Annotated in this window: 51 protein-coding genes (2 of these 51 only partly in view); 21 read left to right on the top strand and 30 right to left on the bottom strand. The window is 71.9% G+C overall.

The annotated features are described in order from the left end of the window. On the top strand, window positions 1-372 hold the 3' portion of the coding sequence (locus tag CLT71_RS29900) for a TIGR03086 family metal-binding protein (RefSeq protein ID WP_101370031.1). It extends 210 nt beyond the left edge of the window; only the last 372 of its 582 coding nucleotides appear in the window; the start codon falls outside the window, past its left edge; it ends in the stop codon at window positions 370-372. A 58-nt stretch (window positions 373-430) separates the two neighbouring features. On the opposite strand, the gene rdgB is transcribed toward CLT71_RS29900, so the two are convergent. The 7 genes from rdgB to CLT71_RS29865 all read right to left on the bottom strand — a co-directional run bounded on the left by rdgB (window position 431) and on the right by CLT71_RS29865 (window position 5730). Continuing rightward, window positions 431-1057, bottom strand: a complete 627-nt coding sequence (gene rdgB, locus CLT71_RS29895) for an RdgB/HAM1 family non-canonical purine NTP pyrophosphatase (RefSeq protein WP_101370030.1) — start codon at window positions 1055-1057, stop codon at window positions 431-433. Continuing rightward, a complete protein-coding gene (rph, locus tag CLT71_RS29890) occupies window positions 1054-1782 on the bottom strand; it encodes a ribonuclease PH (RefSeq protein ID WP_101370029.1) in 729 nt (242 codons plus the stop codon). The genes rdgB and rph overlap by 4 nt, the downstream gene beginning before the upstream one ends. Before the next feature lie 91 nt (window positions 1783-1873). Further along, window positions 1874-2395 carry a hypothetical protein gene (locus CLT71_RS29885; protein ID WP_143743668.1) on the bottom strand — a complete coding sequence of 174 codons (522 nt, stop codon included), beginning with the start codon at window positions 2393-2395 and terminating at the stop codon, window positions 1874-1876. A 238-nt stretch (window positions 2396-2633) separates the two neighbouring features. Beyond that, window positions 2634-3380 carry an MBL fold metallo-hydrolase gene (locus CLT71_RS29880; protein ID WP_101370027.1) on the bottom strand — a complete coding sequence of 249 codons (747 nt, stop codon included), beginning with the start codon at window positions 3378-3380 and terminating at the stop codon, window positions 2634-2636. Between the two features lie 439 nt (window positions 3381-3819). Further along, a complete protein-coding gene (locus CLT71_RS29875) occupies window positions 3820-4785 on the bottom strand; it encodes a cysteine synthase (protein WP_101370026.1) in 966 nt (321 codons plus the stop codon). A gap of 10 nt (window positions 4786-4795) precedes the next feature. Next, window positions 4796-5173: a MoaD/ThiS family protein gene (locus CLT71_RS29870; RefSeq protein WP_101370025.1), complete on the bottom strand. Its 378-nt coding sequence runs from the start codon at window positions 5171-5173 to the stop codon at window positions 4796-4798. 68 nt (window positions 5174-5241) lie between these two features. Continuing rightward, on the bottom strand, window positions 5242-5730 hold the full coding sequence (locus CLT71_RS29865) for a Mov34/MPN/PAD-1 family protein (RefSeq protein ID WP_101370024.1): 489 nt from the start codon (window positions 5728-5730) through the stop codon (window positions 5242-5244). A 211-nt stretch (window positions 5731-5941) separates the two neighbouring features. Between CLT71_RS29865 and CLT71_RS29860 the strand changes: the two genes are divergently transcribed. Continuing rightward, window positions 5942-6802: an aldo/keto reductase gene (locus CLT71_RS29860; protein WP_101370023.1), complete on the top strand. Its 861-nt coding sequence runs from the start codon at window positions 5942-5944 to the stop codon at window positions 6800-6802. A gap of 122 nt (window positions 6803-6924) precedes the next feature. Here the strand turns inward: CLT71_RS29860 and CLT71_RS29855 are convergent, their stop codons facing one another. From CLT71_RS29855 to CLT71_RS29845, 3 genes are all read right to left on the bottom strand, one after another. Next, a complete protein-coding gene (locus tag CLT71_RS29855) occupies window positions 6925-7461 on the bottom strand; it encodes a DUF2017 domain-containing protein (RefSeq protein WP_199187769.1) in 537 nt (178 codons plus the stop codon). Further along, window positions 7437-7727 carry an ATP-dependent Clp protease adapter ClpS gene (gene clpS / locus CLT71_RS29850; RefSeq protein ID WP_101371918.1) on the bottom strand — a complete coding sequence of 97 codons (291 nt, stop codon included), beginning with the start codon at window positions 7725-7727 and terminating at the stop codon, window positions 7437-7439. Before clpS ends, CLT71_RS29855 begins: the two co-directional genes overlap by 25 nt. A 71-nt stretch (window positions 7728-7798) precedes the next feature. Beyond that, on the bottom strand, window positions 7799-9343 hold the full coding sequence (locus CLT71_RS29845; protein ID WP_143743667.1) for a hypothetical protein: 1545 nt from the start codon (window positions 9341-9343) through the stop codon (window positions 7799-7801). 222 nt (window positions 9344-9565) lie between these two features. Here CLT71_RS29845 and CLT71_RS29840 point away from each other — a divergent pair, with 222 nt between their 5' ends. From CLT71_RS29840 to CLT71_RS29825, 4 genes are all read left to right on the top strand, one after another. After that, on the top strand, window positions 9566-12244 hold the full coding sequence (locus CLT71_RS29840; RefSeq protein ID WP_101370021.1) for a LuxR family transcriptional regulator: 2679 nt from the start codon (window positions 9566-9568) through the stop codon (window positions 12242-12244). A gap of 93 nt (window positions 12245-12337) precedes the next feature. Then, on the top strand, window positions 12338-13636 hold the full coding sequence (locus CLT71_RS29835; protein ID WP_101371917.1) for a nicotinate phosphoribosyltransferase: 1299 nt from the start codon (window positions 12338-12340) through the stop codon (window positions 13634-13636). A 2-nt stretch (window positions 13637-13638) separates the two neighbouring features. Continuing rightward, on the top strand, window positions 13639-14214 hold the full coding sequence (locus CLT71_RS29830; protein WP_101370020.1) for a nicotinamidase: 576 nt from the start codon (window positions 13639-13641) through the stop codon (window positions 14212-14214). A 39-nt stretch (window positions 14215-14253) separates the two neighbouring features. After that, window positions 14254-15525: an MFS transporter gene (locus tag CLT71_RS29825; protein ID WP_101371916.1), complete on the top strand. Its 1272-nt coding sequence runs from the start codon at window positions 14254-14256 to the stop codon at window positions 15523-15525. Between the two features lie 125 nt (window positions 15526-15650). Here CLT71_RS29825 and ctaD read toward each other — a convergent pair whose 3' ends face one another. The 4 genes from ctaD to eda all read right to left on the bottom strand — a co-directional run bounded on the left by ctaD (window position 15651) and on the right by eda (window position 20789). Then, entirely contained in the window at window positions 15651-17411 is a 1761-nt protein-coding gene (gene ctaD, locus CLT71_RS29820; RefSeq protein WP_101370019.1) for an aa3-type cytochrome oxidase subunit I, read from the bottom strand. Between the two features lie 237 nt (window positions 17412-17648). Next, a complete protein-coding gene (locus CLT71_RS29815; RefSeq protein WP_101370018.1) occupies window positions 17649-18758 on the bottom strand; it encodes an FAD-dependent oxidoreductase in 1110 nt (369 codons plus the stop codon). A 132-nt stretch (window positions 18759-18890) separates the two neighbouring features. Next, complete coding sequence (locus CLT71_RS29810) at window positions 18891-19988, bottom strand: sugar kinase (RefSeq protein ID WP_101370017.1); 1098 nt, start codon at window positions 19986-19988, stop codon at window positions 18891-18893. Window positions 19989-20129: 141 nt separating this feature from the next. Continuing rightward, window positions 20130-20789 (bottom strand): bifunctional 4-hydroxy-2-oxoglutarate aldolase/2-dehydro-3-deoxy-phosphogluconate aldolase, encoded by a 660-nt coding sequence (gene eda, locus CLT71_RS29805; RefSeq protein WP_101370016.1) that lies wholly within the window; start codon window positions 20787-20789, stop codon window positions 20130-20132. Window positions 20790-20843: 54 nt separating this feature from the next. Here eda and CLT71_RS29800 point away from each other — a divergent pair, with 54 nt between their 5' ends. Next, window positions 20844-21650, top strand: coding sequence for an IclR family transcriptional regulator (locus tag CLT71_RS29800; RefSeq protein ID WP_101371915.1), 807 nt, complete (start codon window positions 20844-20846; stop codon window positions 21648-21650). A 294-nt stretch (window positions 21651-21944) separates the two neighbouring features. Next, a complete protein-coding gene (locus tag CLT71_RS29795; RefSeq protein WP_101370015.1) occupies window positions 21945-23093 on the top strand; it encodes a glycoside hydrolase family 12 protein in 1149 nt (382 codons plus the stop codon). 112 nt (window positions 23094-23205) lie between these two features. Here the strand turns inward: CLT71_RS29795 and CLT71_RS29790 are convergent, their stop codons facing one another. Together CLT71_RS29790 and CLT71_RS29785 are read right to left on the bottom strand one after the other, a co-directional pair. Further along, window positions 23206-24207, bottom strand: coding sequence for a type VI immunity family protein (locus CLT71_RS29790; RefSeq protein WP_101370014.1), 1002 nt, complete (start codon window positions 24205-24207; stop codon window positions 23206-23208). 229 nt (window positions 24208-24436) lie between these two features. Beyond that, window positions 24437-25225, bottom strand: a complete 789-nt coding sequence (locus CLT71_RS29785; RefSeq protein WP_101370013.1) for an aldo/keto reductase family protein — start codon at window positions 25223-25225, stop codon at window positions 24437-24439. Window positions 25226-25298: 73 nt separating this feature from the next. On the opposite strand from CLT71_RS29785, the gene CLT71_RS29780 reads away from it, so the two are divergent. The 3 genes from CLT71_RS29780 to CLT71_RS38305 all read left to right on the top strand — a co-directional run bounded on the left by CLT71_RS29780 (window position 25299) and on the right by CLT71_RS38305 (window position 29312). Next, window positions 25299-26372 (top strand): DNA polymerase ligase N-terminal domain-containing protein, encoded by a 1074-nt coding sequence (locus tag CLT71_RS29780; protein WP_101370012.1) that lies wholly within the window; start codon window positions 25299-25301, stop codon window positions 26370-26372. A gap of 72 nt (window positions 26373-26444) precedes the next feature. Continuing rightward, on the top strand, window positions 26445-27647 hold the full coding sequence (locus CLT71_RS29775) for a threonine synthase (protein WP_101370011.1): 1203 nt from the start codon (window positions 26445-26447) through the stop codon (window positions 27645-27647). Window positions 27648-27755: 108 nt separating this feature from the next. Further along, entirely contained in the window at window positions 27756-29312 is a 1557-nt protein-coding gene (locus CLT71_RS38305) for a trehalase domain-containing protein (protein WP_486483532.1), read from the top strand. A 13-nt stretch (window positions 29313-29325) separates the two neighbouring features. Here the strand turns inward: CLT71_RS38305 and CLT71_RS29765 are convergent, their stop codons facing one another. Both CLT71_RS29765 and CLT71_RS29760 read right to left on the bottom strand, forming a co-directional pair. Continuing rightward, window positions 29326-29718 (bottom strand): cupin domain-containing protein, encoded by a 393-nt coding sequence (locus tag CLT71_RS29765; protein ID WP_101370010.1) that lies wholly within the window; start codon window positions 29716-29718, stop codon window positions 29326-29328. Between the two features lie 549 nt (window positions 29719-30267). Beyond that, window positions 30268-30705, bottom strand: coding sequence for a hypothetical protein (locus CLT71_RS29760; RefSeq protein WP_101370009.1), 438 nt, complete (start codon window positions 30703-30705; stop codon window positions 30268-30270). A gap of 263 nt (window positions 30706-30968) precedes the next feature. On the opposite strand from CLT71_RS29760, the gene CLT71_RS29755 reads away from it, so the two are divergent. Continuing rightward, window positions 30969-31349, top strand: a complete 381-nt coding sequence (locus CLT71_RS29755) for a fibronectin type III domain-containing protein (RefSeq protein WP_101370008.1) — start codon at window positions 30969-30971, stop codon at window positions 31347-31349. Between the two features lie 107 nt (window positions 31350-31456). Further along, complete coding sequence (locus CLT71_RS29750; protein ID WP_486483531.1) at window positions 31457-32482, top strand: NAD-dependent protein deacetylase; 1026 nt, start codon at window positions 31457-31459, stop codon at window positions 32480-32482. On the opposite strand, the gene CLT71_RS29745 is transcribed toward CLT71_RS29750, so the two are convergent. From CLT71_RS29745 to CLT71_RS29730, 4 genes are all read right to left on the bottom strand, one after another. After that, window positions 32395-32994 carry a GNAT family N-acetyltransferase gene (locus CLT71_RS29745; RefSeq protein WP_101370007.1) on the bottom strand — a complete coding sequence of 200 codons (600 nt, stop codon included), beginning with the start codon at window positions 32992-32994 and terminating at the stop codon, window positions 32395-32397. The genes CLT71_RS29750 and CLT71_RS29745 overlap by 88 nt on opposite strands. A gap of 76 nt (window positions 32995-33070) precedes the next feature. Next, window positions 33071-34018, bottom strand: a complete 948-nt coding sequence (locus CLT71_RS29740) for a DMT family transporter (RefSeq protein WP_101370006.1) — start codon at window positions 34016-34018, stop codon at window positions 33071-33073. Window positions 34019-34267: 249 nt separating this feature from the next. Next, a complete protein-coding gene (locus CLT71_RS29735) occupies window positions 34268-34558 on the bottom strand; it encodes a HesB/IscA family protein (protein ID WP_101370005.1) in 291 nt (96 codons plus the stop codon). Between the two features lie 336 nt (window positions 34559-34894). After that, the gene (locus tag CLT71_RS29730) at window positions 34895-35968 is read right to left on the bottom strand and encodes a flavin-containing monooxygenase (protein WP_101371913.1); all 1074 of its coding nucleotides are present in this window, start codon (window positions 35966-35968) and stop codon (window positions 34895-34897) included. Between the two features lie 82 nt (window positions 35969-36050). On the opposite strand from CLT71_RS29730, the gene CLT71_RS29725 reads away from it, so the two are divergent. The 5 genes from CLT71_RS29725 (at window position 36051) to CLT71_RS29705 (ending at window position 43439) form a co-directional block, all read left to right on the top strand. Then, entirely contained in the window at window positions 36051-37355 is a 1305-nt protein-coding gene (locus CLT71_RS29725) for a phospholipase D-like domain-containing protein (RefSeq protein ID WP_486483530.1), read from the top strand. Window positions 37356-37500: 145 nt separating this feature from the next. Next, the gene (aceB, locus tag CLT71_RS29720; RefSeq protein ID WP_101370003.1) at window positions 37501-39081 is read left to right on the top strand and encodes a malate synthase A; all 1581 of its coding nucleotides are present in this window, start codon (window positions 37501-37503) and stop codon (window positions 39079-39081) included. A gap of 48 nt (window positions 39082-39129) precedes the next feature. Beyond that, entirely contained in the window at window positions 39130-40596 is a 1467-nt protein-coding gene (locus CLT71_RS29715) for an FAD-linked oxidase C-terminal domain-containing protein (protein WP_101370002.1), read from the top strand. A gap of 3 nt (window positions 40597-40599) precedes the next feature. Continuing rightward, window positions 40600-41961 (top strand): FAD-binding oxidoreductase, encoded by a 1362-nt coding sequence (locus CLT71_RS29710; RefSeq protein ID WP_486483529.1) that lies wholly within the window; start codon window positions 40600-40602, stop codon window positions 41959-41961. After that, window positions 41961-43439, top strand: a complete 1479-nt coding sequence (locus CLT71_RS29705; RefSeq protein ID WP_101370000.1) for a heterodisulfide reductase-related iron-sulfur binding cluster — start codon at window positions 41961-41963, stop codon at window positions 43437-43439. Before CLT71_RS29710 ends, CLT71_RS29705 begins: the two co-directional genes overlap by 1 nt. Before the next feature lie 136 nt (window positions 43440-43575). Here the strand turns inward: CLT71_RS29705 and CLT71_RS29700 are convergent, their stop codons facing one another. From CLT71_RS29700 to CLT71_RS29685, 4 genes are all read right to left on the bottom strand, one after another. Continuing rightward, complete coding sequence (locus tag CLT71_RS29700) at window positions 43576-45504, bottom strand: hypothetical protein (RefSeq protein ID WP_101369999.1); 1929 nt, start codon at window positions 45502-45504, stop codon at window positions 43576-43578. Between the two features lie 209 nt (window positions 45505-45713). Beyond that, window positions 45714-46349 carry a pyridoxamine 5'-phosphate oxidase family protein gene (locus tag CLT71_RS29695; protein WP_101369998.1) on the bottom strand — a complete coding sequence of 212 codons (636 nt, stop codon included), beginning with the start codon at window positions 46347-46349 and terminating at the stop codon, window positions 45714-45716. Window positions 46350-46435: 86 nt separating this feature from the next. Then, on the bottom strand, window positions 46436-47944 hold the full coding sequence (locus tag CLT71_RS29690) for an Nramp family divalent metal transporter (protein WP_101369997.1): 1509 nt from the start codon (window positions 47942-47944) through the stop codon (window positions 46436-46438). A gap of 155 nt (window positions 47945-48099) precedes the next feature. Beyond that, complete coding sequence (locus CLT71_RS29685) at window positions 48100-48858, bottom strand: hypothetical protein (RefSeq protein WP_143743666.1); 759 nt, start codon at window positions 48856-48858, stop codon at window positions 48100-48102. A gap of 257 nt (window positions 48859-49115) precedes the next feature. Between CLT71_RS29685 and CLT71_RS29675 the strand changes: the two genes are divergently transcribed. Continuing rightward, window positions 49116-51578 (top strand): hypothetical protein, encoded by a 2463-nt coding sequence (locus CLT71_RS29675; RefSeq protein WP_101369994.1) that lies wholly within the window; start codon window positions 49116-49118, stop codon window positions 51576-51578. 225 nt (window positions 51579-51803) lie between these two features. Next, window positions 51804-52463: a hypothetical protein gene (locus tag CLT71_RS29670; protein ID WP_199187768.1), complete on the top strand. Its 660-nt coding sequence runs from the start codon at window positions 51804-51806 to the stop codon at window positions 52461-52463. Between the two features lie 255 nt (window positions 52464-52718). Here the strand turns inward: CLT71_RS29670 and CLT71_RS29665 are convergent, their stop codons facing one another. Together CLT71_RS29665 and CLT71_RS37605 are read right to left on the bottom strand one after the other, a co-directional pair. Continuing rightward, window positions 52719-54866 carry a hypothetical protein gene (locus CLT71_RS29665; RefSeq protein WP_158242335.1) on the bottom strand — a complete coding sequence of 716 codons (2148 nt, stop codon included), beginning with the start codon at window positions 54864-54866 and terminating at the stop codon, window positions 52719-52721. A gap of 100 nt (window positions 54867-54966) precedes the next feature. Beyond that, window positions 54967-55284, bottom strand: coding sequence for a DivIVA domain-containing protein (locus tag CLT71_RS37605; RefSeq protein WP_199187767.1), 318 nt, complete (start codon window positions 55282-55284; stop codon window positions 54967-54969). Window positions 55285-55649: 365 nt separating this feature from the next. Between CLT71_RS37605 and CLT71_RS29655 the strand changes: the two genes are divergently transcribed. After that, on the top strand, window positions 55650-55871 hold the full coding sequence (locus tag CLT71_RS29655; protein ID WP_101369991.1) for a winged helix-turn-helix domain-containing protein: 222 nt from the start codon (window positions 55650-55652) through the stop codon (window positions 55869-55871). Window positions 55872-56089: 218 nt separating this feature from the next. Here the strand turns inward: CLT71_RS29655 and CLT71_RS29650 are convergent, their stop codons facing one another. Together CLT71_RS29650 and CLT71_RS29645 are read right to left on the bottom strand one after the other, a co-directional pair. Next, window positions 56090-56740 (bottom strand): hypothetical protein, encoded by a 651-nt coding sequence (locus tag CLT71_RS29650; RefSeq protein ID WP_101369990.1) that lies wholly within the window; start codon window positions 56738-56740, stop codon window positions 56090-56092. Continuing rightward, window positions 56737-57203 carry the end of a hypothetical protein gene (locus tag CLT71_RS29645; RefSeq protein WP_143743665.1) on the bottom strand. Its footprint extends 1027 nt past the window's final position, so only the last 467 of its 1494 coding nucleotides appear in the window; its start codon lies off the right edge, out of view — the gene reads right to left on this strand; it ends in the stop codon at window positions 56737-56739. Before CLT71_RS29645 ends, CLT71_RS29650 begins: the two co-directional genes overlap by 4 nt.

Raw genomic sequence — 57203 nt, 5'->3', positions numbered from 1 at the left:
GACGTGACCGCGGATGACTGGGCGGCCGAGCTGACGGCACGGTTGGCGGGGATCGCGGCGAGCTGGGCCGAACCGGCCGCCTGGCACGGCACCACCCAGATGGGCGGCCCGACCGAGCTGCCGGCGGCACTGGTCGGCGGGATGATCGCGAGCGAGCTGGTGGTGCACGCCTGGGACCTGGCCAGGGCGACCGGGCAGCACCCCAGCTGGGACGACGACCTGCTCGAGTACGTGCACGGCGAGGTGGTGAAGACCGCCGAGCAGGGCCGGCAGCTGGGCGTCTACGGTCCCGAGGTGGCGGTGCCGGACAACGCGCCGACCCTGGACCGGATCCTCGGCACGGTCGGCCGGGATCCCGGCTGGGGTCGCTGACCGGCCGGGCCCCGGGCCACTCGCCGGCTCCCGACCGGTCGGGAGCCGGGACGCTCCGCTACGGGCGGTTCGGTTCCGCCGGCAGCACCTTGGCGATCACCTTCGCCAACGCCCGCAACGCCTTGCCCCGATGGCTGATCGCGTCCTTCTCCGCCGGGGAGAGTTCCGCGTTGGTCCGGTCCTGCCCGTCGGCGAGGAAGATCGGGTCGTAGCCGAATCCACCATCGCCCCGTGGCGCCCGCAGCAGCCGCCCGGTCTGCCTGCCGTCGACCAGGTGCTCCTTGCCACCCGGCAGCACCAGGGCCGCCGCGCAGACGAAGGCGGCACCCCGGTGCTCGTCGGGTACGTCCGAGACCTGCGCGAGTACCAGATCCAGGTTGGCCCGGTCGTCGCCGTGCCGGCCGGACCACCGGGCACTGAACACTCCCGGCATGCCGTTCAGGGCGTCCACCGCCAGCCCCGAGTCGTCGGCGATCGTCGGCAGGTTGGTCCACTTGACGCCTTCGCGCGCCTTGAGCAGCGCGTTCTCCCCGAACGTCAACCCGGTCTCCGGAACCTCCTGGTACTGCGCGACGTCGGCCAGCCCGACGAGCTGGATCCGCTGCGGGCCGAGGGCGTGGTCGAGGATCCGCTGGAGTTCGGTCAGCTTCTTGCCGTTGCGGGTCGCCAGCAGCACCTGGGTCATTCGGCCAGCGCCTTCCGCTGGGCGTCGGTCAACTCGGCACAGCCGAGCACCCCGAGGTCGAGCAGCGCGTCGAGCTGCTCGCGGGCGAAGACGCCGGCCTCGCCGGTCCCCTGCACCTCGACGAAGTCCCCGGTGCCGGTGCATACCACGTTCATGTCCACCTCGGCCGCCACGTCCTCCAGGTAGTTCAGGTCGAGCCTCGGCTCGCCCTCCACCACACCGACGCTGATCGCCGCCACCGACCGGTGCATCACCTTCTCCGGCTTGCCGGCCAACGCCTTCCGCTCGGCCAGCCAGTTCACCGCGTCGTGCAGCGCGACGTAGGCGCCGGTGATCGCGGCGGTGCGGGTACCGCCGTCGGCCTGCAACACGTCGCAGTCCAGCACGATGGAGTTCTCGCCGAGCGCCTTCAGGTCGATGCAGGCCCGCAGGCTCCGGCCGATCAGCCGGGAGATCTCGTGGGTACGCCCGCCGATCTTGCCTCGGACGCTCTCCCGGTCCGAGCGGGTGGTGGTGGATCGGGGCAGCATCGAGTATTCCGCCGTGACCCAGCCAAGGCCGGAGCCCTTGCGCCAGCGCGGCACCCCCTCGGTGACACTCGCCGTGCAGAGCACCCGGGTGTCGCCGAACTCGACGAGGACGGATCCCTCCGGATGGACGCTCCAGCGTCGGGTCAGGGTCACCGGTCGGAGTTGGTCGGGCTGCCGCCCGTCAGGTCGCGCCATCCCCGCAGCCTATGTGCTCGCCCGATCGCCCCGCCCGAGGGTGCCCCGGCGCCCACGTTCCGGGCCGTCGCCGGGACAGGGGCGGCGGAGGTCAGTTCGCGGGCTTGTAGATCTCGGTGTTCAGGATCCAGCGCCGGTCCTCGGCCTCGCCCTCGCTCGTCGTCCACAGCGCCTGCGCCGAGACCACCTTGCCGTCCACCTTCCACTCGAGGATGCACATCTCGCGATCGCGGTCGTCGAAGGCGTCGGCCAGGCACTTCTGGACGTCCTGGAGGGTCATGTCGGTCATCTTGTTGTCGGTGACCCATTTGTGGATCTTCTCGGCCGGGTTGACCGGGCAGATCCGCTTCTCGCAGAGCAGATAGTAGGTGACGTGCAGCGTCTCGTCGGTGAACCGGGGCTCGGTCACGGTGAACCCCTCCGGCACGCCGAGACTCTCGAAGATCCGCGTGTGGTGATCCCGCTCCTGCTTCGGTTGGAGCCAGCCGAAATAGCCGAAGCAGCCGCCACAGGCCAGCACGGACCCCAGGGCGAGGACGGCCATCAGGGTGAAGAACCAGACGCCCTTCCTCGACTTCTTCGGGGCGACCGGATAGGGGTTGCCGGGTGGCATCGGCGGATGCGACGGGCCGGGCGGGCCGTAACCGCCGCCGGGACCGGCCGACGGGTAGGGCGGCCCGGGTGGCATCTGACGGGGGCCGGGTGCATACGGGTACGGGCCGGGTGCCGGGTACTGCCCCGGACCGTCCGGCGGACGGGGTGTTCCGTGGGAGGGGTGGCTCACCAGCCGAATCGTAGGCGCCGGCCACGGCTCCGGTCGCCAGAGCCCCGTGATCTTGATGTTCCGAGCGCTACAACTCGTACCGGGCGCCGGGCCGGACCACCTCGACCGGGCCGGCGAAGGCGGCCAGCGCCGCCTCGTGGGTCACCGCCTCACTGCCCCAGGCGGCGACCAGATGGGTCAGCAGCAGCTTGCCCACCTCCGCCTTGGCGGCGATCTCGCCCGCCTCCCGCCCGGTCAGGTGCAGGTCCGGTGGGTTCTCCACCCCGTCCAGGTAGCTCGCCTCACAGAGGAACAGGTCGGCGCGGTGCGCCAGCCGGAGCAGCGACTCGCAGGGCGCGGTGTCCGAGGAGTAGCAGAGGGACCTGCCACCGTGCTCCAGCCGCACCCCGTAGGTCTCCACCGGATGGTTGACCCGGTCGACGGTCACCGCGAACGGACCGATCGGAAACGTACCGGGCTGCAGGCCGTAGAAGGTGTAGACGTCGTCGAGCAGCCCCTCGTCCAGGCTGTACGCGCTGGCGAGCCGGTCCGGCGCGCCGCTCGGGGCGTAGACCGGCAGCGCCGGATAGGGGCCGTCCGGTGCGTACCGCCGCACCACGATGTACGGGACCGCGTCGAGGATGTGGTCCCCGTGCAGATGGGTCAGCAGGATCGCGTCGACAGCCTTCAGTCCCGCATATCGTTGCAGCGCCGAGAGCGAGCCCGAGCCGAAGTCGAGCAGCAACCTGAATCCGTCGGCCTCGACCAGATAGGCCGAACAGGCCGCTTCGGGGCCCGGGAAACTCCCCGCGCAGCCGAGAATGGTCAATCGCATCAGGTCGCCCCGCCATTACTGATGGTCACGGACAGCCCGCCGACCAACGCGTGAACGATCAATGCCGGAAGGTCTGTCACGGTGCGCAGCCTACGCCGCGACACCTGGGCGCAAGAAAGATCTGGGGGTAGTTGTCGCCAACGTGACAACCGGTCTGGCCGACCCGGCCCGGTAAGGGTTAGACGCCACAAACGGCCCGACCGTTACGTTCCGTCACCTTAGGCGGGCATGTCGGTATCCCGCTCGGCAAGCGCCGGAACCACTGTCGGTGACCGCCGAGTTGCTGGCACCGCTGCGCGACGGCAAGGCCGGCGGGACGTCGGGTGGTGGAACCCGGCCGCCGGCCGGAACCTCCGCTGCATCCCGAGCGCCGCACACCGGACGACCCCCGCCGGCCGGGTCGGGCCGCTGCCCGTCCCCGGCCGGAACGGGACAGCGGTCAGGCCCAGAGTTGCCCGTCCAGGGCGTCCTCGGCGTCGGCGAGAGTGCCGCCGTAGGCACCCGTCGACAGGTATTTCCAGCCGCCGTCGGCGACCAGGAACGCGACGTCGGCCCGGCGGCCGGCCTTCACCGCCTCGTGCGCCACGGCCAGCGCGGCGTGCAGGATCGCCCCGCTGGAGAAGCCGGCGAAGATGCCCTCCACCTCGACGAGCTGCCGGGTACGCAGCACCGCGTCCCGGGTACCGACCGAGAAGCGCCGGGTCAGCACCTGGGCGTCGTACAACTCCGGGACGTAGCCCTCGTCGATGTTGCGCAACCCGTAGACCAGTTCCCCGTAGCGGGGCTCGGCGGCGACGATCTCGATCTCGTCGACCTTCTCCCGCAGGTAGCGCCCGACCCCCATCAGGGTGCCGGTGGTGCCCAGCCCGGCCACGAAGTGCGTGATGGTGGGCAGGTCGTGCAGCAGCTCCGGACCGGTGGTCTCGTAGTGCGCCCGCGCGTTTCCGGCGTTGCCGTACTGGTAGAGCATCACCCAGTCCGGATGCTCGGTCGCGATCTGCTTGGCGGTCGCCACCGCCTGGTTGGAGCCGCCGGCCGCCGGCGAGAAGATGATCTCCGCGCCGTACATCCGGAGCAGTTGCACCCGTTCCGCCGAGACGTTCTCCGGCATCACGCAGACCAGCCGGTAGCCGCGCAGCTTCGCCACCATGGCCAGCGAGATGCCGGTGTTCCCGCTGGTCGGTTCGAGGATGGTGTCACCTGGCCGGAGCCGGCCGGCCCGCTCGGCCTCGCGGACCATGAACATCGCCGGCCGGTCCTTGACGCTGCCGGTCGGGTTCCGGTCCTCCAGCTTCGCCCAGAGCCGCACCGGCGGTGCCCCGGCGGGCACCGTCGGCGACAGGCGGGGCAGCCCCACCAGCGGAGTTCCGCCGCACGCGTCGAGCAGGCTCTCGTACCGCGTCATGGCGGCCGCCTCAGCGCGCGGCGGACGCGGCCGGCACCGACGCGCTGTGCCCGATGATCGCGGCTGCCGACGCGCTGTGCCCGATGATCGCCGCGGCGGCGGCGAAGCCGAACGCGCCGCCGGCCACGGCGGGCAGGATGGTGACGGTGTCCCCGTCGGAGAGCTTGGCGTCCAGCGCGCCGAGGAACCGGACGTCCTCGTCGTTGACGTAGACGTTGACGAAGCGGTGCAGCGCGCCCTGCTCGGTGACCAGCCGGCCGCGCAGGCCGGAGTACTTGCCGTCCAGGTCGGTGAGCAGGTCGTTGAGCGAGTCGCCGGCCCCCTCGACGACCTTGGCGCCGCCGGTGTAGCTGCGCAGGATGGTGGGAATGCGAACCTCGATGGCCATGACTGTTGTGCTCCTTGAAACGACGGAGTTGGGAATAGGACTACGAAACGGCTGCTGAGCTGCGGAAGTCAGCGGCCGGAACACTCGTAGTCGACCGTCGCCGGGCTCTGCCCGAACATGTACGACTGCACGGCGTTCGGGTCCACCGTGGCGTCGACGACCCGGACCGGCTCCTCGGTCACCACCCCGTCCACGATCCGGAACGAGCGGATCTCCTCGGTCTCCGGGTCACGGGTGGAGACCAGCAGATAGTGCGCCCCCGGCTCTCCGGCGAAGGAGATGTCGGTGCGGGACGGATAGGCCTCGGTCGCGGTGTGCGAGTGGTAGATGACCACCGGCTCCTCGTCGCGGTCGTCCATCTCCCGCCAGACCCGCAACTGCTCCATCGAGTCGAACTCGTAGAACGTCATGGACCGCGCGGCGTTCACCATCGGGATGTGCCGGGTCGGGGTGTCGGCGCCGGCCGGGCCGGCGACCACGCCGCACGCCTCGTCGGGGTGGTCCCGGCGGGCGTGCGCGACGATCGCCTCGACTATCGACCGGTCGATGCTCAGCACACGCCCAGCCTACCGCCTGTCGAGCCGACCCGGAGCGGTCGATCTCGGCCGGCGGGAGTGGCCGACCTCACGCGTGCCGGCCCGGCGGGCGGTGCCAGCCTGTGACAGAAAGAGGGGATCGAGATCCGGGCACCGGGCGGCACGCACGCCGGGCGGGGCGGAACCGCCCTCCTGGTCGCCGGCCGGGTACCCGAGTGAAGGAGACAGTGCGATGAACTCACGACGAATCGGAAACACCGAGGTGAGCGCCATCGGCCTGGGCGGGATGCCGATGTCGATCGAGGGACGGCCGGACGAGGAGCGCTCGATCCGTACGATCCACGCCGCGCTGGACGCCGGGGTGACCCTGATCGACACCGCCGACGCCTACCACCTGCACGCCGACGAGGTGGGACACAACGAGTCGCTCATCGCCCGGGCGCTGGCCAGCTACGGCGGGGACACCTCCGGGGTACTGGTCGCCACCAAGGGCGGGCACCTGCGCCCCGGCGACGGAAGCTGGACGGTCAACAGCTCGCCGGAGTACCTCAGGAGCGCCTGCGAGGCGTCCTGCAAGCGGCTTGGAGTGGAGGCGATCGGGCTCTACCAGCACCACCGCCCCGACCCCCGGGTCCCGTACGCCGACGCGATCGGGGCGATCCGGGATCTGGTCGACGCCGGCAAGGTACGGATGGCCGGCATCTCCAACGCCAACCCGGACCAGATCCGGCAGGCCCGGGAGATCCTCGGCGACCGGCTGGTCTCGGTGCAGAACCAGTACTCCCCGGCGTTCCGCAGCTCGGAGCCGGAGCTGGCGCTCTGCGACGAGCTGGGACTGGCCTTCCTGCCCTGGTCCCCGCTGGGCGGCATCTCCCGGGCCGGCGAGCTGGGCAGCCGGTTCGCGCCGTTCGCAGAGGTGGCCGCCGCCCGGGGCGTCAGCCCGCAGCAGGTCTGCCTGGCCTGGCTGCTGGCCCGGTCGCCCCGGGTGATCCCGATCCCCGGATCGAGCCGGCCGGAGACGATCCGGGACTCGGTGGCCGCCACCGAACTCCAGCTCGACGAGGACGAGCTGACCGCTCTCGACCGGGCCTGACCGCACCGGACCGCGCTGCGGAGCCGGGCCGGTCGGCGCGGGGAGGTGGAGCCGGACCGGTTGGCGCGGGGGAGGTCGCAGGGGGGTCCCGCCCGTCGGGCGGGGCCCCGCCCGGTCGCCTGTCAGTCGGCGAGCCTGCCGTCGATGAGCGCCCTGAGCAGCGACTCCTGGAGATAGCCCAGATAGGCGTAGATGGAGAGCTGGAAGACCCGGGTCGACGTCGGGTCGTGCAGCACCGCGTCGTCGAGCTCGTCGCCGAGGTCGGTGTCGGCGGAGATGCCCAGGCGTACCCCCATCGCCAGCCGGGCGTCGTTGAGCGCCCGCAGCCACGCCTCGGCCGCCTCGGCGTCGAGGCGTACCTCACCGCCGCTGGGCGGGGGAAGTGCCGCGAGTACCGCACCCGCCTGATCGATCTTGCCGGTCTTCAGGTCACCCTCGGTGTACTGCCGGAACTCGGCCGAGTCGCCCGGATTCTCCGGGTAGGTGTCTGGAAACAGGCGCCCGACCACCGGGTCGGAGTGGTCGAAACCTTCGGTGAGCAGTCCGACCACCTCGGAGGCGACCTTGCGGAGCACCCGGACCTCGTCGGCGGCGAACGTGGCGACGCAGTGCTCGCCCTGGCGGCGGAACGTACTCACGCGCGGTCCACCGTCGCCCACAGCCCGTACGCGTGCAGTTGGGACGCGTCGTGCTCCATCCGCTCCCGGGCGCCGCTGGAGACCACCGCCTTGCCCTTGTTGTGCACGTCGAGCATCAGCTTCTCGGCCTTCTCGTGGCTGTAGCCGAAGAGTTTCTGGAACACCCAGGTCACGTACGACATCAGGTTGACCGGGTCGTCCCAGACGATCGTCACCCATGCCCCGTCGGCGACCGGCACCTCTGCGGTGTCCGGCGCGTGGACCGGTGCAACCTGTGGAGCCGCCATGCCCCCCATCGTGCCACCGTCGGCGCCGAACCGAAGAACCGGAACGCCGCCGGCCGCCAACCGGTCCCGGTTCAGGCGAGCAGACGACCGTGCCGGACCGCCTCGGCCAGCACCTCGGTGAGCGAGGCGGCGACCGCCTCGAACCGCCGGGACACCTCGCGGCACAGCTCCACCTCGGTCTCCCGCAGCGCCCGGCCCAGCCAGGATCGGGCGTGGCTCGGATCACCCCGGCCGGGACTGCGCCAGTACTGGTAGCAGCCGCCGGAGAGGCCGACGCCGAGCGGCGGCAGGATGGCACCGCCGGTGGCGCCGGGATAGCCGGCGAGGGCGTTGACCGCGCCCAGCCCGTACACCGTCTCGACCTCGCCGCTCTCCCGGATCAGCAGTACCCGGTCGAAGTCCCGGGCGGCCCCCTCGGCGGCGAGCCCCCAGCCGACCGCGGCGGCGGCACGCAGCCGTACGCCCTCGTCCGGCACCCCGCCGAAGACCCGGGTGAGCGACTCGCCCAGCATCCTGTCGACGCCCGCGTCGCAGGCCGCCACCACCTCCAGTGACAGCGCCTCGACCTCCCGGTCCAGCAGGGCGGGCAGCCCCGGCACTCCGGTACCGCCGACCACCTCCCGCACGCAGCGCAGGTGGATGGCGGCGATCTCCAGCGCGATGTCCCGGCGGAGCTGGTACGCGAGTTCCCGGGAACGCCGCTCCAGCCGGTCGGCCCAGTCCGAGGTCCCGGCGGACGGTGCGACCGGAACCGTCCGGGTGGCACCGGGCGCGACCGGCGGGGTGAGGCTGGCCCGGCGCAGCCCCTCGGAGCTGGCCCAGTCGACCAGGGCACGGCGCAGGTAGGCGGTGTCGGCGGCGACCGGGTCGAGGTCGATCCAGTCCACTCCGGCGAGTGCGGGTACCGCCGCGATCAGCGTGGCCCGGCGGTCGGCGAGCCAGCCCTGCGCCGATCCGCCGTCACCGGTCGCCGGCTCCGCGCCGTCGACCACACCGGTGGCGAGCTGCGGCGGGGCGCCGGGAGCGGTGGGCCAGCCGGCGTCGGTGCCCGGGGTGCCGACCAGGAAGACGGCGGCCTCCTCGGCGACCTCGGCGAGCAGGTCCAGTTCGGCGGCGCCGACCGGCTGGTCGTCCGGGAGTACGTAGAGCAGCGCACCGCCCCGGCGCACCGCGTCACGGACCACCCGGACGCCTGCCACACCGAGCGTGCCGGTGTCCGGTGCGTCGACCACTGTGAAGTGCCGCAGCAGCGGGTCGGGCACGGTCAGCTCGACCCGGCGCGGCGGGCGGGCCAGGGCCGGACCGGCACCGACCGGCGCCGGCCGGTACTCCCGGGAGGAGCGCAGGCCGGGCACGTAGGCGGCCCCGCTGACGGCCGGCCCGTGGTCGACCACCAGGAAACTGCCGGCCGGTACCCGCAGCGGCGGCGCGGCGGTGCCGAGCAGTCCGGCGAGTACGGCGCGGCGGTCCTCGGCGGCGGGGCCGATCGTGATCACGGCGAGTGGTTCGTGCGGTGGGGACTCGACCAGTGCCGGTTCGTCGCCCGAGCGTGGGCGGGGCATGCGGACGCCGGGCGTACCCGGTAGCCGGGGGACGGGGAGCGCGCGGAACTCCATCGTCGTTTCCACCTCCGAGCCGACCGGAACACACCGGCCGGGCACCGCTGTCGTCGGCGCGCCTCGACCGGTGGTGCCGCCGGTCCGCCGAATATCGGAACGCTACGTGTCGATCCCCGTACGCTACGAGCATCGTCGATACTCATGGATACGCTCGAGGCTACTCAAATTCATTCAGTCACCAGACGCGCGCGGATGGCATCCGGTCTATATGCTGCCCCGATGGGGCGGTGGAGCTTCGTTGGCCGTACGGATGAACTCAACCGGTTGGTGAGTGCCGCCACCAGCCCGGGCGGCCGAGGCATCTTCTTCAGCGGCATCGCCGGAGTCGGCAAGAGCCGCCTGCTCAGCGAGGCTCTGGAGGAACTGCCCGGACACGGCTGCGCCGTCTGGTCGGCCTCGGCCAACATCGCCACCGCCGGCATCCCGTTCGGCGGGCTCGCCCAGGTGCTGCCGGCCGACCAGCCCGCCGGCCTCTCCCCGGCCGGCATAATGCGGTGGGCCGTCGAGGCGCTGCACCAGCAGGCGGCGGGGCGGCGGATCGTGATCGGCATCGACGACGCACACCTGCTCGACCCCTCCTCGGCCGCCCTGGTCTATCTGATCGCCCGCTCCGAGAACGCGACGGTGCTCGGCACGCTGCGCAGTGGCGAGCCGGTGCCGCTGCCGATCCGCGCTCTCTGGACCGACGACCTGGTCGACCACGCCGAGCTGGCGCCGCTGGACGCGGGCGACAGTCTTGAGCTGCTCACCGCGATGCTCGGCGACCCGGTGGACGGACCGTCGGCGGACCGGCTCTACCGGCTCTCCGCCGGCAACGCCCTGATGCTCCGGGAGCTGATCATCGCGGCACACGCCAGCGACGAGCTGACCCGCACCTACGGCGTCTGGCGGTGGACCGGCCGCAGCCAGCTCCCGCCCAGCCTCGACGAGCTGATCGACGCCCGGATCGGCCAGCTCGACCCGGGGGTACGCGCGGTGGTCGAACTGGTCGCGATGGGCGAGCCGATCGGGCTGGCCCTGCTGCACCGGGCGACCGACAGCTCCAGCGTGGAGACCGCCGAGGAGCGCGGACTGATCCGGGTCGACGTGCACGACCGCCGCTCGAACGTCCGGCTCGCCCACCCGCTCTACGGCGAGGTGGTCCGGCGGCGCTGCCCGGTCACCCGGGCCCGGCGGCTCAACGCCCGGCTCGCCGAGCTGGTCGAACGGGTCGGCACCCGACGCCGCGACGACCTGCTCCGGGTGGCGGTCTGGCGGCTCGACTCCGGCACCGCGCAGGATCCCGCGCTGCTGCTGCGGGCCGGTGGGCAGGCGTTCAGCCAGTTCGACGTGCCGCTCGCCGCCAGGCTGGCCCGGGCCGCTCTGGAGGCCGGTGGTGGCTATGAGGCCGCCGAACTGCTCGCCACCATCCTGATGTTCGGCGACCAGGCCGAGGAGGCGATCGGGGTACTCGACTCGGTCGCCGACCAGATCTCCTCCGACGAGCGGCGCAGCCGCTGGCTGACCGTACGCGGGATGGTGTCGTACTGGGGACTCAACCGCGAGTCCACGGTGGCCGAGATCGCGGCGGACGCCCAGCGGCTGACCGACCCGGCCGACCGGGCCCGGGTGGTGGCCTTCGAGGCGATCATGCGGCTGCACCGGCTGGAGTGTGCCGAGGCGCTGCGGCTGAGCCGCTCCGTACTGGACCGACCGGCCGCCTCGGTGGCCGCCCGCGGCCTGGCCCGGTGCACGATCGCGCACCTACAGGCCGCCCGGGGCGAGTTGACGCTCAGCGGCCGGGCCGTCGACGGGGTGGCCGCCGAGGCCGCGCAGTGGCGGGCCGAGATGCCCTACCTGCAACTCGCGCTGGAGCTGGCCCGGGGCACCCGGCTGGCCCTCGCCGGTGACCTGGCCGGGATCGACGCGATCGTCGCCGCCGAGTTCGCCGACCTGGCCGACGCGGGCGACTTCCGGCTCGGCTCCGGCTACCTTTCCATCCTGCGTGCCCAGGCGGCCCGGCTGCGCGGCCAGACCGGCGAGGCACTGCGGACCAGCCTCGGCGCCTGTGCCGTCCTCGCCACCAGCCGGGTCTTCGCCGGGCTGGCCCACGCCGAGCGGGCCCAGGCGGCGGCGATGCGCGGCGACGTCGACTCCGCGGTCGAGGCGATGGCCGAGTCGGACCGGTCGCAGACCTCCGGGATGGCAGTGCTCTATCCCTGGCTCGAACAGGCCCGGGCCACCGTGCGGGCCGGCGGCGGGGATCTCGCCGGTGCGGTCGGCACGCTCCGCGAGCTGGTCAACCGACTCCAGGCGGACGGTTTCGCCGGGCACGAGGTGTTGGCTCTGCACGATCTGGTGCGCTTCGGCCGGGCCGACATCGAGGTCGGCGAGCCGACGGTCACCGGCCGGCGGCGGACCGTGGCGCAGCGGCTGACCGAGCTGAGCGAGGCGGTCGACGGCCCGCTGCCGTCGCTGATGGCCCGACACGCCCGGGCCGAGTACGGCCACTCCGGCGACCAGCTGCTCGCCGTCGCGGAGGACTTCGCCGAACTCGACCTCAACGTCTTCGCGGCCGAGGCGACCAGTCGGGCGGTCACCCGGCTGCGGGCGGCCCGGTCGAACCGGTCGCACGAGGCGAACCTGCGGCTCGCCGGGCTGCTCCGGCGCTGCGACGTGCTGCGTACGCCCGCGCTGTCGGTACGCCAACCGGCGCTCACCGACCGGGAGCGGCAGATCGCCCGGCTGGCCGCCCGGGGCCTGGCCAGCCGGAACATCGCCGAGCAGCTCTACATCTCCACCCGGACCGTGGAGAACCACCTCCAGCGGGTCTACAACAAGCTCGGTGTGGCCGGTCGCGGCGAACTCTGGCCCGCGCTGAAGGCGATCCCGGAGCAGGAGTCCGACCCCGACCGCTGACATGCAAGGAAGGGCCCCCTCCTATCGTTTTCTGTTGTAGCGGGGGCCCTTCCTTGCCGACAGGCGGCGAGACGACACGCTTAGGCTGGCGTGGTGCACAGTTCCCGCCCCACCCTGCTCACCGACCACTACGAGCTGACCATGGTCAGCGCCGCCCTCCGGGACGGCACCGCCGACCGGCACTGCGTCTTCGAGGTCTTCACCCGCCGGCTGCCGACCGGCCGCCGCTACGGGGTGGTCGCCGGCACCGCCCGCCTGGTCGAACTGCTGGCGGACTTCCGGTTCGACGAGGCGGAGATCACCTTTCTCCGCGACACCGGTGTGGTCGACGAGCCGACCGCGCAGTGGCTGTCGAGTTACCGGTTCAGTGGTGACATCGACGGCTACGCCGAGGGGGAACTCTACTTTCCCGGCTCGCCGATCCTGACCGTCTCGGGGACCTTCGCCGAGTGCGTACTGCTGGAGACGTTGACGCTGTCGGTGCTCAACCACGACTCGGCGATCGCGGCGGCGGCGGCCCGGATGGTGACCGCGGCCCGCGGCCGTACCCTGATCGAGATGGGCTCCCGGCGGGCCCACGAGGAGGCGGCGGTGGCCGCGGCCCGGGCCAGCTACCTGGCCGGGTTCGGCTACACCTCCAACCTGGCCGCCGGGCAGCGCTACCGGATACCGACCGCCGGGACCGCCGCGCACGCCTTCACGCTGCTGCACGACGACGAGCCGACCGCGTTCGCCTCACAGGTCGCGGCGCAGGGCAAGAGCACCACCCTGCTGGTCGACACCTACGACATCGCCCAGGGCATCCGGAACGCGATCGCGGTCGCCGGCCCCGACCTGCGGGCGGTGCGGATCGACTCCGGTGACCTCGCGGTGCTGGCCCAGCACTCGCGGGAACTCCTCGACTCGCTCGGCGCCACCGAGACGAAGATCATCGTCTCCGGCGACCTGGACGAGTACGCCATCGCCGCGCTCGCCGCCGAGCCCGTCGACATGTACGGCGCCGGCACCGCAGTGGTGACCGGCTCCGGCGCGCCCACCGCCGGGCTGGTCTACAAACTGGTCGAGGTGGAGGGCCGCTCGGTGGTCAAGCGCTCCGAGCACAAGGCGACCGTCGGCGGGCGCAAGGTGGCCGTCCGGCGGCACAAGCCGAGCGGTACGGCGACCGAGGAGGTAATCGTCTCGCAGGGCGTACCGGAACCGCGGCAGGGCGACCGGGCGTTGCAGCGGCGGTACGTCACCGGCGGCGAACCGCAGCCGTTGCCGAGCCTGTCCGAGTCGCGGGAGCACCTGCGGCAGTGCCTGATCTCCATCCCCTGGGAGGGACTGAAGCTCTCGGTGGGCGACCCGACCATCCCGGTCACCGTCATCCCCGCCGACCAGCCGGAAGGGTAGCCATGAGCCGATCACTGATCATCGTCGACGTGCAGAACGACTTCTGCGAGGGCGGGTCCCTCGCCGTGACCGGCGGCGCCTCGGTGGCCGCCGGTATCTCCCGGCTGCTCGCCGCCGAACCGGACCGCTGGAAGCACGTGGTGGCGACCAAGGACTACCACGTGGATCCGGGCGGGCACTTCGCCGAGGTCCCCGACTACGCCAACTCCTGGCCCCGGCACTGCGTCGCCGGCACCGAAGGCGCCCAGTTCCATCCGGAGCTGGCCACCGACCGGGTCGAGGCGGTGTTCCACAAGGGTGAGTTCGCGGCGGCGTACTCCGGGTTCGAGGGGACTACCGACGGGGCGCAAGGCCTGGCCGACTGGCTCCGGCAGCGCTCGGTCGACCGCGTCGAAGTGGTGGGGATCGCCACCGACCACTGTGTCCGGGCCACCGCCCTGGACGCCGCCCGGGAGGGCTTCGCCACCACCGTACTGCTCGACCTGACCGCCGGGGTCGAGGCGGGGACCACCGACGCGGCGCTGGCGATGCTCCGGGAGGCCGGTGTGACCCTGCGCGGCTCGCCGCTGGTCGGGTGAGGTGGAAATCAGCGGCGTTTGTCGCACCGGCTGGGCAGGATGGCCGGGGAGGTAAACACCCTGATGAAACTCGCCCCTTACCGGGACGTCCTGGCGCTGCCCGGGGTCCGGCCCCTGATGCTGCTCTCCCTGCTGGCCAGGATCCCGAAGACCATGACCCTGCTGGCGCTCACCCTCTATGTGGTGGAGCACCTCGACCACGGGTACGCGGCAGCCGGGCTGGCCGGTGCGGCGATGACTGTCGGCTCCTCGCTCGGCGCGCCGGTGCTGGGCCGGCTGATCGACCGTCGAGGACTCCGCCCGGTACTCCTGCTGACCACCTTCGCCGAGGCCGCGTTCTGGTTCGGCTCGCCGCTGATGCCGTACCCGGTGCTGTTGGGCGGGGCACTGCTGGGCGGCCTGCTGACCCTGCCGGTCTTCTCGGTGGTCCGGCAGTCGATCGCCGCGCTGGTGCCGGAGGAGCGGCGCCGGCCGGCGTACGCGCTGGACTCGATGGTGATGGAGCTGTCGTTCATGGTCGGGCCGGCCGTGGCGGTACTGCTGGCGACGACCGTCTCGCCCCAGGCCGCCCTGCTGGTGGTCGGCGCCGGCATCTTCCTCTCCGGCCTGGCGCTGGTCTGGCTCGATCCGCCGGTTCGCGAGGACCGCGGGTCGGCCCGGTCCGGCCCGACCCCGCCCCGTCGGGAGTGGCTGACCGTCCGGCTGGTCGGGCTGCTGGCCATCAGCACCGCCGCCACCCTGATCCTCGCCGGCACCGACGTCGCGGTGGTGGCGGTACTGCGCGCCGCCGACCAGGTGCACTGGACCGGCCTGGTACTCGGCGTCTGGGCCGTCTTCTCCCTGGTCGGCGGCTTCGTGTACGGCATGGTGACCCGGCCGGTCCCGCCGCTGGCGATCGTCATGCTGCTCGGGATCTGCACCATCCCGATCGGGCTCGGCGGCGCCCAGTGGTGGATGCTGGGCCTCGCCCTGCTGCCGGCCGGGCTGCTCTGCGCACCGGCGCTCGCCGCCACCTCCAACGCGGTGAGTCAGCTCGCCCCGTCCGGGATTCGCGGTGAGGTGATGGGCTTGCAGAATTCGGCGATCACGGTCGGGCTGGCCCTCGGCGCACCGCTGGCCGGTGCGGTCATCGACGCCTCGGCGCCGGCCTGGGGGTTCGCCGCCACCGGGCTGGTCGGCACGCTGCTCGGACTGATCTTCCTCCCGGCCGAGCTGAGCCGCCGACGCGCGGCCGGCACCCCGACCGGCCCGACCGCGCCGGACGGGGAGCCGGTGCCGGCAGCCGCGCTGCGGACCCCCGCCGAGCCCTGAGCCACCGGCCGGCTCCCCACCGACGGCGCACCCGCCGAGGTGCGGGAGCCCGGGTGCGCAGACGCCTGCGGCCGGTACCCGGAGGATCTCCTCCTGGTACCGGCCGCAGGAACGAACCGGGTGGACTACCGCTTGTCGATGTTGCTGGCGGTGTCCTCGTTGTAGCTGGCGCCGTGGTCGGATTCGCTGGTCAGCGGCTTGGCGCCACCCTCGGGCGGACCGGCCAGTGACTGCCCACCGGCGGCCAGCTCCGGGTACTTCGCGTCGAAGGCCGGCCGCTCGGAGCGGATCCGGGGCATCCGGTCGAAGTTGCGCAGCGGCGGCGGCGAGCTGGTGGCCCACTCCAGGGAGTTGCCGTGACCCCACGGGTCGGCGACCTCCACCACCGGACCGGCCTTGTACGACTTCCAGACGTTGTAGAGGAACGGCAGGGTCGAGATGCCGGTGATGAACGAACCGATCGTGGAGATCATGTTCAGCGTGGTGAAGCCGTCGATCACCTGGTAGTCGGCGTACCGCCGGGGCATGCCCTCGTTGCCGAGCCAGTGCTGCACCAGGAACGTGGTGTGGAAGCCGATGAAGGTCAGCCAGAAGTGCACCTTGCCGAGGCGCTCGTCCAGCATCCGGCCGAACATCTTCGGGAACCAGAAGTAGATGCCGGCGTAGACGGCGAAGACGATGGTGCCGAAGAGCACGTAGTGGAAGTGCGCCACCACGAAGTACGAGTCGGAGACGTGGAAGTCGAGCGGCGGGCTGGCCAGCAGTACGCCGGTGAGGCCACCGAAGAGGAAGGTGACCAGGAAGCCGATCGACCAGAGCATCGGGGTCTCGAAGCTGATCTGGCCCCGCCACATCGTGCCGATCCAGTTGAAGAACTTCATGCCGGTCGGCACCGCGATCAGGAAGCTCAGGAACGAGAAGAACGGCAGCAGCACCTGGCCGGTGGCGAACATGTGGTGCGCCCAGACGCTCATCGAGAGCGCCGCGATCGCGATGGTGGCGCCGACCAGGCCCTTGTAGCCGAAGATCGGCTTGCGGGAGAAGACCGGGATGACCTCGCTGATGATGCCGAAGAACGGCAGCGCGACGATGTAGACCTCGGGGTGCCCGAAGAACCAGAAGAGGTGCTGCCAGAGCATCGGGCCGCCGGTGGCGGCGTCGAAGACGTGCGCGCCGAGGATCCGGTCTGCGGCGAGCGCGAAGAGGGCCGCCGCGAGCAGCGGGAAGACCATGATCACCAGAAGGCTGGTGACCAGGATGTTCCAGGTGAAGATCGGCATCCGGAACATCGTCATGCCGGGCGCCCGCAGCGTCAGGATCGTGGTGATCATGTTGACGCCACCGAGGATCGTGCCCAGGCCGGAGATGGCCAGACCCATGATCCACATGTTCGCGCCGACCCCGGGCGAGTGCTCGACGTTGCTCAGCGGGGTGTACGCGAACCAGCCGAAGTCGGCGGCACCGCCGGGGGTCAGGAAGCCGCCCATCGCCAGCGTCCCGCCGAACAGGTAGAGCCAGTACGCGAAGCTGTTCAGCCGGGGGAACGACACGTCCGGCGCGCCGATCTGGATCGGCACCACGAAGTTCGCGAACGCGAAGACGATAGGCGTCGCGAAGAAGAGCAGCATGATCGTGCCGTGCATGGTGAAGAGCTGGTTGTACTGCTCCGGCGACAGGAACTGGAGTCCCGGCCGGGCCAGCTCGGCGCGCATCAGCAGCGCCATCAGGCCACCGATCATGAAGAACGCGAACGCGGTGACCATATACATGATCCCGATCTGCTTCGCGTCCGTCGTACGCAGCAGCCGCGTGAGTGCCGAGCCCTTGACCGGCTGGCGGACCGGCCATGGCCGGGTCACGATCGGCTTGGGTGCGACGGTGGTCACGAGTGGCCTCCGGTTCTCGTTAGTCCCACTCGGCACGCGCTGTTGATCTGCGAGCCGTACCTCGCAGGCAGAATAGTCCCCGCCAGCGGCGGCTCCCTCGTCGGGTACGCCCCGACCCGCCGACACCGTCCCACCAGGCTGCCCGAGACCGCCGGGCGGGACGGCGGAACCCACCGTCGGGTGGCTCGGCGCACCGGTTCCGGCAGTCCAACCCGGGAACACGGAGTCAACGCACCGTTACACGGCGTCAACGAGAAGCCGGTAGTGCTCCTGGAAGATCCGGTTGCCGCGTACCCGTAACAGCGGATCGCGCAGCGGCGGCGGCACGTTCCGGGTCCGGTCCCGGTCGCGGGTCCGGTCCAGCACCCACCTGATCCGGGGCCGGCGCCGGTTCTCGTAGCCGTGCAGCGCCTCGGGCACACTGGCCGACTCCGACAGCGAACGGGCCAGCACCAGCGCGTCCTCGCAGGCCATCGCGACGCCCTGGGCCAGGGTCGGTGCCGTGGCGTGCGCGGCGTCGCCGACCAGCACCACCCGGCCCCGGGACCACGCCCCCAACTCCACCTCGTCGGTGAGGTCCACCCGCACCTGGTCCATCGCGTCCAGGATCGCCGGCACCGGGCCGCCGTAGCCGCCGAAGAGTTCCCGTACCCGGGCCAGCGGATCGGCCGGCAGCGCGCTGCCGACCTCGTCGGCGTAACAGTGCAGCCGGCCGCCGCCGATCGGCACGGCCACGAACCCGGCCCGCTCGCCCAGCAGCCCGGTCCACTCGGTGAGCGGCGGCCCGCCGCTGACGACGCTCCGGTAGCCGATGTGGCCGGTCGGCCGGGCCGGACCGCCGAGTGCGGCAAGCGCGCGGACCGTCGAGCGCCGTCCGTCGGCACCGACCACCAGGTCGTACTCCGAACGGCTGCCGTCGCCGAAGGTGACGGTGACGGCCTCCGGGTGCGGTTGCAGGGCCCGCACCTCGGTGTCGTAGCTCACCTCACCACCGGCCCCGCTGCACAGCACCCGGTGCAGGTCGGACCGGGGCAGCGCCCGGGTCTCGCCCACGCCCGACCAGAGTTTGTCGAGGTCGACCTCGCAGAGTTCGCGGCCGTCGGCATCCAGGAACCGCTGGCTGCGGATGACCTGGCCGAGCGGTCGCACCGGGTCGTCCAACCCCATCTCCCGCAGCGCCCGCTCGGCGTTGCCGGGCAGGTAGAGACCCGTGTCGGGGCCGGACGCCCCGGGCGACGACCGCTCGATCACCTCCGGCCGGAAGCCCGCGAGCCGGAGGGTACGCGCGACCGCCAGGCCGGCGATCCCCGCGCCGACGACGAGAACGCGCAGGTGGGATGCGGCCATCTGGTGACGCCTCCGGAGGGATCGGCACGCGTTGAAGGCAAGACACTACTCCGCGCTATCACCCCAGCGGAAGATCCGATCGGACCTGCCCAGGTCACGGCCCGGTCACCTGCTCATGGCCCGGTCACCTGCTCAGCGCTGTACCCGGGCTCCCGCCCCCCGGACGAGCGCCTCGACCTCCTTCAGGCTCGCCATCGAGGTGTCGCCAGGGGTGGTCATCGCCAGCGCGCCGTGCGCCGCGCCGTACTCCACCGCACTGGCGAGGTCGCCGCCGGTCAGCAGCCGGTAGATCAGCCCGGAGGCGAAACTGTCGCCGCCGCCGACCCGGTCGAGGATCTCCAGGTTCGCCCGGTGGGTCGCCTGCACGAATCCACTGCCGGCGGACCAGGCGATCGCACCCCAGTCGTTGACTGTCGCGCTGCGTACGGTGCGCAGCGTGGTCGCCACCACCTGGAAGTTGTCGTACTCCTTGGTGACCGCCTCGATCATCCGCTGGAAGTTCGCCACCTCCAGTTCGGCCAGGGACTCGTCGGTGTCGGGCACCTCGAAGCCGAGCGAGGCGGTGAAGTCCTCCTCGTTGCCGATCATCACGTCGACGTACCGGGCCAGCCGCCGGTTGACCTCCTGCGCCCGGGACTGGCCGCCGACCGCCTTCCAGAGACTGGGCCGGTAGTTCAGGTCGTACGAGATCACGGTGCCGTTGCGGCGGGCGGCGGTCATCGCGGCCTCGATGGTCTCCGGGGTGCCCTCGGAGAGCGCCGCGTAGATCCCTCCGGTGTGCAGCCAGCGCACGCCAAGGGTGCCGAAGAGGTGGTCCCAGTCGACGTCGTCCGGGCGGAGCTGGCTGGCCGCGGTGTGGCCCCGGTCCGAGGTGCCGACGGCACCGCGCACCCCGAAGCCCCGCTCGGTGAAGTTGAGCCCGTTGCGGACGCTGCGGCCGATGCCGTCGTAGGGCACCCACTTGACGAAGGAGGTGTCCACCCCGCCGGTGAGGATCAGGTCCTCCAGCAGCCGTCCCACCTCGTTGTCGGCGAACGCGCTGACCAGCGCGGTACGCAGTCCGAAGCAGCGGCGCAGCCCGCGCGCGACGTTGTACTCGCCGCCGCCCTCGAAGGCCCGGAACGTCCGCGCGGTGCGTACCCGGCCCTCACCCGGGTCGAGCCGGAGCATCACCTCGCCGAGCGAGACCAGGTCGAAGCGGCAGTCCTCGGCGGGACGGAGCGTCAGCATGGGCGGACCTTTCGGGCGGGCCGGACGGTGCGGGGTCGGCGGTCGGATGGGGTGGGACGGCTGGCCGCGACGGCGGCGAGAGTCAGCCGGCAGAACGGCTGGCCGCGCCGACGGTCACGCGGCTGGCCGCGCCGACGGTGGTCAGGCGGCGGGGCGGCTGGCCTCGACGGCGGCGGCGGTCAGCCTGGTGACCTCGTCCCAGCGCCCCTCGGCGAGCAGGGTGGGGGCGACCATCCAGGTGCCGCCGACCGCGAGCACGGCGGGCAGCGCCAGATAGTCGGCGAGGTTGCCGGTGTTGACCCCGCCGGTCGGGACGAACCGGACCGACCGGAACGGGGCGGCCAGCGCCTTGACCGTGCCGACCCCGCCGAGCTGCTCGGCCGGGAAGAACTTCACCGTGTCCAGCCCGGCCTCCAGGGCCATCTGGATCTCGGTGGCGGTGGCGGCACCCGGGAAGACCGGCAGGCCGCGCTCCTGGCAGTGCCGGACCACCGACGGCGAGAAGCCGGGGCTGACCACGAACCGGGCACCCGCGTCGACGGCCTGGTCGACCTGGGCCGGCGTGAGCACGGTGCCGGCGCCCACCAGCAGGTCGGGGCGCTCGGCCATCAACCGGATGGACTCGGCGGCGGCCGACGTCCGGAAGGTCACCTCGATGGCCCGCAAACCGCCCTCGGTGAGCGCGGCGGCCAGCGCCGGCGCCGAGGCCGCGTCCTCCAGGACCACTACCGGCAGGATCCGGGTCGCGGCGATAGCCTCGGTTACTCCGGCAATCTGTTCATCATCTTGAACGCTGGTCACGTATGCGACCCTACTGGGCTCCCGGGGACTGTCAAGCCGGCTAGAGTGGCCGGCATGACGACGGCTACGACCAGCGGCGCCGAGTTGGGGGCGGTCGACGCGTTCCAGCCGGTGAAGTCGGCCGGCCGGACCCTCGACGTGCTGGAGGCGCTGGCCGACTCCCCGCAGCGCCGCTCCCTGGTCGAGCTGGCCCGGGCACTGGGCATCCCGAAGAGCAGCCTGCACGGCCTGCTGCGCACGATGATCCAGCGCGGCTGGGTGGAGGCGGACGCCACCGGCACCCGGTTCGGGCTCGGCGTACGCGCGCTACAGGTCGGTGCCGCCTACCTGGAGGCGGACGACGCCACCGGCCTGCTGGCCGGGGTCCTCGACAACCTGGCCGGCCAGTTCGGCGAGACCGTGCACCTCGGCCGGCTGGACGGCGCGCACGTCGTCTACCTGGCCAAGCGCGAGTCGGTGCACCGCCTGCGGCTCTACAGCGCGATCGGCCGGCACCTGCCGGCACACGCGACCGCCCTCGGCAAGGTGCTGCTCGCGCAGCGCGCCGACGAGGCGGTGGACCGGCTGCTGAGCTGGCCGTTGCCGGCGCTCACCCGGCACACCATCACCGATCCGGAACTGCTGCACGCGGAGCTGGCCTCGGTGCGGGACCGGGGCTACGCGGTGGACCGCGAGGAGAACACCGAGGGCATCGTCTGCTTCGCGATGGCGGTGCCGCTGCACTCCCCGGCGGTGGACGCGATCAGCCTCTCCATCCCGGCGACCAGGCTGGACGCGCAGAGCGAGGAACGGATCGTCGCCGCGCTGCACAGTGCGGTCGGCCAGGTGCGGGCGGCCCGCAGCCTGCTGGCCGGCACCTAGACCCCGCCAGGCTGCTGGCCGGCGGGCCGCGTGGCGGCGCCGTCGGACCCTTTTCCGGTACGGCGCCCGCCGGCTCCCTGTCCCCGGTACGCCGTTCAGCCCGACGGCGCAACCGCCATAACCGGCTGATCGGCATGAACAACCCTGGCGCGGGCCCGCCCAGTTGCTTTCCTATTTCAAGCATGTAAATGTGTCTCTAGCTGCCATGGGAGCGCTCCCCCGCACCACCCGCCGCACGCCCGGTACCACGCGGCACCGCACCACTCCACGGACACCCCACCCCCAAGGAGCATCATGAGACGTTCCGTCCCCGTCTTCGCGGCTGTCGCCGGCCTGTTGGCCAGCGCCGCCATCGCCGTACTCAGCTCCGCCGGCCCGGCTCAAGCCGACGTGCAGATCTGCGAGCAGTACGGCTCGACCACCATCCAGGGCAGGTACGTGGTCCAGAACAACCGTTGGGGCACCACCGCCCAACAGTGCATCAACGTCACCGACAACGGGTTCTCCATCACCCGGCAGGACGGCCAGGGCAGCACCAGCGGCGCGCCGGTGTCGTACCCGTCGGTCTTCCTCGGTTGCCACTACACCAACTGCTCCCCCGGCACCAACCTGCCGATGCAGGTGAGCCAGATCAGCAGCGCGAACAGCAGCATCAGCTACAACTACGTCAGCGGCGCCACCTACAACGCCTCATACGACATCTGGCTGGACCCGACGCCCAAGCGGGACGGTGTCAACCAGATGGAGATCATGATCTGGTTCAACCGGCAGGGCTCGATCCAGCCGATCGGCTCCTCGGTCGGCAACGCCACCGTCGGCGGGCGCAACTGGGAGGTGTGGCGCGGCAGCAACGGTTCCAACAACGTCATCTCGTACGTCGCGTCGTCCCCGATCAGCAGCTGGAACTTCAGCGTGCTGGACTTCATCAACGACACCCGCAACCGGGGCGCGATCACCAACTCGTGGTACCTGACCAGCATCCAGGCCGGCTTCGAGCCGTGGATCGGCGGCACCGGCCTCGCGGTGAACTCCTTCTCCGCCTCGGTGAACGGCGGCGGCAACCCGCAGCCGACCAACCCGCCGACGAGCCAGCCGACCAACCCGCCGACCAACCCGCCGGGCGGCAGCTCCTGCCGGGTCGCCTACACGGCGAACAGCTGGAACAACGGGTACACCGCGTCGGTCACCATCACCAACACCGGTTCCAGCGCGATCAACAACTGGGCACTGACCTACAACCTGCCCTCGGGGCAGCAGGTCGGCAATGCCTGGAACGCCACCGTGACGCAGAGCGGATCGGCGGTAACCGCCCGCAACATCAGTTGGAACGCCAACATCCCGCCGGGCGGTACGGCCTCCTTCGGCTACCAGGGATCGTTCAGTGGCACGTACTCCTCGCCCACCTCGTTCAGCCTGAACGGCTCCGCCTGCACCCGGGCCTGAGCAGCCCTGACGCACTCCCATCCGGCTCCGGCCGGGCCGGTACAGCTCCGACAGGTGCTCCCGCCACCCGCGACAGGGGTGGCGGGAGCACCCGTCCGGTAACCGGAGCGGCTCAGCGGGTGGCGAGCCCGGGACCGAGGTCGAGGCGCTGCCCGGGAAGCTGCGGATGCACGGTACGGGCGTCGGCGAAGACCACCCGGCTCAGGTCGTGCCCGCCGGGATCGCCGGCCAGCACTCCGGGTACCGCCGACAGCATCGCCGACCCGGCCGGTGGCACCGTCGGCAGCGCACCCGGCTGTCCCGGCGGCAACACCGGCGCCAGGGCGCGGAACGCCGCGCGTACCCGGTCGGCGCGGTAGTCGGCCGGATCGTCGGTGGCCCGCAGCAGCACGCCGCCGTGCCGCAGTGGCCGTACCTCGACGAAGGCGCCACTCGCCCGCAGCCGCTCCGTCCCGCCCAGCGCGGCCACCAGCTCCGGTGGGCAGACCGTCACCCACTCGTAGCCGCGCAGGTGCGTACGGCTCTGCTCGGCCGAGGACTCCGCGGAACGGCCCAGCGCCGCGTCCAGCATCGTCGCCGGGGAGAGCAGGCCGGCGTTCACCACGATCTCGCCGTACGCCGGATCGGTCGCGTCACCGACCAGCCGGGCCAACTCGACCAGGGCCGGCAGCACCAGCGGCAGCGCACCGGAGCGCCCCTCGAAGCCGATCGAGATCTGCAACCGGACGTGCCGCCGCCCGGCGAACCGGGCCAGGAAGACGTCCAGTTCGGAGGCGATCGCGGTCGGCGCGACATCGAACCACCGGGCCGAGAGCTGGGCACAGTCGGCGGTCAACCCGTCCACCCAGCGCTCCGGCCGGCGCCGCCGCCCGCGCCCGGTGGCACCCTGCTCGAACGCGGTGAGCGATGTCGCCGGAGCGGCGGCGCCGGCCGGCTGGACGAACGGCAGCAGCAACCGGCACACCTCGTCGTGCCACCAGCGGGCCAGCGTGCCCAACCAGCCCGGATCCTCGGCCCGGTCGAGATAGAGCAGCCAGGTGACGAAGTCCGGCTCCGGCCCGTTCTCCTCCGGGCCGGGGTGACCGAGGCCGCCGCCGAGCAGTTGGTCGTACATCCCGCCCCTTCCCCTCGCACCGCCACGGCCGGGTCGACGGCCCCGTGGACCGGACGGCGCGGTACGCGCGGTGCCCCGGCGGTTGCCGGTCAGGGTAGCCGCTCGGCGGAACGCCGGCAGATCGGCCAGCGGTTTACGGCGGGCGCGACGAGTCGTCAGATCGACGGGCACGACGGCCCAGCGGTCCCGGCGGGCGCGGTGGCCCAGCGGTCCCGGCGGGCGCGGTGGCTCAGCGGCCCATCGCGTCGAGCTGGCGCAGCTCGTTGTCGCTCAGCGCGAAGCCGAAGAGGTCGAAGTTCTCCCTGATCCGGGACGGTGTGCCCGACTTCGGGATCACCACGACGCCGTGGTCGATGTGCCAGCGCAGCACCACCTGCCCCGGCGTGACACCGTGCGACCGGGCGATCTCCCCGAGTACCGGGTCGTCCAGGTCGGTCGTCTTCAACGGGCTGTACCCCTCCAGCACCACGCCCCGCTCCCGGTGCTCGTCGAGCAGGCGCGAGTCGTACAGCGCCGGACCCCAGCGGATCTGGTTCACCGCCGGCGCCTCCCCGGTCGCCTCAATCAGCATGTCGAGCTGGGCGGTGCTGTAGTTGCTCACCCCGACCGTGCGGGCCAGTCCCTCGTCCCGGACGGCCAGCAGCTCCCGCCAGCTCGCGACGCTGGCCCGGTCCTGCGGGGGCGGCCAGTGGATCAGCCACAGGTCGACGTACCCGGTGTCGAGGGCGGCGAGGCTGGCCGCGATCGTCTCCCGCTCCCGACCCGCCCGCTCCGGCGGGAGCTTGGTGGTGACGAAGATGTCCTCCCGGGCCACTCCGCTGTCCCGGATCGCCCGGCCCACCTCGTCCTCGTTGCCGTACATGGTGGCGGTGTCGAGGTGCCGGTAGCCGACGTCAAGCGCCTCCCGGACCGCGTCGTACGCCCCGCGACCGTGCAACTGCCAGGTGCCGAAGCCGAGCAGCGGCATCCGGGTCTCGTTCGGCAGCAGGACGGTGGGCTGGTCGATCGCAGACGTCATGGCGCCTTTCTACCCGGGTACACCGTGCGCATGCATCCCGGCGGCCGCTGCCGGATCGGCGGAGAATGGCCGCATGGGCGACCGGCTGGACGAGTACCGCCGCAGGCGTGACCGGGCGCGCACCCCGGAACCGGTGCCGGAACCGGAGCCGGAGCCGACCGCCGGGCGGCCCGGTGACCGGTTCGTCATCCAGCAGCACCACGCCCGGGCCCTGCACTGGGACCTGCGGTTGGAGCGCGACGGGACCCTCGCCTCGTGGGCCGTGCCACGCGGGCTGCCGCGCGAGCCCGGGCGCAGCCACCTCGCGGTGCACACCGAGGACCACCCGCTGGAGTACCTCGACTTCTCCGGCGAGATCCCGGCCGGCGAGTACGGCGGCGGCCGGATGACCGTCTTCGACCGGGGCGACTACAGCTGCGAGAAGTGGCGCGACGACGAGGTGCTGGTGACGCTGCGCGGCGGCCGGGTCTCCGGACGTTACGTGCTGTTCCGGGCGGGCCGGGGCGACACCGGGCGCGGCGAACGGGACTGGATGGTCCGCCGGCTCGATCCGGCGCCGCCGGGCTGGCAGTCGATGCCGGAGCGGGTCCGCCCGATGCTCGCCGCGCCCGCGTCGAAGCTGCCCGCCGACGACCCGGTCTGGGGTTACGAGATGCGCTGGGACGGGCTGCGGGCCATCGGGTACGTCTCCGGCGGCCGGCTCCGGCTGCGCTCCGGTGCTGACGACGACCTCACCTCGGCGTACCCGCGGTTGCGCGAGCTGGCCGAGCGGATGGCTCCCACCGAGGCGGTGCTCGACGGCGAACTGGTCGACTTCGACAGCTCCGGCCGGGTACGCCGGGCCGCACCCCGCCCCGCCGGCAGGCGGAACCCGGCCGGGGACGGCAGCCAGTACCTGATCTTCGATCTGCTCTGGTTGGAGGGGACGAGCAGCCTCGACCTGCCGTACGCCCAGCGCCGGGAACTCCTCGACGGCCTGGCGCTGTCCGGACCGCACTGGCAGACGCCGCCGTACTTCCCCGGCGGTGGCCGGTACGCGCTCGACGCCAGCCGCGAGCAGGGGCTGGCCGGAGTGCTGGCCAAACGGCTCGACGCCGGTTACCTGCCGGGGCGGCGCAGCCGGCAGTGGCTCGCCGTCGACAACTGAACCCGGAGCCGTTACCACCCGGCTCGGCGGCCCGGCAGGGGATCATGGGAGAACCGAGTACCGGAGGCCGCCGTGTATCTGACCCACCTGCACTGCCCGCGCTGCGACGCCGAGCACCCGGCGGACCGCCCGCAGAACCTCTGCTCGTGCGGCTCGCCGCTGCTGGCCCGCTACGACCTCGCCGAGGTGCGCAGGGCGGTGGACCCGGCCGTGCTGGCGAGGCGTCCGGCCGATCTGTGGCGCTACCGGGAACTGCTGCCGGTCGCCGAGGACCGGCACGTCACCACCTTCGGCGAGGGCTGGACACCGCTGCTGCCGGCGGCCCGCTACGGCGAGTCGATCGGCGTACCGGAGCTGCTGGTCAAGGACGAAGGGCTGGTGCCGACCGGTTCGTTCAAGGCCCGCGGCGCGGCGGTCGGGGTGTCCCGGGCGCGTGAGCTGGGCATCCGGCACGTGGCGATGCCGACGAACGGAAACGCCGGTGCGGCCTGGGCCACCTATGCCGCCCGGGCCGGACTGCGGGCCACCATCGCCATGCCGCTCGGCGCCCCCACCATCACCCGCCGGGAGTGCCTGGCCGCCGGCGCGGACCTGCACCTGGTCGACGGCCTGATCAGCGACGCCGGCCGGTACCTCGGAAAGCTGCTCGCCGAGGGGACCAACCTGCCGGACGGGGAGGTCTTCGACGTGGGCACCCTCAGGGAGCCGTACCGGCTGGAGGGCAAGAAGACCATGGGGTACGAGATCGTCGAGCAGCTCGGCTGGCAGGTGCCGGACGTCATCGTCTATCCGACCGGCGGCGGGGTGGGGCTGATCGGCATCCACAAGGCACTGCACGAGATGCGGGAACTCGGCTGGATCGGCGAGACCCTGCCCCGGCTGGTGGCCGTGCAGTCCACCGGCTGCGCCCCGATCGTGCGCGCCTTCGGTGCCGGTGCACGCCGGGCCGAGCCGTGGGCCGACGCCTGGACCGTCGCCTTCGGCATCAACGTGCCGGCCCCGCTCGGCGACGAACTCATCCTCGACGCGCTGCGGGACACCGCCGGTACGGCGGTAGCCGTCGACGACGAGGCGATCCTCGCCGACCTGCACGACTTCGGTGCCCGGGAAGGGCTGCTGCTCTGCCCGGAAGGAGCCGCCTGCCTGACCGCCGTACGGCAACTGCGGGCCGGCGGCTGGCTCCGCTCCGACGAACGGGTGGTGGTGCTGAACACCGGTGCCGGGCTGAAATATCCGGAGACCGTGGACGTGGACAGCCTGCCGGTGGCGGGTTGACGCCGACGGTGCACCGAATACCCGGAACGACAGATATCCGGAACGACAGCGGTGGGGTGGACCGAAAGTTGACAACGACGGCGTACCGGCACTAGGCGTTGAGTGGTTATGTCTCACGCCGCGAAGCAGATCCGGGTCGCCGGGTCGAGCGAACCTGTTGACGTACCGGCGCACCTCGGCGAGGCCGACGCGGAGATCTGGCGGGGCGCGGCCGAGGTCCTGGCCGCCAACTGGACCGGCACCCACACGGTGCCGTCCCGGACCCTCTACCCGCACCAGTGGAGCTGGGACGCCGGCTTCATCGGCGTCGGGCTGGCCCACGTCGCACCCGAGCGGGCCTGGCGCGACCTGCGCAGCCTCTTCACCGCGCAGTGGCCGGACGGGCGGGTGCCGCACATCGTCTTCGACCCCGGGGTCACGGAACGCGACTACTTCCCCGGCCCGACCTTCTGGAACGGCGCCCCGGCCGGCCCCAACGGCGACAAGGCACACGGCACCCCGGCCACCCCGAACGGCGACAGGACACACGGCGCCCCGAACGGCGACGGGGCACACGGCGACGGGGCACACGGCGACGGGGCACACGGCGACGGGGCACACGGCGACGGGGCACACGGCGACGGGGCACACGGCGACGGGGTTGCGGGCAACGGCGCCGGGCCGGCCAGGCTGACCAGCGGGATCGTGCAGCCGCCGGTGCACGCGCTCGGCGCCTGGCGGATCTACCAGTGCGCGCCGGACGAGCGAGCCGTCACCGAACTGCGCTGGCTCTATCCCCGGCTCGTCGCCCAGCAGGACTACCTGGCCACCGCCCGGGACGTCGGCGGCGCCGGACTCGCCGCCATCGTGCACCCGTGGGAGTCCGGGCTCGACAACAGCCCGGCCTGGGACGAGGCGCTCGCCGCCGTACCGGTCGCGGTGGAGGTGCTGCGCCGGTACGCCCGGCGGGACAACCAGGTGGTCTCCTCCGACCACCGCCCCACCGACGACGACTACGCCCGCTACCTGAGCGTGGCGCTGTCGTACCGGGACGGGGGTTACCAGGACGCGGCGCTGGCGGTACGGCATCCCTTCCTGGTCGAGTGTCCGGGTTTCAACGCGCTGCGCGGCGCGGCCGAGCTGGCGCTGGCCCGGATCGCCGAGGTGGTCGGCGCCGACCCGGCACCGCACCGGGACCGGGCCGCCGAGATCACCCGGCACCTGGTGGACCGGCTCTTCGTCCCGGAGACCGGCATCTTCCACACGCTGGACGTCCGGACCGGACGGCACAGTCCGGCCCGGTGCGTCAACGGGCTCCTGCCGCTGGTGCTGCCGGAGTTGCCGGCCGGCCAGGTGGCGAGTCTGGTGGCAGAGCTGGAGTCGGCCCGGTTCGGGGTCGACCCCCTGCCGGTACCCAGCTACGACCGCTCCGCAGTCGACTTCGACCCGTACCGGTACTGGCGCGGCCCGGTCTGGTTCAACATCAACTGGCTGCTCCAGGCCGGGCTGCGTACCCACGGGCGGGACGGGTTGGCCGACACCCTGCGCCGGGCCCTGCTCGACCTGGCCCGCCGTTCCGGCTACTACGAGTACTTCCACCCGGACAGCGGTGCCGGGATCGGCTCTCCGGCGTTCAGCTGGACGGCCGCGCTCACCCTGGACCTCCTGGCGGAGCCGCTCGGGTGAGGCGCGCGTCCGGTCAGCTGGTCGGCGGCTCGTCCTTGCCGGCCTCCTCCAGCGCGTCGGCCTCCTCCTTGGTGTGGTGCACCGCCTGGTCGGCGTGCTCCGGGGGACCGTAGATGGTGTAGAGCACCAGCGGGTTCGGGCCGGTGTTGACGAAGTTGTGCTTGCGTCCGGCCGGTACGACCACCAGGTCGCCCTGGGTCACCTTGCGGGTCTGACCGCTGACCCGGGCCTCTCCGGTGCCGCTGACGAACGTGAGGATCTGGTCGATGTCCTCGTGCACCTCTTCGCCGATCTCGCCGCCCGGCGGGATCGTCATGATGACCAACTGGGTGTGCTTGCCGGTCCACAACACCCGGCGGAAGTCCGGGCTTTCCTCGGCGACGGTAGCGATAGTGAAGTGCTCCATGGCTCCTGCTTACCCAGGATGCGGGCCGTTGATTCCGGGCTTTCTGGGACTCTTGTGACGGCTGGGAGACTCTTGTGCCCGCTGGGCCGCTCCGACTCGCCCGTCCGGGTGACCCCTACCAGTTCCGCCCGTCCGTCGGGTTTGCTTCCGGGCCGGGTGGGAAACCCCACACGTAGCCGGAACGCACCCGAGAGAGGCGGACCGGTCGAGCCAGGTCCTCGCCGGCGTACCGCCGTTTGGCTGCGCGGGCGGGAGACGGCCAGAGCGCGGCGACGCCGAGACCGGCGGCGCCGCGCGCTCACGGTCGGCGCCGGTTCGACGCCCCCGGCTACCTACCCACCGCGAACTGTCGCCGGTACCGCGCCACGAGCTTTCCGCCGGTACCGCGCTACGAGCTTTCCGCCGGTACCCGATCCTGCGATCTTCCGGGTTGACCGGGGCCGGTCCCCGCGGCGCCGGGCCGCGCCGCGGGGACCGGCGGCCAGGCGGTTCCGCCTGGCCGGGGCGACGCCCGGCCGGTGGCGCGCCGGCCGGGCGTCGGTGTCCGGTTCAGGAGGAGACGTGCAGGTGGAAGGCGCGGTCGGCGGGTACGCCCGAGCTGTTCCAGGTCTGCACGAAGACCCCGGCCGCAAGGCCGGCCCGGCCGACCACGGCGATCTCGCCGGGCGGTGACGCGCCGACGCTGCCGGTCAGCCCGATGGTGGCGGTGAAGGCCGACCGGGCCACGCTCTGGATGAAGACCACCTGGTACTGGCCGGTGGCGAGCCGGGCGGACGAGACGGCGCCGAAGCCCCGGGCGAGGCTGCCGTTCGCGTTCACCACGGCGAAGTGGCCCTGGGCGGTGGCGGGCAGTCCGGCGGCGGTGGCGGGTACGGCCGCGACGCCGACCCCGTCCGTCTCGGTGCCCTCGGTCGGTGGTTGTTCGTCGGTGGCGACGGCGGGCTGCTCGTCGGTCGCGGCGTGCTTGGCCTCGCTGCTCTCGGACATGGTGGTACTCCTTGCTGGTCGGACCGTTCCCGGCCCGTCGACGAGGGATCGCGGGCGTGGGCCACGGCGAGCGATGTGGTCCCAGCCGCACGGGCGGTACCTGCCCGCAGCTGACATTACTCTCCGTCAACATATGACCACACTTAGTACTCCTGTCCGATCGAGGACAGCGATCCTGGACAGCCAGGGAGTCGGCGTAGTTTGATGGATATCAATCTCTTCTTCGGTGCCGGAGCAGTCGTACCCGCAGAAAGGCTCTCGTCATGCTCGGACGCAAGCTGCCCGCCCTGCTGCACACCGCCCTGCTCGCCCTTGCCCTGCTGGCCCTGCCGGCGCCGGCCCAGGCCGACCCGCTCACCCCGCTGCCGCCGCCCGGCCAACCGGTGGCCACCGGCATCACCCCGACCGGTGCGACCCTGACCTGGGCGCGCCCCGCCGGCCCGGTCTTCCGGTATTCGATGCTGCGGCTGGTGGACGGCGAGTGGCAGGGCTTCTCCTCGATGCCGTTCAACACCGTCACCTTCGTCGCGCTGACCCCGGACACCGAATACACCGTGGCGGTCCGGGCGGCCGCGCTCGTCGGTTCCGGTTACACCATCAGTCCGCTCTCCGAGCCGCTCACCTTCCACACCCCGCCGGCCTAGCTGCCACCGGACGGCAACCGCATCCGGTGATCCGGGTCACCCTCGCCCGGCGGCAGGTCCGGGGCGCTCGTTAGCCGCGACCGCGCCGGGCGAGGCAGCATGGAGGGGTGCAGAACCGCAGCGTCGAACGCTACGCCCCGCTGGCGCGGCTCCTGGCCGACGGCGACGTCGTGGTGCTCAGTGGTGCCGGCCTCTCCACCGACTCCGGCATCCCCGACTACCGGGGGCCGAGCGGGGCGCTGCGCCGGCACACCCCGATGACGTACCAGACGTTCGTCGGCGACCCGCTGGCCCGGCGCCGGTACTGGGCGCGCAGCCACCTCGGCTGGCGGACGATCGCCCGGGCCACCCCGAACGCCGGACACCGGGCGGTGGCCGAACTCGACAGGCGCGGACTGCTGGCCGGCATCCTCACCCAGAACGTGGACGGCCTGCACCAGGCCGGCGGGGCCCGGTCAGTGGTCGAACTGCACGGCAGCCTGGCCCGGGTGACCTGCCTGGGCTGCGGCGAGAGGACCGACCGGGAGACGCTGGACGAGCGACTGCGGGCCGCCAATCCCCGGTTCGCCGCCCGCGCCCACACAGTCAACCCGGACGGTGACGTCGAGCTGCCGGACGAACTGGTCGAGGGCTTCCGGACCGTCGACTGCCAGGCGTGCCCGGGCGGCATGCTCAAGCCGGACGTGGTCTTCTTCGGCGAGTCGGTGCCGCCGGACCGGGTCCGGACCTGCTTCGAGCTGGTCGAGCGGGCCCGGCTGCTGCTGGTGCTCGGCTCGTCCCTGACGGTGATGTCCGGCCGCCGTTTCGTGATCCGGGCGGCGAAGCTCGACATCCCCGTGGTGATCGTCAACCAGGGACCGACCCGGGGCGACGACTACGCCGAGCTGACCGTCGACGCGCCGCTCGGTGAGGTGCTGCCGGCGCTGGTCCGGCTCGCCGGCCCGACCCCGCACACCATCGCGGCTCCGCACACCGGCCCGACCCCGCACACCGGCCCGACAGCCGCCCGGCACACCGGCCCGACAGGGGCACCGCACCCGACCGGTCAGCCGCGCCCCGCCGCGTCGGGCCCGGACGAGCCGGCTCCGGCCGGGCTCGCCCCGCGCAGCGCCGCCGGCACCGTCAGCCGGTAACCCCGCATCCGGTACGCCCCGATGCGCGGGTCGTCCGGCCGGCGGCACCCGTCGTCCACCCATCCGTTGCGCAGGTAGAAGCGGCGGGCCCGCTCGTTGAAGTCCCAGACGAAGAGCCGGGCCGAGACGACTCCGGCCGCCCGCCACCGCTCGACACAGCGGCCGAGCAGTCGACCGGCGATCCCCCGGCCCCACAGCTCGGGATCAACGTGGATCTTGTAAAGCTCGACGGTCGTACCGGGGAACGGGTCGGGGTGGCTGACCGGACCGGCGAGGGTGAACCCGACCACCCGGTCGCCGAGCACCGCGCAGCAGCCGTCGACCTGCGGCGAGCCGAGCATCGCCGCGTAGTAGCCGTCCCGGCGGGCCCGCAGCTCCGCCTCCGAGGCGGCCAGCTCCGACTCGGGCCGGACCGCCCGCTGGTACGCGGCACGGCTGCGCAGGTGCAGCTCCAGTACCGCATCGGTGTCGGCCGGTGTCGCGGGACGCAGCTCGATCGGCGGCTCGGTCATCCGGCGGCTCCTTCCCGTCCCCTGCCCAGCGCGGTCCCGGGCAGGGGACGGGAAGTGGACGTCCGGTTTCGGAACTCTACGCCGACGCTGACGCCGACGACGCCGCCGATGCCGACGACGACCGGGCGGCCAACACCACGGCCGTACCGAGCAGTGCGGCGCCGAGCAGCCCGGCCGGGCCGAGCCGGTCTCCGAGCAGCAGTGCGGCGAGCAGCGCCCCGACCAGCGGTTCCAGCAGTGCCAACAGCGCGGCGGTGCCGGGCCGGACGGTACGCAGCCCTCGGAAGTAGAGCAGGTACGCCACCGCTGTCGGTCCGGTGCCCAGCGCGATCAGCAGCCCGAGGGCGGCGGGACCGGGCTGGAAGCCGAGCCCGACCGTGCCCGCGGCAAGTGGTGCCACCAGCAGCCCGCCGAGGGTGAAGCCGTAGCCGGTGCTGGCGAGATCGTCGAGTCCCGGCACCGGCCGGGCCCCGACCAGGGTGATCGCGGCGAATCCGGCGGCCGAGACCAGCGCCAGCAGCGCGCTGGAGAGCACCGCGAGTGCCCCGAAGCCACCGGCCGGAAGCCCGACCAGCAGCACCAGCCCGGCCACCGCGAGCCCACAGGTGGCGGCGGTGCCCCGGTCCAGCCGCCGCCGGCCGGTGACCGCCTCGGCGCTGAGCACCAACAGTGGCGCGGCGCCGATGGTGATCAGGGTGGCGAGGCTGACCGAGGTCAGCGACACTGCCGCGAAATAACAGACCTGGTAGAGAGCCGCGAGTGTTCCGTAGACGGCGATCCGGGTCCAGGCCGCCCGGCCGCGCGGGGGGCGGCGTCCGGTGAGGGCGAGGAAGGCGACGATCAGGGCGCCGCCGACGGCCAGCCGGTACCCGGCGACCGCGACCGGGGATAGCCCGGTGTGCTGACCCAGCAGGCTGCCGGTGAGGCCACCGGTGCCCCACAGCGTGCCGGAGATGACCAGAAACCACAGGCCGGTACCGGACCGGCGGCGCACGGCGACAAGCGGTGCGGAAGAGGTGTGCATGAGGGTTCGCGCTCCTGCGACGAGAGGGAAAGTGGTCGCGGAAGCGGGGCGAGCCCAGGATCACCCGATGACGGACAGCGCGTCGGCCGGATCGGCGCGACGCGCTGGGGTTTTCGCCCCGCTCAGGAGCGCGGCGGCGGGGTGATGGGGAAGCAACGATGCACGGTCGGACTGTACCGGATCGGCACCGGGCCTCCGGCCGGTGGTCTCAGCCGGCGGGAGACCCGGTGCGCGGGCACGGCGGCGACGTCAGGTCGTCGGGCCCTGCTCCGCGAAGCCGAACTGCACCGCGCCCTGCGCGTCGACGGCGGCGTCCAGGGCCTTGTCGTCCAGGATCTGCGCGGCCTGCGGGTCGAGGAAGACCCGGGCGCCGTCGCTGTCCACCACCTGGTCGCCCTGGGCGGGGCTCTCCGCCAGGGTGAGGTTGAGTGATCCGGCGGAGAGGTCGCTGGCGATGCGCAGCCCGGCGCCCTCCGGCACCTCCTGCTGCGCGGTCAGGTCCCGGATCACGAGTACGGCGTTCTCGGTCATGGTGAGCATGCGGTCTCCTCGTGGATTTTTTGAGCTCGGCCGGTGCGCCCGTCCGACGGGCGTGCCCCGGGCACCCGCGGGTGGCCAACTGGGCCAATGCGTCGCGGCGGCCATCGGTCATGTAGCCAGCCCGTTCGTCTGGTCCACACCCTGCGGCGGACCGGGCTGACGCCTGGGTACGGCCGGTGCGCGTCACACCGAGCCGCCAGCTCGTGGCGACGGGCCGTACTTGCCCTACGTTGCCGCTTCCAGCCCGATTCGTCAAATGCGGTGAGCCGCCCGGCGGGGCGTGTTAAGGGCTGCGCCGATCCGGCTGGGCGGGACGTTTTGGCAGGTCAGTACGGGTTACGCGGCGGCGGGCGCAGGGTCGAGCAGTCGCCGGATCTCCCGTACGGCGCTGCGGCCGGCCCGGTTCGCGCCGATGGTGCTTGCTGACGGTCCGTACCCGATCAGGTGCACCCGGTCGTCGGCGACCACCCGCGTCCCGTCCATCACGATCCCGCCGCCCGGCCCGCGCAGTTTCAACGGGGCGAGATGGTCGAGTACGGCCCGGAAGCCGGTGCACCAGAGGATCACGTCGGCGGCGAAGGTGCTGCCGTCGGGCCAGACGACGCCGTCCGGGGTGATCCGGTCGAACATCGGCAGCCGGTGCAGCAGGCCCCGCGCCCGCATCCGGCGCAGTTGCTCCGTCCACACCAGACCGGTCGCGCCGACGACACTCTCCGGTGGCAGTCCGGCCCGGACCCGGGCATCCACCCTGGCCACGGCGGCCCGACCCCACTGCGGGGTGTACTCGCCGTCGACGATCACCGGAGGGCGGCGGGTGACCCAGCGGGTCTCGGCGGCGACCGTGGCGACCTCGTCGAGCAACTGGAGTGCGGAGGTGCCGCCGCCGACCACCACCACCCGACGGCCGGCGAACTCGGCCGGTCCCCGGTAGTCGGCGGTGTGCAACTGCCGGCCGGCGAAGGACTCCTGCCCGGCGTAGTACGGCCAGAACGGGCGCCGCCAGGTGCCTGTCGCGTTGACAAGTGCCCGGGTACGCCACTGTCCGGCGTCGGTGTGCACGTCGAGCCGGCCGTCCTCCCCGTCGTGCACCGCGAGCACGTTCACCGGGCGGTGCACCGGAAGGCCGAACTCGCGTTCGTACGCGGCGAAGTAGCCGGCGACCACCTCGGCGGCCGGCCGGTCCGGATCGACCTCGCCGAGCGGCCGGCCGGGCAGGTCGTGCACGCCGTGTACGGCGGACATCCGCAGCGTCGGCCAGCGGTCCCGCCAGGCGCCGCCCGGACCGGCGCCGCCGTCGAGCAGCAGGTAGCCGGTCTCCGGCGCGAACCCGGCGCGGCCGAGGAAGTAGCCGGCGGAGAGTCCCGCCTGCCCGGCCCCGATCACCAGCACGTCCACGTCCCGACCGTTCATCTTCGGCACAACCGTGCCGGGCGGCCGATCCGTACCCGGATCGGAGGTTCCGTCGATCACAATCCGGTGCGATCATCTAGCCATGCGGATACGTAGATTTTCGCCAAGGTTGGCGACGCGTTCGGCACTCGTCTTCATGGTCGCCGCCGGCACGCTTCCGATGCTCGGCGCCGGACCGGCCAGTGCCGCCGAGCCGGATCCGACGATCAACGACGCGGTCTTCAACCGGCCGACCGGCTCGACCGCGCAGCAGAACGCGATCTTCATGCAGCTCGCCCGGATCATCGACCGGGTACCGGCCGGCGGCGAGATCCAGATGTCCTGGTTCGGCTTCGGCGTCACCGACGTCACCGACACGGAGACCACCCCCGACCTGCCCGGCCGACTGATCAGGGCACACCAGCGGGGAGTACGGGTCAAAATCATCCTGGACCACGCGCAGGTGACCGAGCGGCCGTACCAGCGGCTGTTGCCGGTGCTCGGCAGCACCGACACCGCCGGGTCGTACATCGTGCACTGCTCCGACAAGTTCCCCGGCGCGGACCGGGGCTGCATCGGCACCCGGCGGATCGACTACACCGACTCGTCGGTGACGGCCTACAACCACAACAAGTTCCTCACCGCGTCCAGCATCGTGCTCAACAACGGCACGACAGTGTCCAATGTGGTCTTCCAGGGCTCGGCGAACCTCGGCTGGTGGGACGCGAACGAGGCGTACAACAACGGGTTGACCTTCAGCGACGCCACCACGTACCAGGCGTACCGGCAGTACTTCGCGGACCTGCGGTCGCACCGGTACAGCTCGGCCGGGAACAACAACTACTACTGGGGTACCCCGACCGGCACGACGTACCGGGCGTACTTCTTCCCCCGGCGGGAGCGCTCCGGACAGCCGATCAGCGACCCGGCCACCGACACCATCGTCAGCGTCCTCGACTCGGTCGCCTCCTGCTCGTACGACGACAACGGCACCCGCCGGCAGACCGACGTACGGGTCAACATGTACTCGTTCAACCGGCCCGAGGTGGCCAAGAAGCTCACCGCGCTGCGCAACGCCGGCTGCTGGGTCGACGTCGTCTACAGCGAGGCGAACACCGGAGTGCTCAACGCGCTCGGCAGCAACATCCAGTTGACCAAGTGCAACTACAACGTGGGGCCGGGGCGGGACATCCGCACGCACAACAAGTACATGATCATTGACGGTGCGTACGACGACGACATCGTGCCCCGGGTCTTCACCGGCAGCCACAACTACAACGTCTCCGCACTGCGCCAGGCCGACGAGGCACTGCTGCGGGTGATGGGCCGGGCCATCCACGACGACTACCTCGCCGACTTCTGGCACGTCCGGGACACCTGCCGGGCCAACGGCGGCGCAATCCGCTGAAGCGCAAGGCTGAGGTGTAAGGAAGGGCCCCTTCTTATACAGAAAACGATAAGAAGGGGCCCTTCCTTACCCGCCGGGCGCGTGGCGCGCCGGAACTTCCGCACCGCCGTACCCTGATCAAGGGTCACCAACGAGGAGGTCAGCGATGAAGCTGCCGCAGGGCGTCCAGGTCACCGGGCCGATGGACGACCGTTACCAGGAGATACTCACTGGCGAGGCGCTCGACTTCCTCGCCCGGCTGCACCGGTCGTTCGACGGCCGCCGCCGGGAACTGCTGGCCCGCCGGGAGGAACGGGCGGCGGAACTGGCCAACGGCGGCACCCTCGACTTCCTGCCCGAGACGGCACAGGTCCGGGCCGACGACTGGCGGGTCGCCGACCCGGCACCCGGGCTGGTCGACCGGCGGGTCGAGATCACCGGGCCGACCGACGCCAAGATGACAATCAACGCGCTCAACTCCGGTGCCAAGGTCTGGCTCGCCGACCACGAGGACGCCAACACGCCACTCTGGCGCAACGTGATCGAGGGACAGCTCAACCTCCGGGACGCGATCGCCCGCAAGCTGGAGCTGCACACCCCGGAGGGGAAGCACTACCGGCTGCGCGACGGCGAGCTGGCCACCATAGTGGTCCGGCCGCGCGGCTTGCACCTGCCGGAGAAGCACATCCTGGTCGACGGCGAACGCACCTCCGGCAGCCTCGTCGACTTCGGCCTCTACTTCTTCCACTGCGCCCGGCCGCAGCTCGACGCCGGCAGCGGCCCCTACTTCTACCTGCCGAAGCTGGAGAGCCACCTGGAGGCGCGGCTCTGGAACGACGTGTTCGGAGCCGCCCAGGAGTGGCTCGGCATCCCGCGCGGCACGATCCGGGCCACGGTGCTGATCGAGACCTTCCCGGCCGCGTTCGAGATGGACGAGATCCTCTACGAGCTGCGCGAGCACTCCGCCGGGCTGAACGCCGGGCGCTGGGACTACATGTTCAGCGTGATCAAGAAGTTCCGTACCCGGGGAGCCGACTTCCTGCTGCCGGACCGCAACGCGGTGACGATGACCGCGCCGTTCATGCGGGCGTACACCGAGTTGCTGGTCCGGACCTGTCACCGGCGCGGCGCGCACGCCATCGGCGGGATGGCCGCCTTCATCCCCAGCCGGCGCGACCCGCAGGTCAACGAGACCGCGCTGGCCAAGGTCCGCGACGACAAGACCCGGGAGGCGAACGACGGTTTCGACGGCTCCTGGGTCGCCCACCCCGACCTGGTGCCCGTCTGCCGCGAGGTCTTCGATCGGGTACTCGGCGACCGGCCGCACCAGCTCGACCGCACCCGTGATGAGGTACGGGTCAGCGCGGCGCAACTGCTCGACGTGGCGGCCACCCCCGGCGCGCCGACCGAGGCGGGGCTGCGCAACGACATAAGCGTCGGCATTCAGTACCTGGCGAGTTGGCTCGCCGGCTCGGGAGCGGTCGCCATCTTCAACCTGATGGAGGACGCGGCGACCGCCGAGATCTCCCGCTCGCAGGTCTGGCAGTGGCTGCACAACGACGTCACGCTGGAGGGCGGCGTGCGGGTCACCCGGGAACTGGTCGAGCGGATCGCCGACGAGGAGATCGACAAGCTCGGCGACGACCCCGGCCGGTACGCCGAGGCACGTGCCCTGTTCATGGAGGTCGCCGTGGCGGACGAGTTCGTCGACTTCCTCACCCTGCCCGCGTACGAACGGATGCCGTGACCGGGTACGAACCGATGTCCTGACCGCGCGGAGACCGGAGGTCGACGGATGGCCCGAGCCGAGATCGAGAGGTTGGCCGGCGAACTGCGGGCCGTCCTCGGCGCCGACCAGGTGATCGACGACCGGGCCCGGTTACGGACCTACGAGTGTGACGGGCTCGCCCAGTACCGCGTGGTACCGGCGCTTGTGGTGCTGCCCCGGACCGCCCAGGAGTGTGCCCAGGTGGTCCGGGCCTGCGTGGCCGCGCGGGTACCGTTCGTGGCCCGGGGCTCCGGCACCGGGCTCTCCGGCGGCGCCCTGCCGCACGCCGACGGGGTACTGATCGTCACCTCGCAACTGCGCGAGATCCGGGAGGTGTCACCGGCCGACGAGCGTGCCGTGGTCGAGCCGGGCGTGATCAATCTGGCGGTCACCCGGGCCGCCACCCCGTTCGGCTACTACTACGCCCCGGACCCGTCCAGCCAGCAGATCTGCTCGATCGGCGGGAACGTGGCGGAGAACTCCGGCGGAGCACACTGCCTGAAGTACGGCTTCACCACCAACCACGTGCTCGGGTTGCAGGTGGTCACCCCGGACGGCGACCTGGTCCGGCTCGGCGGGGCGGCACCGGACAGTCCCGGTTACGACCTCGTCGGCGCCTTCGTCGGCTCGGAGGGCACCCTCGGGATCGCCACCGAGGTCACCGTACGGCTGGTCCGGCTGCCGGAGTCGGTGCGTACCCTGCTCGCCGCCTTCGCCACGACGGACGCGGCCGGGGCGGCGACCTCGGCGATCATCGCCGCCGGGGTGGTGCCGGCGGCGGTGGAGATGATGGACGCCCTCGCCATCGAGGCGGCCGAGGCGGCGGTGCACTGCGGCTATCCGGCCGGGGCGGGCGCGGTGCTGATCGTCGAACTGGACGGCCCGGCCGCCGAGGTCGAGGCGCAGTTCGCGGAGGTGGAGCGGCTCTGCCGGGCCAACGCCGCGTTCGAGATCCGGATCGCCGTCGACGACGCCGAGCGGGCCCTCTTCTGGAAGGGCAGGAAGTCCGCGTTCGCCGCCGTCGGCCGGATCAGCCCGGACTACATCGTGCAGGACGGGGTGATCCCGCGTACCGCCCTGCCGGAGGTGCTGCGCCGGATCGGTGAACTCGCCGACGAGCGGGGCATCCGGGTGGCGAACGTCTTCCACGCCGGAGACGGCAACCTGCATCCGCTGGTCCTCTTCGACGACGCGATCGACGGGCAGGCCGAACGGGCCGAGGAACTCTCCGGCGCCATCCTCGACCTCTGCGTCGCGTACGGCGGGTCGATCACCGGGGAGCACGGCGTCGGGATGGACAAGGCGAAGTACCTGCCACGGATGTACACCGACGACGACCTGGACACCATGCAGTTGCTGCGCTGCGCCTTCGACCCGCGCTCGCTGGCCAACCCCGGCAAGATCTTCCCCACTCCCCGGCTCTGCGGCGAGGTGCCCGGCCGGCGCAGGGGGGCACACCCGCTCCAGGAGGCCGGTCTCGCGGAGGTGTTCTGACCCATGCCCCAGCTAGACACACGCAGCCAGGTCGACACGCTCAGGGCCGCGATGGCCGGGGCCAGCGACGAGGAGGCGGATCAACCCGGCAACGGCTCGGACGGTACAGGCTCGGAGGGTACCGACTTCGACGGTACGGGCTCCGATGTGGTCCGGCCGGGCGGACCGGCCGACGCGGTCGGCGGGGTACCGGCGCGGATCGTCGCGGCGCCCGGCTCGACCACGCAGGCGGCGGCGCTGCTGCGGGCCGCCGCCGGGCTCGGGCTCAGCGTGGTCTTCCAGGGTCGCGGCAGCAGGTCGGAGTGGGGCAACCCGCCGCGCAGCCTCGATCTGCTGGTGCAGACCCGGCGGCTCACCGGCGTGGTCGAGCACGCCGCGGGCGACCTGATCGCGGTGGTCCGGGCCGGCACCCCGCTGACCGAACTCCAGGATGTGCTCGCCCCGGCCGGGCAGCAGCTCGGGCTCGACGACCCGACCGGCGGCGCCAGCGTCGGCGGCATCGTCGCGGTGAACGGCAGCGGGCCGCGCCGGATGCTCTACGGCACCGCCCGGGACCTGCTGATCGGGGTCACCCTGGTCCGCGCCGACGGGGTGGTGGCGCACGCCGGGGGCAAGGTGGTGAAGAACGTCGCCGGCTACGACCTGGGCAAACTCGTCACCGGAGCGTACGGCACCCTCGGCCTGGTCACCGAGTGCGTGTTCCGGCTGCACCCGGTACCGGCCGCCCGGGCGTACGTCCGCTGCCGCACGCCCGGTGCCGGGGCAGCCGCCGTCGATCGGGTACGCCGACTGCTCGGTGCCGTGCTCGGGGCCCAACTTGTGCCGACCGCGCTCGAGGTCGACGCGCCGCCCGGGGGCGACTGCGAAACGGTGCTGCTACTGGAGGGGACCCCGGCCGGGGTGGCCGGCCGTGCCGAGGTCGCCGCCCGGCTGCTCGGTGCCGACGCGGTGCACGGCCCGGAGGCGCCACCCTGGTGGTGCCGGTACCCGTGGCAGCCCGGCGACACCGGGCTCAAGCTCACCGCGGTGCTCTCCGGAGTACCCGACCTGCTGGCCGCGGCTCGGGCCTCGGCTGACCGGTACGACGTGCCGATCGGGGTACGCGGCTCCGCCGGTACCGGCGTGCTCTACGCCGGCCTGCCGGCGGCGGCTCGGCCGGAGCTGGTGGCCCGGGTCGTCGAGGAGCTGCGCGGCGCGGCCACCGAGGCCGGCGGGCACGCCGTGGTGCTGACCGCACCGGAGCCGGTCCGGGCCGAGGTCGACATGTGGGGGCCGGTCGAAGGGCTGGAGCTGATGCGCCGGGTCAAGCAACGGTTCGATCCCGACGCGCGGCTCGCGCCCGGACGCTTCGTGGGAGGAATCTGATGCCGTCACCCGAACCGCCGTCGCCCGAACCGGTCCCGGCTGGACCGGCGTCGTCCGCTCCTGCCCCGCCCGGGCAGCCGTCGCCCGCCGGGACCCGCCCGGCCAGCGCGCCCCGGGACGTGCTCGGACTGCTCGGGCCGACCTCCGGCGAACCGGCGTTCGACGCGCACCGGCCACCGCCGGCCGAACTCGTCGCCGACTGTGTGCACTGTGGATTCTGCCTGCCCACCTGCCCGACGTACGTGTTGTGGGGCGAGGAGATGGACTCACCCCGGGGGCGGATCCACCTGATGCGGCAGGGCCTGGAGGGCGAACCGCTGGGCGGGGCGATGGTGGGTCACTTCGACGCCTGCCTCGGCTGCATGGCCTGCGTCACCGCCTGCCCGTCGGGGGTACGCTACGACACCCTGATCGAGCGCACCCGGCAGCAGGTGGAACGCCGGCACCGCCGACCGGCCCGGGAACGGGCGCTCCGGGCGGCGATCTTCGCACTCTTCCCGTACCCGAAACGGCTGCGTCTGCTGCGCGGGCCGCTGCGGGCGTACCAGGCCAGCGGGTTGCGTGCCCTGGTGGCCGGGAGCGGGCTGCTGCCCCGGCTGGCGCCGACACTGGCCGCCCTGGAATCGTTGGCTCCCCGGCTGACCCGGGCGCCGAAGGCCCCGGACCGGGTACCCGCGTACGGGCAGCGCCGGGCGGTGGTGGGAATGCTGACCGGGTGCGTGCAGAGCGCCTTCTTCCCCGGTGTGAACGCGGCGACCGCCCGGGTACTGGCCGCCGAGGGCTGCGAGGTGGTGCTCAACCCCGCCCGGCAGGGCTGCTGCGGCGCGTTGAGTGTGCACAATGGACGCGAGGAGGAGGCTCGGCGGTTCGCCCGGGACCTGATCGACGCCTTCGCCGACACCGGCATCGACTACTTCGTGGTGAACGCCGCCGGCTGTGGCTCGTCACTCAAGGAGTACGGCGAACTGCTCGCCGACGATCCGGCGTACGCCGAGCGGGCCGCCGGGTTCGCCGCCCGGGTACGCGATCTCTCCGAACTCCTCGTCGAACTCGGCCCGGTCGCCCGCCGGCACCCGCTGCCGGTAAGCGTCGCCTATCACGACGCCTGCCATCTCGGGCACGCCCAGGGCATCCGCAGTCAGCCCCGCGAACTGCTCCGGGCGATTCCCGAACTGGAGTTGCGGGAGATCGCCGATCCGGAGGTGTGCTGCGGCTCAGCCGGGGTGTGGAACATCCTCAACCCGGAGCCTGCGGCGCGGCTCGGCGAGCGCAAGGCCCGGGACGTGCTCGCCACCGGGGCTCGGCTGCTGGTGACCGCCAACCCGGGGTGCCTGATGCAGATCACCGCCGCGCTCCCCCGGCTGGATGGCGCGACCCAGGCCCGAGCCGGCGGAGACGGTGGGATCGCAGTGGCGCACACCGCACAGGTGCTGGACGCCTCCATCCGGCGGTTGCCGGTCGAACGCCTGTTGCGCTGACCCCGCCCGCACCGCCCTACGCTGCCCGTGCACGCCCGGCCGCCTGATCCGCCGCGCAGGTCGCCCAATCCGCCGCCCGACCGCGCAGGGTCCGCCGCCCGATCGCGCAGGGTCCACCGCTCGGACCGGGCGGCGGTCAGCTTGACCTGGGCGGTACCGGGTCGACGACCCGGGCGACCCGGCGCAGTCCCCGGGCCGCGAACCGCCGCCCCCGGGCCGCCGTGCCGGCGAGCAGCCGGGACGAGGTGGACTGCGCGGGGACCGGCGCCCGCGGTACCGGGGCCGGTTCGCCGTTGACCTCCGCGAGGTAGTCGGCGAAGACGGCCCGCCAGAGCACCCGGTGCATCAGCCGCTCGTCACCCGGCCCGCCCCGCCCGGTGACAAGCCGGTGCCAGGCGGCGGCGACGGCAGGCGGCCGGTGCGCGTCCGCCCAGGACTCCGGGTCCGCCACCACGGCGGTGATCAGGTCCCGGTCCGGTGCGGTACCGAGGCGTGGGGCGTAGACCGGCGGTACCAGGCCGGTGGGGCGGGCGTAGTACGGCTCGCCACGCCACTGTGGAATCAGGCGTTCGGTGACCGCCCGGTGCAACGCGTTGTCGCGCCGCTGCGCGGGGGTGATGCCGAAGGCCGCGCGGACGAACTCGGGAACAAGCAACGGGATGATGGTGCCGGTCCGGTCGGCGGCGGTCCCCCATCGGCGGACGCGCTCCGCCACCAGGAAGTAGTCGAGCACCTTGGCATCGCTGAGCCCGGCGGTGAACGCCGCCGCCAGGGTGCGGTGCACCTGTGCCGTCGAGGTGGCCCGGGCCGCGCCCGAGAGCCCCGACCTGCGGACGATCTTGCCCGCCAACCGGTCGGTGAAGGCGTCGAGCCGGTCCGGGTACGCCATCCGGGAGATCTCGGCGTGGTCCGGTGGATAGTAGTGGCCGTGTGCGATCCCTCCGGCCGCCCCGCTGACGGTGAGGTACGTCGCCGGAACGAACCTGCTCGGCGCGGCTGACGGCAGGTAACTCTCCGGCCGGAGTCCCTCCTGCACCCGGTGCCAGGCCAGCACGTTCGGCAGTACCGGGGCGGTCATCGCCAGACCGTGCGTCTGGGCCGGGCCGCCCGGCTTCGGACGGTCGATCCGGTGGCTGACCCGCCGGGCCAGCTCGCTCGGGAGTACCGCGACGAGCCGCTCCGCGACGTCGGCCTCGCCCGGCTCGGCGGCGTTGGTGTGGAACTGCACCTCCAGGCCGGCGGTGAGCGCCGCTGCCGCGCACAGCCGGGAGTCGCGGCCACCGCTGAGCCCGATGTTCACCTTGCCCGACCAGAGCGGATCGAGCGCGAGCATGGCACCGCGCAACGCCTCCGCCACCTCGTCGACCCGGTCCGCCGAGAGGGCGTCGCCGCCGCCGTCCGCCGCCCAGGTCGCGAGCGCGTCGATCCGGCTCCGGACCGGTGCCGCCCAGGCCGCGTCGTAGTCGACTGTCGTCCCGCCCGGTACCGCGAAGACGTTGCTGAACGGCGTCCGGTCGCCCTGGAACCAGCCGGTGGCCGCGAAGGTGCGCCAGCCGTCCCGGTCCGGCTCGGCGCGTACCCCGGCGAACCGGCACGCGGCGGCCGGCCGGTTGGACCAGACCCACCCGCCGGGGAATCGGAGCTGGTAGAGCCGGCCGAGCCCGACGGCGTCGGTGTGCAGCCGTAGCCGGCCCTGCCCCGGGGCCAGTGACGCCACCACGAACGGGGCGGCCAGCTCAAGTACCGAGAGTGGACGGTCGGCGAGCGCCCTGGCCAGTGGCACCGCCGCACGCTCCGCCGGGATGTCGCCGATCACCCGCCGGTAGTCGACCGGCAGGTAGAGCGTGGCGACCGCCAGGTCCGGTTCCTGTTGCCAGGCGGGCCAGCGCCACGGCGACGGCGCGACGTCCCAGATGTGCAGCCCGAGCCTGCCGGCGTCCGTGCCGCACTGCTGCGTCCCCTCGGGCCAGATCGTCGCGTAGTGGGCAATGACCCGGTCGAGCCTGGACGGCAGGCCGGCCGCCTCCTCGTCACGATCGAATGCGTAGGCCAGGAGTAGCTGCACGGAGAGGCTCCCACAGGACGAGATCGCCGCGACTCGGAACTGCGCGGTAGTGGCCCGCCATCATTACACGCGGCGACCACTGTGGAGGGGCTGTCCGGACATTCATCCCAATTCATGATGCGAATCGGAAGATCGATTCTCCTCGTGCATTCGAAGGGGGTATCGAGAAGTCGCGAAACTGGGCCGACCGACCCCGCCGGGGCGTACGGTCAGCTCTGGTAGAGCTGGCGGACGTAGTCTGCGCCGTAGTAGCGCTCCAGTTCCTCCAGCGACTCATCGATCCGCTGGACCCGCTTGACGATCTGCGGGTGCGGCGGCAGTACCTCCGGGCGCCAGCTCTCCGGCCGCCACAGCGAAGACCGCATGAACGCCTTGGCACAGTGGAAGAAGATCTGGTCGATGTCAACCACCAGCGCCAGGATCGGCCGGTGCCCCTTGACGATCATCTTGTCGAAGAACGGCGCATCCCGGACCAGTCGGGCCCGACCGTTGATCCGCAACGTCTCGCCCCGGCCGGGAATCAGATAGATCAGCCCGACGTGCGGGTTCGCCAGGATGTTGCGGTAACCGTCCGCGCGCCGGTTTCCGGGGCGTTCCGGAATGGCGATCGTGGTGTCGTCGAGCACCAGCGTGAAGCCGGGCGGGTCGCCCTTGGGCGAGACGTCACAGTTGCCGTCCGGGTCGGCCGTGGCCACCAGGCAGAACGGCGAGGCGGCGAGCCACTCCCGGTCGATCTCGTGCAGTCGTACCCGTTCCTTGGTCACCGCCCGGGGTTTCGGCTCGCCGAGCAGTTCGCGCAGCTCCACCTCGGACGTGATCTCCACCAGCTCGGCCGGTGCCACCATCGCAATCTCCCCCGTCGGATCTCCGAGCTCCAACCTACGCCCACGCCGCACGCAAAGGTAAGGAGCCCGGACACCCCGACGACGACTCAGAACGTGATCAGCGGGTCACCCACGAAGTCGGCGATGAAGTTGACGAAGAAGAAGCCGAAGAAGAGCACGTTGAGCACCAGCAGCACGTAGTGCCAGGGGCGTGGCCGGGCCGGGCGGGGCAGTCGGCTGTTCAGATAGATCAGCAGGAACGGGTAGAGCAGCGCGCCGAGGTTGGACATGTTCGCCGACCACTGCACCAGGTTGACCGGTACCGCCAGGTGCAGCACCACCGAGATGACCACCAGGAGCAGCAGCATGAACGGGTAGTAGAACTTGCGCGGGTCACCCTCCAGCAGCCGGCGCAGTCGGGGACTTGTCGCGTGCGCGGCGTCGGTACTGACCCGCACCATCCCCTCGAAGATGCCGAGCTGGGTGCTGAACAGCACCAGTACGCCGACCAGCAGCATGCCGTAGAACATCAGCGGCCCGTAGTCGGGCTCCAGGGCGGTGGCCACGAAGGTCGGTACGTTCGACGCGGTCGGCGCCTCACCGGAGAGCCGCACCGCCTGCGCCATCAGGATTGTGGGCAGCAGCATGCCGAGCATCGCGCCGACGAAGAAGATCCCCCACATGTCGATGAGCAGCAGCCGGTACCAGCGCCGCCACCGGGCCGCGTTTGCCGGGTCGTCCGGGAAGGTGACCCCGTTGGCCAGCAGTTCCCGCCGATCGCCGCGCAGCCCGGAGAGGTACCCGGTCCGGAAGCCCATCCCGTAGCCCTTGTCCCGGTAGTGGCCCATCACATACCAGTTGAGTCCGGAGACGAGTGCGGTGAACCCGGCCAGCCCGCCGAGCTGGGTGGCGGTGATCCCTTCCGGCGGCGCGGCCGGGGTGACGAAGCCCCGGATCCCCTCCCACCAGATCTCCCAGGGCACCACCAGCAGCGCCACCAGCAGCATGGCGAGCAGGATGGTGCTGACCATCACCCAGTTGGCGAGTTCGAGCGCCCGGCTGATCCGCTTCGCCCCGGCGGCGATCAGGAAGACCAACACCAGCAGGGCGATCGCCCAGAGCCGGGGCTCCTCCGCCCCGGCCGGCGGGGCCTCGCCGTGCACCAGCGCGTACATGCCCTGGCCGGCCGAGGCCGCCCATCCCCCGGCGATGAACGCGAAGATCACCAGGAACACCGACAGCGGTACCCAGAGCAGGTAACCGGGCGGCACCCGCCCCCAGCCGACCACCGGAGCCTCGCCGGTGGCCATCACGTACCGCGAGCACTCGATGTTGTAGAAGGTCTGTAGCACCGCCGAGATCAGGATGACCCAGCCGACGCCGACGAAGCCGAACTGGCCGACCGCCTGCGGGCCGAGCAGCCACTCGCCACTGCCGATCGAGATGCCCAGCGCGATCAGGCTGGGGCCGAGGGCGTACTTGACAAGCTCGCGGGGGCCGAGCCGACGAACCTTGAAGACCTCCTCGGGTTCGGGTAGGTCGGCCACCGCGAGCGGGGGACGGCTGGCGCCGAGCGGATAGGAGTGGACATCCGGGACCTCTGTTGCTTCCGCCATGAGGTGCCTCCTTGGAAGATCCCCCCGGGCATCAATCGTCATCCATCGGAAACCAGTACGCAATGATTGATCCCCATCAGCGCCTGGCCGGCGGCGGCGAACCCACCGGCCGGGCGCCGGACCGTCAGGCGCTGGACCCCTCAGGCGCCGGACCGTCAGGCGCGGTGCACGAGGAAGATGCGCCGGTTGTCGTCCGGGCCGAGGTCGCGGCAGGTCTCGCCACGCTTCCCGGCAGACCAGACGTCGACCAGCCAGCGGGAGACCAAGCTGTCGTCACCGTCCTTGGCCGCCGGTGACTTCATCCCGAACCGGTACACCCGGGACTGCCCCGGCCCCAGGTAGCCCTTGTCGCACTCCGACCCGGCCGGGAAGCCGGCCTGCCGCGACCGCAGCGGCGTGCAGCCCGCCCAGTCGCCGCCGTCGGCCGTCATGCTCTCCGGCACCTCGACGGCCAGGGTCAACCCCCAGACCGGCTGCGGCCCGTTGTTGCGGACGGTCACGGTCAAGACGCCGTGCCGGACGCCGTTCACCGGCCGGGCGAGTCGCAGGCCGGAGGTCTGCGCCGACAGGTCGGTGATGTGCTTCGCCGGGTCGTGCGATGCCGGTCGCTTCGGGGTGCCGGTCGGCCGTACCGGCGCCGACGCACCGGGCCTGACCTGCCGGGGCGGGCCGGTCGGCGACACCGTGCGCGGGCTGCCGGCAGCGTCGCCTCCGACCGGCGACGTCGCCGGTGCGGCAGTCAGCACCGACGGCGTCGCCGGTGCCTCGATCATCGTCGGCGTACCGCTCGGGGCGGCGGTAGGCGGTGCCTCGGAGCCGCAACCGGCGAACGCCGCCACCAGCGTGGCGGCCAGCACCACCGTCGACGCGCCGACCGGATGACGCCGGCCGGATCCCGAACCGATCTTTCGCATGGCTTCTCCTGTCGAGTTCGTGTGCCGTCGGGCCGTCCGCCCGGTTGCGACATACACCCCCGAGCGCCGGCCCGGGTTGCACCCGATCGGGTCGACAGTGCTGCCGTGTCGGGGACCCGACCGAAACCGTTGACCAGACCGGAGCACGGTGCAGGTGTCAGGATCCGTTCCCGTTCCGGGTGCCCCGAGGCCCGCCGGCCAGGCCGGCGAGCGGGCGCACCATCTGCCGCGGACCCTAGAAACCCAGGTGGTACGCCATGCCGCTGCAGCGCTACGACACGTCCCCGGTCCCGCGTCCCTCCGGACTCGTACCGCCGGTCGCCGACCTGACCGGGATCACCGAACTCCGGTTGCACGGTGTGGGCGGCACGACCCCGGAAAACCTGCTCGCCGACGCGGCTCCACAGCACGTCTCCGGCGACCGGATCGCCGGCTTCTACCGCACCGCCGACCTGCCGGGCCGGCACGTCGAGGCGTACTCCTGGGGTGGGATGACCTCGCGCAGCGGTGCCCGGGTGCTCTGGCTGCTGCTCTTCCCGTTCGCGTTGGCGAACGTGGCCGGTTGGATGTGCAGCCCGGAGACGCACCGCCGGCCGGCACTGTTCCGGCTGCACCGGGCGGCGGTCCGCTGGGCGGCCCTCGGGCTGACCCTCAACCTGCTGCTCATCGCCTCGATGACCGGGATGGAACTGCTCGGCTACCAGTGTGGCGGGCAGTCCGGTTGCGCCGACGACGCCTGGCCGGTACGCCTGCTGCACGAGCCGCTGCTCGCCGGTTACCCGGCCCGGCGCATCCTGGCCGGCGCCCTGGCGCCGCTCGCCATGGTGGTCCTGCTGGTGGTCCTCGCGTTACGCACGATCGGACGGTACGAGGCGGCCAGCCCCGGCGCGCCGCTGTCACCGGAGCCGGCGAGGACCGCGGAGACGACGGAGACGCCGGAGACGGCGGCCGGCGGGGTTGCGCCGGAGCGGGAGGCTCGCGGCGCGGCGCGGTGCGGGATCGGGCTGGGTGATCCGGGTTTCTGGGACGGTCGACGGGGCGCACTGGAACAGGGCTACCTGCACATCGCCGCCGGACTCGCGTTCGTCGCCCTGGTACTCGGGCACACCGTACGGGAGACGGCGCGGCTGGCCGGGGCACCGGTACACGCCCCGGTGCTGGCCCGGGTGGCGCTCGTACTCGCCGTACTGGTCCTGGTCGCTACGTTGGTCCTCGTGGCCGCCGGGCGCTGCCCGGGGGTCGCCGCGGTCGTACTGCTCGGTGCGGCGGGTGCGGCACTCTGCTGTGCCGGCTGGTTCGCCGCCGTGCAGCCGGCGTACCCGCAGCCGTTCGGCTACCTGCCCGGGATGCGCGCGGTGGCCGGCCTGACCCTCGGCGGGGTGCTCGGCACCCTGCTGCTGGTGCTCGCGGCCGTCGTCCCCGGCGGCTGGCGCCGGGGCACCTTCGTGATCTTCGGCCCGTTCGTCGCGCTCACCCTCAGCGTCTTCGCGCTCAACGTGGTGCTGATCAGCCTGATGAGCCGGATCGCCGCCGTCACCGCCGAGGTGTCGACCCGGGTGCACCTGCCGGACGGGCCACCCGAGCGGGTCGAGTTGTACCTCTATCCGGTGCTCGGCCGGCTGGTCCACTACCTGACCCTGATTCCGCTGGCACTGGTGCTGCTCTTCGTCGCCTACGAGCTGGTCAGCTACTGGCGGGCCGGGACGGACCGGGTCGAGCGGGAACGGATCCGGGCGTGGTACCGGGAGCACTCGCCCCGGCCGCGTACCGAGCCGCGCTGGCAGCGCAGCAGTCTCACCGACGAGGCCCGCATCCGGCAGCACACGGTCCGGCTCTGGCAGGCGATGCTCGGCCGGGGTTGGGAGGCGCGGATCGCCCGGGCCCGCCGGTTCGCCCGGATGCCACGCGACGTCGACAAGCTGCTCACCGCCATCGCGGTGACCGGCACGGTCCTGCTGGTCGTACTCCAGGTGCGGTACTGGGCCTTCGGCAAGCTGCCCTGGGGTACACAGTGGACGTTCACCCTCGGCAGCTACCTGGCGGCAGGCATTCCGGTCCTGATCATCCTGGTACTCCGCAGAGGCTGGCGGGACCTGCACAGCCGGCGCCGGATCGGCGTGCTCTGGGACATCCTCACCTTCTGGCCGCGCGCCTACCACCCGCTGGCGCCACCGTCGTACGCCGAGCGGGCCGTTCCGGAGTTGCAGCAGCGGCTGTGGCGGATCCACGACAGCGGCGGACGGGTGGTGCTGGTCGCGCACAGCCAGGGCACCGTGCTGGCCGCCGCCGCGCTGCTACAGCGGGACAACCGGCCGGACGACGACGTGGTCGCCCTGGTCACCTTCGGCTCGCCACTGTCCACACTCTACGGATGGGCTTTTCCCGCCTACTTCGGCGAGCGGGTGCTGGGCCGGCTCGCCCCGACCGGCGGCGCTCCCGGGACGGCACTGCACGCCTGGCGGAACTTCTACTACCGGACCGACTACATCGGTGGCCGGATCTTCACCGCCGGGCGACCACCGGCAGAGGTCGACGTGGAACTGCCCGACCCGGTCAGCAACTGGTACATCCACGGGCAGCCGGCCCCGGCGGCGGCACGGCACTCCGGGTACTGGGTCGACCCGGCCGTCTGGCGGGCGGTGGACGACCTCGCCGAGGCGGTCGGCGCGGTACGCCGGGTGCCCCGGCAGGGCCGGGCCGCGCTGCACGAGGAGGCGTGACGCGGGCGACCGCCCGATTGCGATCGAGGTCACTTCGTGTCGAGGACAGTCAACTCCTCGCAGCGGGTCGGTGGGGCGTGTGCTGTCACAGGCATCCACTGAAATCCCTTCGCGTGCAAACCGTTCGGACAACGAGAATGACCGCGTTAAGGATCGCGTAACGGGAAGGACCGCATGGCGGCGTCGCGGGCGACCTTGGGGCGAGATGGACTCCGGGCGAAAGTGGTGATCCAGCGGGTGCGGCTGGGGTCCGAGGAGTACCGGGTAATCCGCCCCGCGAGGACGCTGAAGAACGCCGCGTTGTACGTCGGACGTACCGACTATGAGCTGTACGTGGACCGGACGGACGGCCGACAGCTAGGCACGCTGCTGATGCTCGCGGCCCGTTCCCCCCGGTCGCTTGTCTACCTGCCGCTGCGGACGAGTCCTGGCGTACCCTACGTCGGCGCTCCCGACGAACAACCGCTCGATCTCGTCCTGGTTCCACGGGCCCGTCAGTTCCGACCGGCACACTGGAAGCGGCTGCGTACCCAGATCAAGGCGGGCAACGCGCCCCGCGAACTGCGCACGGCGCGCATGCCGGAAAGCGATTTGAGCACCGACAACGAGATCGACTGGACGGTGTCCGGTGACCGTCACACGCTGCGTCAGCACGTGCATGCCGAGACACTGTTCCTGACCGGCGAAGGCGGCGCCTTCCGCAGGGCCGCACGCGAGGTTTTCGCCGTGACGAAGGACGGACCGCCGATGGCGGCCAAGCACCCGAACCTCTATCACGCCCGGGGCTGCAACTACCACGTGTGCCGAGGCCTGTACGACTGGGATGACCTGGGTGACGACCAAGAGCAGCTTCATATCACCTTCCACCCGACGTGGGCACGCTGAACGCGATTCGCCTCACCACGCTTCCGGCCTAGGTGAACGCAGAGCCGCCAGTCCCGGTCAGCAACGGGTACCTCCACGGGCAGCCGGCCCCGGCGGCGGCCGGGCATTCCGGGTACTGGACGACCCCGCCGTCTGGCGCGTCATGAACGACCTCGCCGAGAGGGTCAGGGCGGTACGCCGGGTGCCCCGGCAGGACCGGCCGTGCTGCACGAGGAGGCGTGACGCGGCCGACCGCCCGATTCCTCAGCGAGTCGGTCAGAGGCCGAGGGTGCTGATGGCAGCCGGGAGGGTGGGCGCGGTGGCGAGTTGGCGTACGTCGTCGCGTTCGCGTAGCCAGAGTTGGCAGGTGACGCCGTTGTAGTGGGCTGCGACGGGTTGTCCGGGGTGGTGGCGGGCGAGTCGGCGCAGTGGGGGCGCGGGGTCGTCGACTGCGGTCGGGGTGGGGTTCTGGGGTACCGGGATCGGTTCGGCAGGATCGGTGGGGATGTTGTTGGCGATGGCGGGTTCGAGGTATTCGAGGCAGAACGCGGTCGCGGCTTCCGGGGTGGCGTGGGTGGGCGGGCCGGCCGGGGCCGGCGGATTGCCGGGGTGGTTGATGGTGACGTCCCAACTCTCGCCCTGGATGTAGCGGAGGTCCCCGGTGTTGTGACCGTGGTCGGTGAGGGTGATCGTGACCGTCAGGTGTAGTCCGAGGACGAGCCGGACGAGATGCGCCAGGGGTGGCACGTCGGGCCGTCGGGCGAGCAGGAAGAGTCGAGCGGCAGGTCGGCCTCGGGCGGCCCAGCGCAGGTATTCGGTCAGCGGGTCGGTGCCGGGTTGGTGCAGGGTGACGGTGCCGTGGCGGAGGCTGTGGTCGAGGGTGCCGCCACCGTCGAGTTCGACCAGGTCCTGCGGGCGTACGCCGAAGTGGTCGGCCCAGCCGGCGAGCCGGAACTGTTCCGGGAGTTGATGCAGGGGCTTGCCGCCGGGGTGGGTCGCGATGTGGGGTGCGGTGATGTGTTGGCCGGCTCGCCAGTGCTCCGTCTGCCAGACGTGTTCGCCGGTCTGCCAGCCGGTCGGGCTGGTGCGCCAGCACAGGTGCACGACCCGGCCGGTGAGGTCGGTGATCGTGACCGTCACCTCCGGGTGGAGGCGATGGCTGCCCCAGCAGGTATAGCAGCGCAGAAGGGACGGGCTGCGGCCGGACCCGGCGCATTTCGGGCAGTCTGGATCGGCCCGGTCGGCGCCGAGTCGGCAGTCGCAGGTGCGGAGTCGGCTGTGTGGGTCGCAGTCGGGGCAGTCGACGTACCGGACGGGCGCGCCCTGCCACGACGGTGCCGGCGGCTGCCAACCCCGCCGCAGAATGGTCGTACGTCGGCAGTGGATCTGTCCGGTCGTCCATCCGGTGAGGGTTTCGGTCGTGCCGTCGGTGCGAAGGCTGGTGTGCCACCAGCGGCCGTCCCGCCAGACGGCTTGTGCTCCGGGGTGCGGGTCGCCGGTGGCCAGGTCGGTGCAGTCGGCGAGGATCCGTCGTTCGAGCTGGTCCACGTCGATTGTCGGCGGATCATCCAGTGGTGGTTGTCGGATGGTGAGTTGATGGGCGGGGGCGGTCCGGCCGCGTTCGTCCAGGCCGTAGAAGGCGTCCAAGTCGGTCGTGGTCGTAATGGCGGTGGTCAGGTCGTCGGCGTAGCCGTACGTTTCGACTGGCACCGGGCCGCCGGGCATCTCGAACCGGACCGCCCAGGTGAGCGCTTCGGTGGCGGCCAGCCGGCGGGCCTCGACGACCAGGTCGACACAGAGCTGATCGGCCAGCCGGCACCACCTGCCGAGTTCGGCTGCCGGCTCCCGGGTCGGGGCGGTGGTGGTGTGGCCGAGGTAGAGCCGCCACGCGTCGAGGCTCTCCCCCGCGATCGCCTCCGCCTCCAACACCGTACGGACCGGTGCGGGCTGCTCCGGCCGCCACGACCGGGGTAGCAGGACGAGAGGGCCGTCCGGATCGCCCGGGGCACGGACGTCGGTCCATGAGCTGACGCCGACGAGGGCGGCCAGGTCATGCAGCAGCGGGGCGAGTGGCAGATGCCAGCTCCCACCATCGTCACCGGACCATCGGGCGGGTTCGACAACGCCGGGTACGACGTTCACCGACGCCACCGCCCCGGTATCCACGTTTGCCATCGTCAGGACGAGTTGTGCCCGACGCCGGCCGGACTGCCGACAGTCGTAACACGGCCGGGCGAGGGTGCCGAGGCCCTGACAGTCCCGACAGCCCCGGTAGGCCTCGCCGATCAGCCCGCCTCCACCACTGTCGGTGATCAACAGACGGTTGCCGCCGTAGGTGCAGCGACACGGGTCCAGGGTGAACGCGAGGCCGTCACAGGAGGGGCACAACACCACCGGCAGCCCGTCGGCCGGCGTCCCCGTCACCGGCTCGGCCCCACAGCCGCGCACGGCACCTCATCCTCGGCCCGGGCCGCGTCCGCATTCGGCGCATTGAAAGGCAGCCGTACCACGTATCGGTCGGCCATCAGCGCCGCGCCAACTCGTGCGCCGTCGGCGCCTGCCGGGACTGCCACCGCCGCAACGCATCCTTGATCCGCGCGTTCTGCTCCCGAACGCGAGCCAATTCGGTGTACGCCCTCGCCAGGTCAGTCGCGACCTGGTCCAGGAACTCGGTCACCTCGTCCGGATCGACTCCCCGCCGACCGAAGCCGACCGGAGTGAACCGGCGCAGCCGCACCTGCGACGGCCACAACGGCCGGTACGTCGCCGACCGGTACGCCGCCCTGAGCCGCCGCGCCGACCTCCCCTCCCGCCGCAACAACCTCCAAAACAGAACACGCACAGACCTCACCAGCCTTCGACGAACAGCAAGCAAATGGACGGGCGGCCCCGGCCCGAATCCCCGGGCACGCTCGCCCCGGACCGGGACCACCCCGCCCCACCAGCGCAGCCACAAGCAGCACGTACGCCAGGCAGGGCGTGTCTCAGGGCTGGCACGGCTGATGAGGTGCTCACCAGCCGTGCCAGCAGCGTGGATGCCCAACCGGAGGGCCGGTTGCCTACCAGGCTTTCCGTCGCCAGGCGCCCCGCAGAGGAAACTTACAATGCAAAGCATGATAGGGCAAGAGCTAAGCATGCAAAGCAGGCAAAGTCTTGAGGCTTCGTTGGCGATCATGAGAAGATGCAGGGGCCTACCAGGAAGTCGCCATGCCCCGAATCTCAGAGCGCCAACGCATCGCACAGGACATCCGCGACAAGATCGCATCGGGTGAGTACGCGCCAGGAGACAAGCTGCCGTCGCTCCGCGAACTGATCGCGATCTACGGCGTGTCCGCCGAACCCGTCCGCTCGGCCCTGCTGATCCTGCAAGCAGAGGGCCTCCTCGAAGGCCGGCAGGGCAAGGGTGTCTTCGTGACCGACCCGAAGTAGGTACTGCTACAACCCGACATGGGCAAGCGATGACCGGACTGCATCCTTGGACTATCTCGGGTTGCTCGACTGCACTACAGCCGGGACATCGAATGGACGAGCCAGAACTCCGCCCTAGGATGCGCAACCTGACTCTCGCCGAAGCGACGTCCGCAGCGGGGAAGCCACGTCTGTGGCAGTACCTCCCCTGGTGGGGCCTTGCGGTGTGCGAAGGGGTTCTACTCGCCGCGTTGCATGATGCGAGCGAGCCAGGGCAGTTCGGGCAGGTGTACAGTGACGCGCTGCTGGGTCCAGGGTCGGCGCAGCGCGAAGAGGCTCAGGACGATCCACCACAGGGCGGCGATGCCGGCGGTGGTGGTGCGGGCCGGGCCGGTGGTGGTGTCCCAGACCATCGCCACGGTGGCAGCTCCGTAGAGGATCCAGCCGAGGCGGGCGGCGACGGCGCGCCAGAAGAAGGCGAAGGCGAACAGTCCGACGCCGGCGGCGCACCAGGTCCACCACAGAGTGTTGGCGGTGATGGGGAGGCCTGCGGCGTGCGTGGTGAGGTAGTCGCGGACCGGGTCGAGGACGATTCGGGTGAGGTTCCAGTCCCGCAGCCAGTCGAGGCCGCCGTCGACCAGGTCGACCAGGAGACTGCCGAGCCAGCGCAGCAGCGGCAGGATGAGTCCGAAGATCAGGAGTGCGGCGAGTAGCACGCCGGCGCCGCCGGCGGCCGGGATGAGCCAGTCGGGTGGCCAGTCGTCGGTGTCGCGGGCGCGGTGGAAGCGTCGCCACAGGTCGCCGGCCCATTCGTTAAGCATGGCTGGCCAGCTGGCGTCGGTGTCCTCGATCGGCGCCGGGCGGGCCTGCGTGGTGGGTTCGGTGCTCAATGGTCGTCCTCGTCTTCGTCCTGGTCGACGGCGTCAACGGCGATGATGACCGGCTCCCCGCGGCGGGCGGCTTCCAGTTGGGCGCGGGTGAGCACGGTGCGGTTGGGCAACTTGCGGGACAGCAGGGCTTCCAGGCCCTCGGGTGCGCCGTTGATGTCGGCGGGGGCTTGGGCGTTGATGTCGTCGAGCAGCGCGTCGACGAGCAGCGCCAACGAGCCGGGGCCGGATCCGTCGTAGCCCCAGCTGATGCCGTAGTAGGAGTCGCGGGGAGCGGGGTAGATCTTGCCGTCGGCGGTACGGATCCAGACCGGCCCGTCGAGGATCAGCTCGGCCAGCGGTGCGGTCGCGGGTAGTCGTTGTGGCATGGCGGCGGTGTAGTCGCCGCCGCTTCGCCAGACCGGGGCGTCGGTGTCGGGGTCGACCAGGGCGTCCCCCGGTTCACCGGCTGGCGCGAGCAGCTCGA

This window comes from Plantactinospora sp. CNZ320, from assembly GCF_002846275.1.
Note: the sequence above shows the minus strand (reverse complement) of the source record. Positions and strands in the feature narration are given on the sequence as shown.

Coding starts and splice junctions, on each gene's coding strand:
- aceB (WP_101370003.1), top strand. CDS start 37,501: ATGAAGCTGCCGCAGGGCGTCCAGGTCACCGGGCCGATGGACGACCGT.
- CLT71_RS29880 (WP_101370027.1), bottom strand. CDS start 3,380: ATGCGATTGACCATTCTCGGCTGCGCGGGGAGTTTCCCGGGCCCCGAA.
- CLT71_RS29685 (WP_143743666.1), bottom strand. CDS start 48,858: ATGCGAAAGATCGGTTCGGGATCCGGCCGGCGTCATCCGGTCGGCGCG.
- CLT71_RS29875 (WP_101370026.1), bottom strand. CDS start 4,785: ATGACGCGGTACGAGAGCCTGCTCGACGCGTGCGGCGGAACTCCGCTG.
- CLT71_RS29840 (WP_101370021.1), top strand. CDS start 9,566: ATGGGGCGGTGGAGCTTCGTTGGCCGTACGGATGAACTCAACCGGTTG.
- CLT71_RS29795 (WP_101370015.1), top strand. CDS start 21,945: ATGAGACGTTCCGTCCCCGTCTTCGCGGCTGTCGCCGGCCTGTTGGCC.
- CLT71_RS29740 (WP_101370006.1), bottom strand. CDS start 34,018: ATGCACACCTCTTCCGCACCGCTTGTCGCCGTGCGCCGCCGGTCCGGT.
- rph (WP_101370029.1), bottom strand. CDS start 1,782: ATGGCGCGACCTGACGGGCGGCAGCCCGACCAACTCCGACCGGTGACC.
- CLT71_RS29725 (WP_486483530.1), top strand. CDS start 36,051: ATGCGGATACGTAGATTTTCGCCAAGGTTGGCGACGCGTTCGGCACTC.
- CLT71_RS29825 (WP_101371916.1), top strand. CDS start 14,254: ATGGCCGGGGAGGTAAACACCCTGATGAAACTCGCCCCTTACCGGGAC.
- CLT71_RS29800 (WP_101371915.1), top strand. CDS start 20,844: ATGACGACGGCTACGACCAGCGGCGCCGAGTTGGGGGCGGTCGACGCG.
- CLT71_RS29710 (WP_486483529.1), top strand. CDS start 40,600: ATGCCCCAGCTAGACACACGCAGCCAGGTCGACACGCTCAGGGCCGCG.
- CLT71_RS29765 (WP_101370010.1), bottom strand. CDS start 29,718: ATGGAGCACTTCACTATCGCTACCGTCGCCGAGGAAAGCCCGGACTTC.
- CLT71_RS29705 (WP_101370000.1), top strand. CDS start 41,961: ATGCCGTCACCCGAACCGCCGTCGCCCGAACCGGTCCCGGCTGGACCG.
- CLT71_RS29760 (WP_101370009.1), bottom strand. CDS start 30,705: ATGTCCGAGAGCAGCGAGGCCAAGCACGCCGCGACCGACGAGCAGCCC.
- CLT71_RS29860 (WP_101370023.1), top strand. CDS start 5,942: ATGAACTCACGACGAATCGGAAACACCGAGGTGAGCGCCATCGGCCTG.
- CLT71_RS29675 (WP_101369994.1), top strand. CDS start 49,116: ATGCCGCTGCAGCGCTACGACACGTCCCCGGTCCCGCGTCCCTCCGGA.
- CLT71_RS29745 (WP_101370007.1), bottom strand. CDS start 32,994: ATGACCGAGCCGCCGATCGAGCTGCGTCCCGCGACACCGGCCGACACC.
- CLT71_RS29870 (WP_101370025.1), bottom strand. CDS start 5,173: ATGGCCATCGAGGTTCGCATTCCCACCATCCTGCGCAGCTACACCGGC.
- CLT71_RS29715 (WP_101370002.1), top strand. CDS start 39,130: ATGGCCCGAGCCGAGATCGAGAGGTTGGCCGGCGAACTGCGGGCCGTC.
- CLT71_RS29815 (WP_101370018.1), bottom strand. CDS start 18,758: ATGGCCGCATCCCACCTGCGCGTTCTCGTCGTCGGCGCGGGGATCGCC.
- CLT71_RS29810 (WP_101370017.1), bottom strand. CDS start 19,988: ATGCTGACGCTCCGTCCCGCCGAGGACTGCCGCTTCGACCTGGTCTCG.
- CLT71_RS29830 (WP_101370020.1), top strand. CDS start 13,639: ATGAGCCGATCACTGATCATCGTCGACGTGCAGAACGACTTCTGCGAG.
- CLT71_RS29695 (WP_101369998.1), bottom strand. CDS start 46,349: ATGGTGGCACCGGCCGAGCTGGTGGAGATCACGTCCGAGGTGGAGCTG.
- CLT71_RS29780 (WP_101370012.1), top strand. CDS start 25,299: ATGGGCGACCGGCTGGACGAGTACCGCCGCAGGCGTGACCGGGCGCGC.
- CLT71_RS29790 (WP_101370014.1), bottom strand. CDS start 24,207: ATGTACGACCAACTGCTCGGCGGCGGCCTCGGTCACCCCGGCCCGGAG.
- CLT71_RS29785 (WP_101370013.1), bottom strand. CDS start 25,225: ATGACGTCTGCGATCGACCAGCCCACCGTCCTGCTGCCGAACGAGACC.
- CLT71_RS29690 (WP_101369997.1), bottom strand. CDS start 47,944: ATGGCGGAAGCAACAGAGGTCCCGGATGTCCACTCCTATCCGCTCGGC.
- CLT71_RS29885 (WP_143743668.1), bottom strand. CDS start 2,395: ATGCCACCCGGCAACCCCTATCCGGTCGCCCCGAAGAAGTCGAGGAAG.
- rdgB (WP_101370030.1), bottom strand. CDS start 1,057: ATGACCCAGGTGCTGCTGGCGACCCGCAACGGCAAGAAGCTGACCGAA.
- clpS (WP_101371918.1), bottom strand. CDS start 7,727: ATGGCGGCTCCACAGGTTGCACCGGTCCACGCGCCGGACACCGCAGAG.
- CLT71_RS29735 (WP_101370005.1), bottom strand. CDS start 34,558: ATGCTCACCATGACCGAGAACGCCGTACTCGTGATCCGGGACCTGACC.
- CLT71_RS29655 (WP_101369991.1), top strand. CDS start 55,650: ATGCCCCGAATCTCAGAGCGCCAACGCATCGCACAGGACATCCGCGAC.
- CLT71_RS29755 (WP_101370008.1), top strand. CDS start 30,969: ATGCTCGGACGCAAGCTGCCCGCCCTGCTGCACACCGCCCTGCTCGCC.
- CLT71_RS29730 (WP_101371913.1), bottom strand. CDS start 35,968: ATGAACGGTCGGGACGTGGACGTGCTGGTGATCGGGGCCGGGCAGGCG.
- CLT71_RS38305 (WP_486483532.1), top strand. CDS start 27,756: ATGTCTCACGCCGCGAAGCAGATCCGGGTCGCCGGGTCGAGCGAACCT.
- CLT71_RS29845 (WP_143743667.1), bottom strand. CDS start 9,343: ATGGAGTTCCGCGCGCTCCCCGTCCCCCGGCTACCGGGTACGCCCGGC.